This is a genomic window from Delftia sp. GW456-R20, assembly GCF_001622915.1.
Taxonomy (GTDB): Bacteria; Pseudomonadota; Gammaproteobacteria; order Burkholderiales; family Burkholderiaceae_C; genus Comamonas; species Comamonas acidovorans.
The window spans coordinates 3,315,056-3,370,306 of record NZ_LWCN01000004.1 but is presented as its reverse complement, the minus strand read 5'-3'; the positions used below and the strand labels follow the sequence as shown (position 1 = coordinate 3,370,306).

52 protein-coding genes (2 of these 52 only partly in view) are annotated in these 55,251 nt (G+C 69.3%); 24 read left to right on the top strand and 28 right to left on the bottom strand.

Features of this window, described 5'->3' with window-relative positions:
• The 8 genes from A4F85_RS20375 to A4F85_RS30700 form a co-directional block, all read right to left on the bottom strand.
• Window positions 1-265 carry the 5' portion of a DUF3141 domain-containing protein gene (locus tag A4F85_RS20375; protein ID WP_063328044.1) on the bottom strand. 2,171 nt of this gene lie to the left of the window's left edge, so only the first 265 of its 2,436 coding nucleotides appear in the window; the start codon lies at window positions 263-265; its stop codon lies beyond the left edge, outside the window.
• Window positions 266-402: 137 nt separating this feature from the next.
• On the bottom strand, window positions 403-912 hold the full coding sequence (locus A4F85_RS20370; protein WP_034389636.1) for a hypothetical protein: 510 nt from the start codon (window positions 910-912) through the stop codon (window positions 403-405).
• A gap of 53 nt (window positions 913-965) precedes the next feature.
• Window positions 966-2,096 (bottom strand): ABC transporter permease, encoded by a 1,131-nt coding sequence (locus A4F85_RS20365; protein ID WP_012202690.1) that lies wholly within the window; start codon window positions 2,094-2,096, stop codon window positions 966-968.
• A gap of 1 nt (window position 2,097) precedes the next feature.
• The gene (gene rbbA, locus A4F85_RS20360) at window positions 2,098-4,854 is read right to left on the bottom strand and encodes a ribosome-associated ATPase/putative transporter RbbA (protein WP_063327573.1); all 2,757 of its coding nucleotides are present in this window, start codon (window positions 4,852-4,854) and stop codon (window positions 2,098-2,100) included.
• On the bottom strand, window positions 4,851-5,942 hold the full coding sequence (locus tag A4F85_RS20355) for an HlyD family secretion protein (protein WP_012202692.1): 1,092 nt from the start codon (window positions 5,940-5,942) through the stop codon (window positions 4,851-4,853). The genes rbbA and A4F85_RS20355 overlap by 4 nt, the downstream gene beginning before the upstream one ends.
• Window positions 5,943-5,959: 17 nt before the next feature.
• A complete protein-coding gene (locus tag A4F85_RS20350; protein WP_063327572.1) occupies window positions 5,960-7,435 on the bottom strand; it encodes an efflux transporter outer membrane subunit in 1,476 nt (491 codons plus the stop codon).
• Window positions 7,436-7,468: 33 nt separating this feature from the next.
• A complete protein-coding gene (gene fabI / locus A4F85_RS20345) occupies window positions 7,469-8,236 on the bottom strand; it encodes an enoyl-ACP reductase FabI (RefSeq protein WP_012202694.1) in 768 nt (255 codons plus the stop codon).
• Window positions 8,237-8,251: 15 nt separating this feature from the next.
• A complete protein-coding gene (locus tag A4F85_RS30700; protein ID WP_155294163.1) occupies window positions 8,252-8,416 on the bottom strand; it encodes a hypothetical protein in 165 nt (54 codons plus the stop codon).
• Between the two features lie 381 nt (window positions 8,417-8,797).
• Here A4F85_RS30700 and A4F85_RS20340 point away from each other — a divergent pair, with 381 nt between their 5' ends.
• The 11 genes from A4F85_RS20340 to A4F85_RS20290 all read left to right on the top strand — a co-directional run bounded on the left by A4F85_RS20340 (window position 8,798) and on the right by A4F85_RS20290 (window position 21,311).
• Window positions 8,798-10,294, top strand: coding sequence for a hypothetical protein (locus tag A4F85_RS20340; RefSeq protein WP_063327571.1), 1,497 nt, complete (start codon window positions 8,798-8,800; stop codon window positions 10,292-10,294).
• Window positions 10,295-10,433: 139 nt separating this feature from the next.
• Window positions 10,434-11,546 (top strand): hypothetical protein, encoded by a 1,113-nt coding sequence (locus tag A4F85_RS20335; RefSeq protein ID WP_063327570.1) that lies wholly within the window; start codon window positions 10,434-10,436, stop codon window positions 11,544-11,546.
• Between the two features lie 22 nt (window positions 11,547-11,568).
• Entirely contained in the window at window positions 11,569-12,813 is a 1,245-nt protein-coding gene (locus A4F85_RS20330; RefSeq protein WP_063327569.1) for a toxic anion resistance protein, read from the top strand.
• 2 nt (window positions 12,814-12,815) lie between these two features.
• The gene (locus A4F85_RS20325; RefSeq protein WP_063327568.1) at window positions 12,816-14,426 is read left to right on the top strand and encodes a vWA domain-containing protein; all 1,611 of its coding nucleotides are present in this window, start codon (window positions 12,816-12,818) and stop codon (window positions 14,424-14,426) included.
• A gap of 28 nt (window positions 14,427-14,454) precedes the next feature.
• The gene (locus A4F85_RS20320; protein ID WP_013804673.1) at window positions 14,455-15,078 is read left to right on the top strand and encodes a hypothetical protein; all 624 of its coding nucleotides are present in this window, start codon (window positions 14,455-14,457) and stop codon (window positions 15,076-15,078) included.
• A 398-nt stretch (window positions 15,079-15,476) separates the two neighbouring features.
• On the top strand, window positions 15,477-16,064 hold the full coding sequence (locus A4F85_RS20315) for an anthranilate synthase component II (protein ID WP_012202700.1): 588 nt from the start codon (window positions 15,477-15,479) through the stop codon (window positions 16,062-16,064).
• Window positions 16,065-16,093: 29 nt separating this feature from the next.
• Window positions 16,094-17,128, top strand: a complete 1,035-nt coding sequence (gene trpD / locus A4F85_RS20310) for an anthranilate phosphoribosyltransferase (RefSeq protein WP_013804671.1) — start codon at window positions 16,094-16,096, stop codon at window positions 17,126-17,128.
• Between the two features lie 50 nt (window positions 17,129-17,178).
• Window positions 17,179-17,982 (top strand): indole-3-glycerol phosphate synthase TrpC, encoded by an 804-nt coding sequence (trpC, locus tag A4F85_RS20305; RefSeq protein WP_012202702.1) that lies wholly within the window; start codon window positions 17,179-17,181, stop codon window positions 17,980-17,982.
• A 193-nt stretch (window positions 17,983-18,175) separates the two neighbouring features.
• Window positions 18,176-18,910, top strand: coding sequence for a right-handed parallel beta-helix repeat-containing protein (locus A4F85_RS20300; RefSeq protein ID WP_197485502.1), 735 nt, complete (start codon window positions 18,176-18,178; stop codon window positions 18,908-18,910).
• 18 nt (window positions 18,911-18,928) lie between these two features.
• Window positions 18,929-20,422: a fibronectin type III domain-containing protein gene (locus tag A4F85_RS20295; RefSeq protein ID WP_082848240.1), complete on the top strand. Its 1,494-nt coding sequence runs from the start codon at window positions 18,929-18,931 to the stop codon at window positions 20,420-20,422.
• Between the two features lie 157 nt (window positions 20,423-20,579).
• Window positions 20,580-21,311, top strand: coding sequence for a uracil-DNA glycosylase (locus tag A4F85_RS20290; RefSeq protein ID WP_043780562.1), 732 nt, complete (start codon window positions 20,580-20,582; stop codon window positions 21,309-21,311).
• Here A4F85_RS20290 and A4F85_RS20285 read toward each other — a convergent pair.
• Complete coding sequence (locus A4F85_RS20285) at window positions 21,305-23,338, bottom strand: alkyl/aryl-sulfatase (protein ID WP_063327566.1); 2,034 nt, start codon at window positions 23,336-23,338, stop codon at window positions 21,305-21,307. The genes A4F85_RS20290 and A4F85_RS20285 overlap by 7 nt on opposite strands.
• A gap of 87 nt (window positions 23,339-23,425) precedes the next feature.
• On the opposite strand from A4F85_RS20285, the gene A4F85_RS20280 reads away from it, so the two are divergent.
• Window positions 23,426-24,139 (top strand): Crp/Fnr family transcriptional regulator, encoded by a 714-nt coding sequence (locus tag A4F85_RS20280; RefSeq protein ID WP_063327565.1) that lies wholly within the window; start codon window positions 23,426-23,428, stop codon window positions 24,137-24,139.
• Between the two features lie 27 nt (window positions 24,140-24,166).
• Here the strand turns inward: A4F85_RS20280 and A4F85_RS20275 are convergent, their stop codons facing one another.
• The 5 genes from A4F85_RS20275 to A4F85_RS20255 form a co-directional block, all read right to left on the bottom strand.
• A complete protein-coding gene (locus tag A4F85_RS20275) occupies window positions 24,167-24,526 on the bottom strand; it encodes a hypothetical protein (protein ID WP_047219048.1) in 360 nt (119 codons plus the stop codon).
• 95 nt (window positions 24,527-24,621) lie between these two features.
• Window positions 24,622-25,005, bottom strand: coding sequence for a roadblock/LC7 domain-containing protein (locus tag A4F85_RS20270; protein ID WP_063327564.1), 384 nt, complete (start codon window positions 25,003-25,005; stop codon window positions 24,622-24,624).
• Window positions 24,995-25,543, bottom strand: coding sequence for a GTP-binding protein (locus A4F85_RS20265; protein ID WP_063327563.1), 549 nt, complete (start codon window positions 25,541-25,543; stop codon window positions 24,995-24,997). The genes A4F85_RS20270 and A4F85_RS20265 overlap by 11 nt, the downstream gene beginning before the upstream one ends.
• Window positions 25,540-26,208, bottom strand: coding sequence for a hypothetical protein (locus A4F85_RS20260; protein ID WP_034389665.1), 669 nt, complete (start codon window positions 26,206-26,208; stop codon window positions 25,540-25,542). The genes A4F85_RS20265 and A4F85_RS20260 overlap by 4 nt, the downstream gene beginning before the upstream one ends.
• 436 nt (window positions 26,209-26,644) lie before the next feature.
• Window positions 26,645-27,565, bottom strand: coding sequence for a LysR family transcriptional regulator (locus A4F85_RS20255; RefSeq protein WP_034389667.1), 921 nt, complete (start codon window positions 27,563-27,565; stop codon window positions 26,645-26,647).
• Between the two features lie 153 nt (window positions 27,566-27,718).
• Here A4F85_RS20255 and A4F85_RS20250 point away from each other — a divergent pair, with 153 nt between their 5' ends.
• Together A4F85_RS20250 and A4F85_RS20245 are read left to right on the top strand one after the other, a co-directional pair.
• A complete protein-coding gene (locus A4F85_RS20250; protein ID WP_043825478.1) occupies window positions 27,719-28,726 on the top strand; it encodes a Bug family tripartite tricarboxylate transporter substrate binding protein in 1,008 nt (335 codons plus the stop codon).
• A 157-nt stretch (window positions 28,727-28,883) separates the two neighbouring features.
• The gene (locus A4F85_RS20245; RefSeq protein WP_063328043.1) at window positions 28,884-30,485 is read left to right on the top strand and encodes a gamma-glutamyltransferase family protein; all 1,602 of its coding nucleotides are present in this window, start codon (window positions 28,884-28,886) and stop codon (window positions 30,483-30,485) included.
• Window positions 30,486-30,507: 22 nt separating this feature from the next.
• Here A4F85_RS20245 and A4F85_RS20240 read toward each other — a convergent pair whose 3' ends face one another.
• From A4F85_RS20240 to A4F85_RS20215, 6 genes are read right to left on the bottom strand one after another with little or no spacing between them, the layout of a single operon-like run.
• A complete protein-coding gene (locus tag A4F85_RS20240) occupies window positions 30,508-31,149 on the bottom strand; it encodes a nucleoside/nucleotide kinase family protein (RefSeq protein WP_063327562.1) in 642 nt (213 codons plus the stop codon).
• Window positions 31,146-32,015 carry a sugar phosphate isomerase/epimerase family protein gene (locus A4F85_RS20235; RefSeq protein ID WP_061289013.1) on the bottom strand — a complete coding sequence of 290 codons (870 nt, stop codon included), beginning with the start codon at window positions 32,013-32,015 and terminating at the stop codon, window positions 31,146-31,148. Before A4F85_RS20235 ends, A4F85_RS20240 begins: the two co-directional genes overlap by 4 nt.
• Window positions 32,012-33,049, bottom strand: coding sequence for an ABC transporter permease (locus tag A4F85_RS20230; protein ID WP_063327561.1), 1,038 nt, complete (start codon window positions 33,047-33,049; stop codon window positions 32,012-32,014). The genes A4F85_RS20235 and A4F85_RS20230 overlap by 4 nt, the downstream gene beginning before the upstream one ends.
• The gene (locus tag A4F85_RS20225; RefSeq protein WP_063327560.1) at window positions 33,046-34,080 is read right to left on the bottom strand and encodes an ABC transporter permease; all 1,035 of its coding nucleotides are present in this window, start codon (window positions 34,078-34,080) and stop codon (window positions 33,046-33,048) included. Before A4F85_RS20225 ends, A4F85_RS20230 begins: the two co-directional genes overlap by 4 nt.
• Window positions 34,073-35,572, bottom strand: a complete 1,500-nt coding sequence (locus A4F85_RS20220; RefSeq protein ID WP_063327559.1) for a sugar ABC transporter ATP-binding protein — start codon at window positions 35,570-35,572, stop codon at window positions 34,073-34,075. Before A4F85_RS20220 ends, A4F85_RS20225 begins: the two co-directional genes overlap by 8 nt.
• A gap of 13 nt (window positions 35,573-35,585) precedes the next feature.
• Window positions 35,586-36,575, bottom strand: a complete 990-nt coding sequence (locus A4F85_RS20215; RefSeq protein WP_063327558.1) for a substrate-binding domain-containing protein — start codon at window positions 36,573-36,575, stop codon at window positions 35,586-35,588.
• A gap of 177 nt (window positions 36,576-36,752) precedes the next feature.
• On the opposite strand from A4F85_RS20215, the gene A4F85_RS20210 reads away from it, so the two are divergent.
• A complete protein-coding gene (locus tag A4F85_RS20210; RefSeq protein ID WP_231890582.1) occupies window positions 36,753-37,772 on the top strand; it encodes a LacI family DNA-binding transcriptional regulator in 1,020 nt (339 codons plus the stop codon).
• 49 nt (window positions 37,773-37,821) lie between these two features.
• Here A4F85_RS20210 and A4F85_RS20205 read toward each other — a convergent pair whose 3' ends face one another.
• Genes A4F85_RS20205 through A4F85_RS20195 form a run of 3 tightly spaced genes read right to left on the bottom strand, consistent with a single transcriptional unit; the run spans window position 37,822 to window position 40,398 of the window.
• Complete coding sequence (locus tag A4F85_RS20205) at window positions 37,822-38,655, bottom strand: DUF3037 domain-containing protein (RefSeq protein ID WP_063327556.1); 834 nt, start codon at window positions 38,653-38,655, stop codon at window positions 37,822-37,824.
• Window positions 38,652-39,380, bottom strand: coding sequence for a HipA family kinase (locus A4F85_RS20200; protein ID WP_017405896.1), 729 nt, complete (start codon window positions 39,378-39,380; stop codon window positions 38,652-38,654). The genes A4F85_RS20205 and A4F85_RS20200 overlap by 4 nt, the downstream gene beginning before the upstream one ends.
• On the bottom strand, window positions 39,361-40,398 hold the full coding sequence (locus tag A4F85_RS20195) for a LysR family transcriptional regulator (protein ID WP_061289026.1): 1,038 nt from the start codon (window positions 40,396-40,398) through the stop codon (window positions 39,361-39,363). The genes A4F85_RS20200 and A4F85_RS20195 overlap by 20 nt, the downstream gene beginning before the upstream one ends.
• A 111-nt stretch (window positions 40,399-40,509) precedes the next feature.
• Between A4F85_RS20195 and A4F85_RS20190 the strand changes: the two genes are divergently transcribed.
• The 3 genes from A4F85_RS20190 (at window position 40,510) to A4F85_RS20180 (ending at window position 43,435) form a co-directional block, all read left to right on the top strand.
• Entirely contained in the window at window positions 40,510-41,745 is a 1,236-nt protein-coding gene (locus A4F85_RS20190) for an alpha-hydroxy acid oxidase (protein ID WP_017405898.1), read from the top strand.
• Window positions 41,746-41,796: 51 nt separating this feature from the next.
• Window positions 41,797-42,783 carry a tripartite tricarboxylate transporter substrate binding protein BugE gene (locus tag A4F85_RS20185; protein WP_063327555.1) on the top strand — a complete coding sequence of 329 codons (987 nt, stop codon included), beginning with the start codon at window positions 41,797-41,799 and terminating at the stop codon, window positions 42,781-42,783.
• A gap of 148 nt (window positions 42,784-42,931) precedes the next feature.
• Complete coding sequence (locus tag A4F85_RS20180) at window positions 42,932-43,435, top strand: carboxymuconolactone decarboxylase family protein (protein WP_012202723.1); 504 nt, start codon at window positions 42,932-42,934, stop codon at window positions 43,433-43,435.
• A gap of 15 nt (window positions 43,436-43,450) precedes the next feature.
• Here the strand turns inward: A4F85_RS20180 and A4F85_RS20175 are convergent, their stop codons facing one another.
• From A4F85_RS20175 to A4F85_RS20155, 5 genes are all read right to left on the bottom strand, one after another.
• Complete coding sequence (locus A4F85_RS20175) at window positions 43,451-44,431, bottom strand: Bug family tripartite tricarboxylate transporter substrate binding protein (protein ID WP_174549397.1); 981 nt, start codon at window positions 44,429-44,431, stop codon at window positions 43,451-43,453.
• 42 nt (window positions 44,432-44,473) lie between these two features.
• Window positions 44,474-45,679: a tricarballylate utilization 4Fe-4S protein TcuB gene (gene tcuB, locus A4F85_RS20170; protein WP_063327554.1), complete on the bottom strand. Its 1,206-nt coding sequence runs from the start codon at window positions 45,677-45,679 to the stop codon at window positions 44,474-44,476.
• 156 nt (window positions 45,680-45,835) lie between these two features.
• The gene (gene tcuA, locus A4F85_RS20165) at window positions 45,836-47,251 is read right to left on the bottom strand and encodes an FAD-dependent tricarballylate dehydrogenase TcuA (RefSeq protein WP_063327553.1); all 1,416 of its coding nucleotides are present in this window, start codon (window positions 47,249-47,251) and stop codon (window positions 45,836-45,838) included.
• An 87-nt stretch (window positions 47,252-47,338) separates the two neighbouring features.
• Window positions 47,339-48,301 carry a LysR substrate-binding domain-containing protein gene (locus tag A4F85_RS20160; protein ID WP_012202727.1) on the bottom strand — a complete coding sequence of 321 codons (963 nt, stop codon included), beginning with the start codon at window positions 48,299-48,301 and terminating at the stop codon, window positions 47,339-47,341.
• 74 nt (window positions 48,302-48,375) lie between these two features.
• Window positions 48,376-49,182 carry an IclR family transcriptional regulator gene (locus A4F85_RS20155; protein ID WP_013804645.1) on the bottom strand — a complete coding sequence of 269 codons (807 nt, stop codon included), beginning with the start codon at window positions 49,180-49,182 and terminating at the stop codon, window positions 48,376-48,378.
• Window positions 49,183-49,345: 163 nt separating this feature from the next.
• Here A4F85_RS20155 and A4F85_RS20150 point away from each other — a divergent pair, with 163 nt between their 5' ends.
• The 6 genes in view from A4F85_RS20150 to A4F85_RS20125 are tightly spaced (at most 56 nt apart) and all read left to right on the top strand, a layout consistent with a single transcriptional unit that may run on beyond the window.
• Entirely contained in the window at window positions 49,346-50,383 is a 1,038-nt protein-coding gene (locus A4F85_RS20150; RefSeq protein ID WP_063327552.1) for a tripartite tricarboxylate transporter substrate binding protein, read from the top strand.
• 56 nt (window positions 50,384-50,439) lie between these two features.
• A complete protein-coding gene (locus A4F85_RS20145; RefSeq protein WP_063327551.1) occupies window positions 50,440-51,939 on the top strand; it encodes a class I adenylate-forming enzyme family protein in 1,500 nt (499 codons plus the stop codon).
• 31 nt (window positions 51,940-51,970) lie between these two features.
• Window positions 51,971-52,756, top strand: a complete 786-nt coding sequence (locus tag A4F85_RS20140) for a citryl-CoA lyase (protein ID WP_063328042.1) — start codon at window positions 51,971-51,973, stop codon at window positions 52,754-52,756.
• A 48-nt stretch (window positions 52,757-52,804) separates the two neighbouring features.
• Window positions 52,805-53,971 (top strand): CaiB/BaiF CoA transferase family protein, encoded by a 1,167-nt coding sequence (locus A4F85_RS20135; protein ID WP_175403287.1) that lies wholly within the window; start codon window positions 52,805-52,807, stop codon window positions 53,969-53,971.
• A gap of 36 nt (window positions 53,972-54,007) precedes the next feature.
• Window positions 54,008-55,030 carry a Bug family tripartite tricarboxylate transporter substrate binding protein gene (locus tag A4F85_RS20130; protein WP_063327549.1) on the top strand — a complete coding sequence of 341 codons (1,023 nt, stop codon included), beginning with the start codon at window positions 54,008-54,010 and terminating at the stop codon, window positions 55,028-55,030.
• An 11-nt stretch (window positions 55,031-55,041) separates the two neighbouring features.
• Window positions 55,042-55,251, top strand: partial view of an enoyl-CoA hydratase gene (locus A4F85_RS20125; RefSeq protein ID WP_047219068.1) — the start only. 573 nt of this gene lie beyond the right edge of the window; 210 of the gene's 783 nt are visible here — the first part of the coding sequence; its start codon is at window positions 55,042-55,044; its stop codon lies beyond the right edge, outside the window.

The following is a 55,251-nucleotide window of genomic DNA, read 5'->3' as shown; positions in this document are numbered from 1 at the left end:
CGATGCGGGCCAGGCCGTAGTTGACGGGGCGCGGCAGGTCCAGGCCCGACATCACGATCTCGGCCCGGAAGCTCAGCACATTGGGCACTTCCTCGGCCAGATGCTCGCGGTACTGGTTGCCACGCTGGCGCCGGATGTCGGCATACAGCAGCGAGCGCTGCCAGGCATCGGTGGCGTATTGCGCGGCTGCCTGCGACAGCTTCATCGGATCGCCCCACATCCCTCCCACGTCCACGGTGCCGTGGCTCTGCAGGTTCTCGTTCATCTGGCCCACTCCTTTACCGGCATGTCATGCCCTGCTCTTAGATTGCGTGTGATTGCTTGTGGCTGGGTGCGGATGGCCGCCCCGCGCCCATGCGGCCCCGAACCTGCGGGACCGCGTGGCGGCTTCCTTGGGGGCCGTCAGCCCTGGGCTGTGGTGTCGCGGGCCGTTTCGGCGGCGGCTGCCGCAATGGGCTGCTGCGCCGCATGGGCGGGCTGGGCCACGGACTGCACGGCCGAGGTCCAGCGGGCGAGCAGGTCGCTCCACGGCACGGCGGTGTCGGCTGCGCCCTGGGTGCTGTTGCCCAGCGTGGCTGCCACCTGTTGCTGCCAGTCGTGCACGGCCTGCTGCACGCCCTGGGCCAGGGTCATCTGGCTGGCCATGGCGGTCTGGGCCAGGGCCTGGGCATGGCCCATGCGCAGGTGGGCGTGGCGCCAGAAGGCCTGGGCGGGCAGGGTGGCCAGCTCCTGCCAGCTGCTGGTCTGCTGCACGCCCTCGATCTCGCTGCCGGTCTCGGCGATGCGCTCGGGGCCGTTGCGCGCGGCATGCTCCAGCCACTGTTGGCCGCTTTCCTGCAGCAGCCGGCTCAGGTGCAGTTGCAGTTCAAGCTGTGCCTTGAGCAGATGGAGGGGAATGGTCTGTGCGCTCATATGAAACTCCTTGCTGGTTGAGATGGAAAGATGCCTTGGCGGCGGGAACGAAATCAGGCCATCTGGCTGATGGTCTTGCGAAAACGGGTGAGCGTGAGGGCGAACAGCACGGAGCCGATCGCGGCCAGCGCGAGGAAGGGCTTCCAGACCACGTCCAGCCCCGCTCCGCGGTAGAGGATGGCCTGCGACAGCTCGACAAAGTGGGTGGTCGGCGCGGCCAGCATGATGTTCTGCACCAGCTCGGGCATGCTTTCGCGCGGCGTCATGGCGCCCGACAGCAGCTGCAGCGGCAGCAGCACGAGCACCAGCAGCATGCCGAACTGTGGCATGTTGCGCGCCAGCGTGGCAAGGAAGATCCCCAGCGACGTTGTGGCGAACAGGCACAGCGCGGCCCCCGCCAGGAACAGCGGCAGCGAGCCTTCGATGGGAACGCCCAGGGCGCCGCGCACCACGAGGTTGAGCGAGGCAAAGGCGGTGACCAGCACGACCAGTCCCATGGACCATATCTTGGCCAGCATGATCTCGGTCGGTGTCACCGGCATGACCAGCAGGTGCTCCACCGTGCCGTGCTCGCGCTCGCGGATCAGGGCCGCGCCCGTGAGGATGATGGACAGCATGGTCACGTTGTTGATGATCTGCATCAGCCCGCCGAACCAGACCTTGTCCAGCGCGGGATTGAAGCGCGCGCGCACCACCAGGTCCACGGGCAGGGCGGTGGCGCCCCGAAAGCGCCGCACGAACTCGCTGACCTCGGCCGTGACGATCTGCTGCACATAGCTGTTGCCCGTGAAGGCCTGGCTCATGCGCGTGGCATCCACGTTCAGCTGCAGCTCGGGGGCGCGGCCCGCCAGCACGTCGCGCTGGAAGTTGGGCGGGATGTTGAGCACGAAGGTGTAGGTGCCCGAGTCCATGCCCGGGTCCATCTGCGTGCGATCGATCATGGCCGGCGGCGCGAACTGCGGCGGATAGAAGGCGCCCGCGATGCGCTGCGACAGCGGCGAGCCGTCCTCGTCCACGATGGCGATGGGCGCGTTGTGCAGGCTCTCGGGCATGGCCGTGGCCGCCGTGTAGATGGAGACCGTGAACACATAGGCGATGAGCACCAGCAGCACGGGGTCGCGCCACAGGCTCCACAGCTCCTTGACGCCCAGCCGGTAGATGTTGGAGAAAAGGCGGGTGCGCATGTCAGCTCTCCTGCTTTCTGGTCAGTGCAATGGCCAGGCCCAGGATCACCGGCACGGACAGCAGCAGCGGCCCGAACGAGCCGGCCAGTTCCCGAAATCCCAGCGCCTTGCTGAACACGCCGCGGCTGATGGCGATCATGTGGCTGGCCGGATAGACCTCGCCGATGATGCGGCCCGCCCCCTCCAGCGAGGACACGGGATCGACCAGGCCCGCGAACTGCGTGGTGGGGATCAGCGTGCCGATCAGCACCAGGAACATCGAGGCGATCTGGCTGCGCGTCAGCGTGGAGGCCAGCAGGCCGAAGCCCGTGGAGGCGCCGCTGAAGATCAGCGCCGCCAGGGCCAGCGTGGCAAAGCTGCCCGTCACGGGAACGCCGAACAGGGTGACGGCCATCAGGCACATCAGCAGGAAGTTCAGCATGGCCAGCACCACATAGGGCAGTTGCTTGCCCAGCAGGAATTCGGTGCGCGTGACCGGCGTGACGTAGAGGTTGGTGATGGAGCCGCTTTCCTTCTCGCGCACCACGGCCAGCGCCGTCAGCATGGCCGGCAAAAGCAGCAGCAGCAGGGGCATGACGGCCGGCACCATGGCCGGCAGGCTGCGCACGTCGGGGTTGTAGCGAAAGCGCGTCTGGATGTCGATAAGGCCGGCTGGCGTCACACCCAGGCGCTCGCGTGCCTGCTCGGTCAGCCAGTGCTGGTGGATGCCCTGCAGGTAGCCGCGCACGGTCTCGGCGCGCGTGGGCATGGCGCCGTCGAACCAGGCGCCCACCTGCACGGAGCCGCCGCGCAGCACATCGCGCGCAAAGCCCGGGGGAATCTCGATGGCCAGGGTCAGCTCGCCGCTGCGCATGCGGCGGTCCAGTGCGTCGTAGTCGGTCAGCGGCGGCTGCTCGATGAAGTAGCGCGAGCCCGACAGGCTCATCGCATAGCTGCGGCTGATGGTGGTCTGGTCGCGGTCCAGCACGGCAAAGCGCAGGTCCTCCACGTCCAGGCTGATGCCGTAGCCCATCACGAACATCAGGATCAGCGAGCCCACCAGGGCCAGCGTGGCGCGCACCGGGTCGCGCTGCAGCTCCAGCGCTTCGCGCCAGACATAGCTGAGCATGCGCTGGGCGCTGAAATGGCGGCGGCGCGCGGTGTGCGTTTCCACGGCAGCGGGGGCGGCAGGCGCGGCCTGCTGTTCCTCGGCCGGGGCCTCGCCGCCACCGGCCTCGACCAGGTAGCCGATGAAGGCTTCCTCCAGCGTGGCCGCGCCGCGCTTGGCTACCAGGCGCGCGGGCGTGTCGCTGTCCAGCACCTTGCCCGCATGCATCATGGACATGCGGTCGCAGCGCTCGGCCTCGTTCATGAAGTGGGTGGAGATGAAGATGGTCACGCGGTCGCGCCGCGACAGCTCCACCAGCAGGCGCCAGAAGCCGTCGCGCGCCACGGGGTCCACGCCCGAGGTGGGCTCGTCCAGGATGAGCAGCTCGGGCTTGTGCACCATGGCCACGGCCAGCGACAGGCGCTGGCGCATGCCCAGCGGCAGGGCGGCCGGCAGGCTGTGCTGTGCGGCTTGCAGGTCGAAGCGCTGCAGCATCTCGGCCACGCGCGCGGGAATGTCCGCCTCGGGCACGCCGAACAGGCGCGCATGCAGCACCAGGTTCTGGTGCACGGTCAGCTCGCCGTACAGCGAGAACGCCTGGGTCATGTAGCCCACGCGGCGGCGCGTGTCGATGTCGCGCGGGTCCACGGGCTGGCCGAACAGCCAGGCCTGGCCCTCGCTGGCCGGCAGCAGGCCGGTCAGCATCTTCATGGTGGTGCTCTTGCCGCAGCCGTTGGAGCCCAGGAAGCCGAAGATCTCGCCACGGCGGATGCGGAAGGACACATGGTCCACGGCGACGAAGTCGCCAAAGCGCATGGTCAGGTCCCTGGCCTCGATGGCGATGTCGTCCTCGCCGCCCTCGGGCAGGGGCGCAATGGTGACGGGCGCATGGCCGCGCTTTTTCTCTTCGGGCAGCAGGGCGATGAAGGCCTCTTCCAGCGAGCGGCTGTCCGTGCGCTGCAGCAGCTCGGCCGGCGTGCCCGTGGCCAGCACGCGGCCCTCGTCCATGGCCACCAGCCAGTCGAAGCGCTGGGCCTCGTCCATGTAGGCCGTGGCCACCAGCACGCTCATGCCGGGGCGCTGGCGGCGGATGCGCGCGATCAGGTCCCAGAACTGGGCGCGCGCCAGCGGGTCCACGCCCGTGGTGGGCTCGTCCAGGATCAGCAGGTCGGGGTCGTGGATCAGCGCGCAGCACAGGCCCAGCTTCTGCTTCATGCCGCCCGACAGCTTGCCGGCCGGGCGCTCCAGGAATTTGCGCAGGCCCGTGGCCTGGGTGAGGTCGTCGATGCGACGGCGCCGCTCGGCCGCGTCATGGCCGAACAGGCGCGCGAAGAACTGCAGGTTCTCCTCCACCGACAGCGTGGGATAGAGGTTGCGCCCCAGGCCCTGCGGCATGTAGGCCACGCGCGGGCAGACGGCCTCGCGGTGCCGGCGCTGGGCCATGTCGCCGCCCAGCACCTCGACACTGCCTTCCTGGATCTTGCGCGCCCCGGAGATCAGCGCCATGAGGCTGGACTTGCCCACGCCGTCCGGCCCGATCAGGCCGACCATGCGGCCTTCGGGAATGTCCAGGTCGATGCCCGCCAGCGCCTCGACCTGGCCATAGCGCTGGTGCACGCCCTTCAGGCGCACGACCCAGCCGCTGGCATGGGGCGTCGTGCTCTCGCTCATTGCGCGGGCTGGGCTGGCAGCTTGATGGCCAGGTTGGCGGGCCACTCATGGCTGGCATCGGTGCGCAGCCAGGCCATGCCGGGCACGCCGGTCTTGACCTGTTCCAGATGGCGGCGCAGCAGCTCCGGCGGGATCTGGGCGCGCACGCGGAACATCAGCTTCTGGCGCTCGCTGGCGGTCTCCACGGTCTTGGGCGTGAACTGGGCCTGGCTGGCGACGAAGGAGACGCGGGCCGGGATCACGTACTCGGGCGCGGCGTCCAGCACCAGGCGCACCTCGCTGCCCAGGGCAATGCGGCCGGCGGCGGTCTCGGGCACGAAGAAGGTCATGTAGACATCGGACAGGTCCAGCAGGTTGAGCACGCGCCCGCCTGCGCCCAGCACTTCGCCGGGCTGGGCCACGCGCAGCTGCACGCGGCCGTCGCGCGGGGCCTTGAGCACGCCGTCGTCGATGTCGGCCTGCACGCGCGCCACCGTGGCCGTGGCGGCCTGCACCTGGGAGCGCACGCCCACCACCTGGGCCTCGGCCGCCTTCACGGCGGCCTGGGCAGCGGCGGCCTGGGCACGCGTGGCGGCCAGCGCCGCCTCGCTGCCGCGCACACGGGCGCGGTCGTCATCGAGCTCCTGCACCGAGGAGGCACCCTCGCGCGCCAGCGTTTCCGAGCGCTTGAAGCGGCGCTGCGCGGCGTCCACCTCGGTCTCGCGCTGCACGATCAGGGCCTGGGCGGCGGCCAGGTCGCTGCGGCGCAGTGTGACCTGGGCCTCGGCCGCGGCCACGCTGTGCTCGGCCTGCTGGCGCATGGCGTCGGCTTCCTGGCGCTGGGCGCGCAGGGTGTCGATCTGCATGCGCGCCACGGGCTGGCCGGCCTGCACGAAGTCGCCCTCGCGCACCAGGATTTCCTCCACGCGGCCGGGCAGCTTGGTGGAGATGTCGATCTCGGTGGCCTCGACACGGCCGTTGCTGCCGACGAAGCCCTCGCCCGGGCCCTTGGGCGTGAAGGTCTTCCAGGCCCACCAGGCCACGAGGGCCAGGACCGCCACGGCGGCGATCGGCACGATCTTGTTCTTCAGAGAGGTGTTCTTGTCCATGGGCGGGTCCGGAGGCTTCAGGAGTTCGGGGGATCGGCAGGCGTGGCCGGCAGGGTGGCGGGCAGCGCGGCAGGTTCGGCCCCGCTGCCGCCGCCCAGGGCGGCATACAGGCCCACCTGGCTGGACAGCAGGGCGCGCCGCGCCTGCACCAGTTGCTGGCGTGCGGCCAGCAGGTCGCGCTGGGCGTCCAGCACCTCCAGGTAGGCGGCCGAGCCGTTGTCGTAGCGCAGCTGCGCCAGCCGCGCGCGCTCGGCCTGGGCCTGCACGGCGGTGCGCTGCACGGTGATCTGCTCGGACAGCCAGCGGCGCGCGGCCAGGCCATCGGCCACCTCGCGGAAGGCGGTCTGGATGGCTTTCTCGTACTGGGCCACGGCCATGTCGCTGCGGATCTCGCCCAGCTCCAGGTTGGCGCGGCGCCGGCCGCCGTCGAAGATGGGCAGGGACAGCGTGGGCACGAAGGCCCAGGCGCGGCTGCCGCCGTCGAACAGGCCGTCGAGTTCGGCGCTGGCCGTGCCCCAGCGGGCGGTGAGCGCAATGCGCGGGAAGAAGGCGGCGCGCGCCGCGCCGATCTGTGCCCGGGCCGCGCGCAGCTGGTGCTCGGCCGCGGCAATGTCGGGCCGCGCCGTGAGCAGTTCCGAGGGCAGGCCCGGCCGCAGCTCGGCCAGCACCAGGGCGTCGTCAAAGGGTGCGGCGGCGGGCAGCGGGCCCGGGTGGGCGCCGACCAGCTGCGCCAGTGCATGCAGCTGTTGCGCGCGTGCCAGCTCCAGCTGGGCCAGCAGGGCCTGCGCCTGGGTCAGCAGGGTCTGGACCTGGGCCAGCTGCAGGCGCGAGCTGGCGCCCACGGCCTCGCGGCGCGTGAAGATGCGAAAGGATTCCTGGCGCGTGGCCAGCGTCTCGCGCGCAATGGCCACGCGCTCGTCCAGCTCGCGCAGGCCCAGGTAGCCGTCAGCCACCTGGGCGATCAGCGCGGTCTGCACGGCGTGGCGGCCCGCATCGCTGGCCAGCCAGGTCTGCAGGGCCGCGTCCTTGAGGCTGCGCACGCGGCCCCACAGGTCCAGCTCCCAGCTGCTGAAGCCGACCTCGGCGCGGTACTCGCCGCTGACCACGGAGCGGCCCGAGAGGTTGAGGTCGCCAGGCACGCGAGCCCGTGCGGCCTGGCCGCCCACGCCAATGGCCGGGAACAGCTCGGAGCGCTGGATCTGGAAGGCCGCGCGCGCCTCTTCGGCGCGCAGCGCGGCCACGCGCAGGTCACGGTTGTGCTCCAGCGCGGTGGCGATGAGCTGGCGCAGCACGGGGTCGGTGAAGTAGTCGCGCCAGGGCAGGCCGGCGGCGGCGACACCCTGGGCGCCCGCCTGCAGATGGGTAGGCCAGGCCTCGGGCGTGGGCAGGGGCGGCGGCTCGTGCGGCGGCGCCAGGGAGGCACATCCCGCCAGGGCGGCGGCCAGTGCGGCTGCCAGCGCGGCGGCGGCGGTTCGGGGGAATGGGAGGGTCATCTGCAGTGCTGCGGGGCGCCGGTGCGGCAGCCGCTAGTTGAGGATGTGGTGGCCGCCATCGACATACAGCGTGCAGCCCGTGATGGCGCGCGCCCCGTCCGAGGCCAGGAAGGCGCACAGCGGCCCCACGTCGTCGGGCCGCAGCTCGCCGGCAATGGGCGAGCGGCGCACGCTGTCGGCCACGAGTTCATCGAACGCGGCAATGCCCGAGGCCGCGCGCGTGGCGATGGGCCCGGGCGAGACGGCATTGACGCGGATGCGCGAGGGGCCGAGCTCGGCCGCCAGGTAGCGCGTGGTGGACTCCAGCGCGGCCTTGACCGGGCCCATGATTCCGTAGTGCGGCATGACCTCGCTGGCGCCCAGGTAGCTCAGCGTCATGAGGCTGCCGCCGCTGGCGGCCATCAGCGGCTCGGCCAGGTGCGCCATGCGGATGAACGAGTGGCAGGAGATGTCCATGGCCAGCGCAAAGCCCTCGCGGGAGCTGTCCACCACGCGGCCCTGCAGGTCCTTGCGCGGGGCGTAGGCCACGGCGTGCAGCACGAAGTCCAGCCGGCCCCAGCGCACGGCGGCGGCATCGAACAGTGCGCGCATCTGCTCGTCGTCGCCCACGTCCAGCGGCATGCGCAGCTCGGCACCGATCTCGTCGAGCAGGGGCTCCACATGCACACGGGCCTTGTCGTTCTGCCAGGTCGCGCCGATCTCGGCGCCCGCCGCATGCATGGCCCGGGCACAGGCCCAGGCAATGCTGTCGCGGTTGGCGATACCGACGATCAGGCCTTTTTTGCCAGCCAATAGCGTCATCTCGAATGCTCCAGATCAGAAGGTCTGCCGGGAAACAGGCCGCCTCGGGGCGGCTTCGTCAGGAATCACGGGGCATGGCGCGGCATTGCCGACATATGCGCCACGGCGAATGTTTGTATTTCCTGTGACTACGAAGCTTTTGATAGCTTGTTTTGATGCATGCAAATCAAAGGTTTGCATGCCAATATCGTCTCCTGGTCTTTTTCATTCTATCTATGTTGCACTGCAGCGACCGATTTTGGCGATGCCGTTTCGTTATATCGATGCAGTTCACTCCATAGGCTTGACTCAGGTCAAAGAGGGCGGCGTCACTGAGAGGATGCCGCTTGCCGCCAGTCGCTGCGTCCAGTAGGGCAATGGCATCTTTTTGCGCCAACAGCCGAAAATTTCCTGTATTGGCCGGATTTCAATGAATACAAGGTTTTCACACCATATTGGTGCACGGGGGGTAAAGAAAATCGGAAATCTGCCGATGCTCCATGAACAGAGAAAATCCCCTGCCTGCAAAGGCCTGGGCCGCCACATTCAGTCAGGACAAGACCGAAGGAAGACGATCAATCCATGACCAGCATTTCATCCACCGGCGCCAGCTTTGCCGCCAGCGCAGCGGGCATGCGGCCCACGGTGTCCGTGAGGTCGTCAGCGACCACGGCAGCTGCTGCACCCGCCGACCCGGGCACGCAGGTCACGCTGGGCCAGTCCGCAGGGTCCAGCGTCATCTATGCCAAGCCGCAGCCCGTGGAACTGGGCCAGTTCAGGCTGACCCGGGCCTGGGCCTCGCAAGACAGGGACGACATCAGCACCCTGATGGCGCGCAACCTGGGCCTGGGCCCGTCGGCCAGCCTGGCCGACCGCTGGCGCGGCCTGGGCGGCGCCCTGCTGTCGCGTTTTGCGGCCACGCCGTCGGACTACCAACAGACGGTTGCGGAGTACCAGGCGCCCACGGCGGCCGACTCCGTCGCAGGCAGCGCGGATGCGCAGGCCCTGGACAAGTCCGCACTGAGCGATGTGTCCGTGGGCGCTGCCACCGTGAGCCTGAAGATCCGCACGCAATCGGGCCAGACCGTGGAGCTGCGGATTGCCACGAACGACGGCAGCGAAGCGGGCAGCAGCAGCGGGCTGCGGGTCGAGGTCAAGAGTTCCGCCACCTTGAGCCAGGCCGAGAGCGCGGCCATTGCCCAGCTGGCCGACGGGCTGGACGAGGCACTGGAAGGCCTGGGAAAGCCGGGCAAGCCCCAGCTGGAACTGGGCAAGCTGATGGACTTCGACCGCAGCGTGCTGTCCGGCCTGGACCTGGACATCAAGAACCCCAAGCCTTCGCAGCCCCTGTCCTCGTTCAGCCTGCATGTGGGCGCCGATGGCCGATCGGTGGCGATGAAGGGCGCGGCGGGCGAGCTGGCCGTCAACCTGGAGTCCGATGCCCCCGTGGGCGCCAGCGCTTCGCAGCGCCAGGCCGCGCTGGACCAGCATCTGAAGCGCTTTGATGCCGCCGCGCAGCGTGGCCGTGCGGATGCGGCGCTGGTGGACATGTTCAAGAGTGCCTTCAGTCAGCTGCACAACGCGCAGGCGCCGGCCGCGCCGGGCGCCATCGTCGCGCTCTCCGGGCTGGAGCGTTCCGTGCAGTCCCTGCAAAGCGGCCTGGCCGATTTCCAGGCCAGCTTCAGCGGTGACTTCGAGAACACCAATGAATTCGGCGCCGTGACCGAAATCGGCCGCGCCGAGTACCAGGTGGGCCAGAAGACCACCCGGCAGTCCCGCGGCAGGGAGGGCGAGTCGATCGCCCAGGTGGTGACCGAGTCCCTGAACGCCGAATCCAAAAAGGCGCGCAACCGCAGCATGCTGGATTTGCAGTCGGGCAACTATGACCTGACCAAGGTGCAGGACAGCCGCACCATCACCACGCTGATCGAGACAGCCGGCAAGCAGGTCACCGGCGCGCTGCGCAAGACGCAAGAGCGCCAGATGCAGACGTGGGACCAGCTGGTGGAGCACCGCACCCAGCAGCACCGCGAAACGCCCGGTGGGCGCAGCTTCACTGAGCAACTCGCGCTGAGGTAGTCGCGGCGCGGGCCGGGCCGCGTGTCGTCGTTGTGTCACAAAACTTCCGTATAAGAAGTTTTTTTGAACAAGACATGACAACGGCCCGCGCGTTCATGACCGAATTTCATCTTGCCGTCATCCAGGGCGGAGCCTCTCAATGAACGCGCGCCGTGCTTTGGCGGCGGGGCTGGCGGCGCTGCTGCTGGCGGCCGTGGGCGGCGGCATCTGGTACTCGCGCACGGCCCTGGTGCAGGACCGCCAGGCGCAGCTGACGCAGCAGCAGTCCGTGACGGCACGCGGCCTGATCGGCTCCGAGAAGGAAGCCTTCTTCCAGGACGAGCGCGTGCGCGACGTGCTGGCGCGCCACGGCGTGACGGTGACGGTGCAAAAGGCCGGCTCGCGCAGCATTGCCAACAGCTACGACCCCAAGCAGTACGACTTCGGCTTTCCCTCGGGGGCGCCGGCTGCGGCCCAGCTCAAGGCGGCGGCCAGGGCCGGCACGGTCTACACGCCGTTCTACACGCCCATCGTGTTCGCCAGCTGGCGGCCCATTGCCGAGATCCTGATCGCCAACGGCGTTGCGCAAAAGCAGGGCGACTTCTTTTACGTGACCGATCTTCCCGCCCTGCTGGCCATGGCCGGCAAGGGCACGCGCTGGCGTGACCTGAAGGCCTCCGGCGCCTTTGCCACCGGCAAGGCCGTGCTGCCCGCCAGCACCGATGTGCGCAGCTCCAACAGCGCCGCCATGTACCTGGCGCTGGCCAGCTATGTGCTCAACAGCCAGCAGGTGGTGCAAAGCCCCGCCGACCTGGAGCGCGTGATGCCCCAGGTGGCGCCGCTGTTTTTGCGCCAGGGCTTCCAGGAAAGCTCGTCGGCCGGGCCCTTCGAGGACTACCTGGCCCTGGGCATGGGCAAGGCGCCGCTGCTGGTGGCCTATGAATCGCAGCTGGTGGAGTTCCTGCTGCGCCACCCGCAGCGCAGAAGCGGCGAGATGGTGATGCTCTACCCGCAGCCCACGCTGTATTCCAAGCATGTGCTCGTGCCCTACACGCCTGCGGGCGATCGCGTGGGCCAGCTGCTCGAATCCGATCCGCAACTGCGCGCATTGGCGCAGGAATACGGCTTTCGCACCGGCGGCGACACGCACGGGCCCGAGCGCTGGGCCGGGCAGGGCGTGCAGGCGCCCGCGCAGCTGGTGGATGTGATCGAACCGCCCAGCCAGGAATGGCTGGAGCGAATGATCGTGGACATGGAGCAGCGCTTCAAATGACCGAACGTTCCAGGAGCAACCGATGAGCAACACCCCCCAGACCACCGCTGCCAGCGCCGCCGTGGCCGTGCCTGCACAGGAGCAGGATTTCGTGCTGGAGCCGCCAGCGCCCGCCCTGCCGGTGCCCATCGAGTCGGCCAGCGGCAAGGTCCGCCTCAAGGCCGAGGAAGTGCAGCAGCTGGACGCGCAGGTGGCGCAGTTCATCGACGACATCACCGCCAACGACAGCCAGTCGCCCGCCTTCAAGGGCGCGGTCGAGCGCATCCACGGCATGGGCAACAAGGAGGTGCAGGCCGCTGCCGCCGTCTCCAACCGCATGCTGGAGCGCCCCGTCAAGACGCTGAACAACGGCTTGTTCGACCAGGGCAGCCAGATCGGCCAGGGCCTGATCGACCTGCGTCGCCAGGTGGAGGCGCTGGACCCCTCGCGCCAGGACGACCTGTTCAAGCCGCGCAAGCTGCTGGGCCTGATCCCCATGGGCAACAGGCTGGTGGACTACTTCGACAAGTTCCAGTCCAGCCAGAGCCACCTGAACGCCATCATCGACAGCCTCAAGCGCGGCAAGGACGAGCTGCTGCGCGACAACGCCGCCATCGAGCAGGAAAAGGCCAACCTGTGGGGACTGATGGAGCGGCTGGAGAAATACATCCACATCGGCAAGAAGCTGGACGCGGCGCTGGAGGCCAAGGCGGCGCAGCTGGACGCCAGCGACCCGGAAAAGGCGCGCGTGGTGCGCGAGGACATGCTGTTCTACGCACGCCAGAAAGTCACCGACCTGCTCACCCAGATGGCGGTGAACGTGCAGGGCTACCTGGCGCTGGACCTGGTGCGCAAGAACAACCTCGAACTGGCCAAGGGCGTGGACCGCGCGACCACCACCACGGTCTCTGCCCTGCGCACGGCCGTCATCGTGGCGCAGGCGCTGGCCAACCAGAAGCTGGTGCTGGACCAGATCACGGCGCTGAACACCACCACGGGCAACCTGATCGCCGGCACCAGCGAGCTGCTGCGCGAGCAAAGCGGGAAGATCCACGAGCAGGCGGCCGGCAGCACCATCGACATCGCCAGGCTGCAGCAGGCCTTCGGCAACATCTACCAGACCATGGACGCCATGGCCGACTTCAAGGTCAAGGCCCTGGCCTCCATGCAGACCACCGTGGACACGCTGTCGCAGGAGGTGGACAAGTCCCGCGCCTATCTGGAAAAGAGCCGCCGCGAGGACGTGCGCGAGGCGCTGCAGGCGCCCGCCGGCGAGGTGGTGCTGTGAGCATGTTCCGGCGCCTGGCGGCCTGGTGGCTGCTGGGCCTTGCGCTGGCCCTGGCCGGCTGCGGCAAGTCGCCCGAAACCGCGCCGCAGGCCGCCGCCAAGTCCGATCCGTCCGCCGCTCCCCAGGGTGCATTCACCGTGCTGGCCGGCTCCGAGCTCAAGGACGTGGCGCCCGCGCTGGAGCAGGCCGCCACGGCGGCGGGCGTGCCGCTCAAGCTCAGCTATGCGGGCACGCTGGAGATGGTCGAGCGCATCAATGCGGGCGAGCAGTACGACGCCATCCTGCCGCCCAATGGCGCCTATCCCGCGCTGGCGCTGGCGAACAAGCCGCTGGCGCGCGAAAAGCTTTTCTACTCGCGCGTGGCCCTGGGCGTGAAGGCCCCCGTGCTGCAAAAGCTGGGCTGGGACAAGGCACCGCCCACCTGGGCCGACATCGCACGCGCTGCCGCCCAGGGCCGGTTGCGCTACGGCATGACCAATCCGGCCAGCTCCAACACCGGCATGAGCGCACTGTTCGCCGTGGCCTCGGCCGTGGCCGGCAAGACCGAGGACCTGGACGCCAGGGAGGTCAATGCCAAGGTGCTCAAGGACTTTCTGTCGGGCCAGAAGCTCACGGCAGGCAGCTCCGGCTGGCTGGCCGAGGCCTTCGAGCGCGAGCCCGGCGCCGTCGATGCGCTGGTCAACTACGAGGCCGTGATCCTGCGCCTGAACGAGAAGCTGCCCGCCGCCGACCGGCTCACCCTGGTCTACCCGCGCGACGGCGTGATCTCGGCCGACTATCCGCTGATGCTGCTCAACGCGGCACGGCGCGCCGACTATGACCGGCTGGTCGCCCAGTTCAAGGCCCCCGCCTTCCAGGGCCCGCCGCTGCGCCAGGCCCAGCTGCGCCCCGCCAGCCCCGAGGCACAGGCCAGCCCGGCGCTGCCCACGGCGCCCGTGGTGGAGTTGAGCTTTCCGAACCGGCTGGAGGTGATCGATGCCGTGCTCTCGGCCTACCAGAGCGATCTGCGCCGCCCGGCCACCAGCATCTTCGTGCTGGACGTGAGCGGCTCCATGAAGGGTGCACGGCTGGCGCAGATGAAGGAGGCGCTCAAGCTGCTGTCCGGCGCCGAGGCCTCGGCCGCCAGCCAGCGCTATGCCGCCTTCCAGGCGCGCGAGCGCGTGCTGCTGATTCCGTTCTCGGGCCTGGTCGGCCAGCCCGCGCGCGTGCAGTTCGCGGCGGGCGACCTGCAGGCCGCAAGCGCCCAGGTGCTGGCCTATGCCGACAGCCTGGTGGCCGACGGCGGCACGGCCATCTACGACGCGCTCACGCTGGCCCAGCAGCAGGCACGCCAGGAACTGCGGGCCGATCCCGAGCGCTTCGTCAGCATCGTGCTGCTGACCGATGGCGCCAACACGGCAGGCCGCGACTGGGCCGCATTCGAGCGCGAGCAGCGCATGGCGCGCGACGGCGGCGCGCCGCTGGTGCGCGTCTTTCCCATCATCTTTGGCGAGGCGCAGTCCGGCGAAATGCAGGCCCTGGCCGCGCTGACGGGCGGGCGCGCCTTCGATGCGCGCAACACCGGCAAGAGCGGACTGCCGCTGGTGTTCAAGGAAATCCGGGGCTACCAGTGACAGCGCCGCCAGCGATCGGACCCGCCTGATGCGCCGCCTGCAGCTTTTCTTCTACGGCAACGGCAACCTCGCCGGCCTGGCGCTGGCCCTGCTGGGGCCGGTGCTGCTGTTTGCCGGCGTGATCGGCGGCGGCTGGGGCTGGATCACGCTGGGACTGTACGTCGCGGGCCTGCTGCTGGGCTGGGCTCTGCAGCCCGCGGGCGCCAGCTTCGAGCGGGCGCTGCAGCAGCACTGGAGCGCCGAGGACATCCGCGAACGCATCGACGAGCTGGTGCAAAAGGCCCGCCCGATGCTCACGCCCGAGATGCAAAAGCACCTGGACAGCGTGCGCGGCTCGGTGCACGAGGTGCTGCCCTCGCTGGCCGAGGCCGGCCCGGTCTTCAACGACGGCCTGTTCACCGTGCGCGAGACGGTGCTGCAGTACCTGCCCGCCACGCTGTCGCACTATGCGGCGCTGCCGCCGCTGTTCCGTGTCACCCAGCCCGTGCAGGACGGCAAGACGGCCAGGCAACTGCTGACCGAGCAGCTGGCGCTGCTGGCCGGGCAGATGCAGCAGGTGGTGGCCCATGTGGCGGCCAGCGATGCGCAGGCGCTGTTGGCCAACGGGCGCTTTTTGAAGCAGAAGTTCGACCAGCCGGATTTCCTGAAGTGAGGCGCCCGCAGGGTCGTCCCGCCACGCTGCGCGGACCCTGTGTTAGCATGCTCCGCCATGCAGCCTGCTGCATTCCCGTCTTCCAGACACCTGAACTCTCGATCCAAGACAGCCATGAACGGTACGCCCGTTTCGATCATCGTTGCACAGTGGTGGCGCTTCCAATAAGGAAGCGGCACGTCGTTGCGGTTGCGTACCGCGCCTTGCCGCCGTGACGGCAGCAAGGCTCACCCAGCAGATGGCTCCCCGGCACGGCGGCTCCCAGAACCCAGGAGATTGCCCAGATGCCCTCAGATTCCCCCTTCCAGACCCAGGCAGCATTGCGCGCATTCCCGCGCCAGCCTTCGCTGCGGCATGCCCGCGCCACCCGTTTTTCCCTTTGAGACCCAGGAGCCGGTATGACCAGACTGCTGATGATCGACAACTACGACAGCTTCACCTACAACATCGTCCAGTACTTCGGCGAGCTGGGTGCCGATGTCACCGTGGTGCGCAATGACGAGGCCACGCTGGACGAGGTGATCGCCCTGGTCGAGCGCGAGAAGATCGACCGCCTGGTGATCTCGCCCGGCCCCTGCTCGCCGGCCGAGGCGGGCATCTCCGTGGCGGCCATCCAGCACTTTGCAGGCCGCCTGCCCATCCTGGGCGTGTGCCTGGGCCACCAGAGCATTGGCGCGGCCTTCGGCGGCGACATCGTGCGCGCGGGCCAGCAGATGCATGGCAAGACCAGCGTCATCACCACCGACCGCAAGGGCGTGTTCGCCGACCTGCCCGAGCAGTTCACGGTCAACCGCTACCACTCGCTGGCCATTGCGCGCTCCAGCCTGCCCGAATGCCTGGAGATCACGGCCACCAGCGAGGACGGCGAGATCCAGGGCGTGCGCCACACCAGCCTGGCCATCGAGGGCGTGCAATTCCACCCCGAGAGCATCCTCACCGAGCATGGCCACGCCATGCTCAAGAATTTCCTGGAACAGAAGGCCTGAGCAGGCCGGCACCCAACCGAGACACCGCAATGACCCAGATCACCCCCCAGGAAGCGCTGCAGCGCACCATCGAGCACCGCGAAATCTTCCACGACGAGATGCTGCACCTGATGCGCCTGATCATGCGCGGCGAGCTGTCGCCCGTGATGACGGCCGCCATCGTCACCGGCCTGCGCGTGAAGAAGGAGACCATCGGCGAGATCACGGCCGCGGCCGAGGTCATGCGCGAGTTCTCCAACAAGGTCCATGTGGAGGACAAGCGCCACCTGGTGGACATCGTGGGCACGGGCGGCGACGGCGCCAACACCTTCAACATCTCCACCTGCTCCATCTTCGTGATCGCGGCGGCGGGCGGCAAGGTCAGCAAGCACGGCGGGCGCAGCGTCAGCAGCAAGAGCGGCAGCGCCGACGCCATGGAGGCGCTGGGCGTCAACATCCAGCTCAGCCCCGAGCAGATCGCGCGCAGCATCGCCGACGTGGGCATCGGCTTCATGTTCGCGCCCAACCACCACCCGGCCATGAAGAACGTGGCGCCCGTGCGCAAGGAGCTGGGCGTGCGCACCATCTTCAACATCCTGGGCCCGCTGACCAATCCGGCCAGCGCGCCCAACATCCTCATGGGCGTGTTCCACGAGGACCTGGTCGGCATCCAGGTGCGCGCGCTGCAGCGCCTGGGCGCCGAGCACGCCATCGTGGTCTATGGCCGCGACGGCCTGGACGAGATCAGCCTGGGCGCGGGCACCCTGGTGGGCGAGCTCAAGGACGGCGTGGTGCGCGAGTACGAGATCCATCCCGAGGACTTCGGCCTGCGCATGGTGGGCACGCGCGCCTTCAAGGTGGACAATCCCGAGGAATCCAAGGCCATGCTGCTGGGCGTGCTCCATGGCGAAAAGAGTGCCGCGCGCGACATCGTCTGCCTGAACGCGGGTGCCGCCCTGTATGCGGCCAACGTGGCCTCCAGCATCGAGGACGGCATGGCCCGCGCCCAGGCGGCGCTGGACAGCGGCGCGGCCCTGGCCAAGCTCAACGAACTCGTGGCCTACACGGCCCGGCTGACGGCCTGAGCCGCGCAGCCCCCATCGACCACCGAATACAAGAAACCAAGGAAAGCAACGTGTCCGACATCCTCAAGCAAATCTGCGACGTGAAAGTGCAGGAAGTGGCCGCCGCCCAGAAGCGCATGCCCTTCGCGGACATGCGCCGCGACGCCGAAAGCCGCGTGCTCACGCGCGACTTCGTGGGCGCGCTGCGTGCCAAGATCGCCGCCGGCCAGGCCGGCGTGATCGCCGAGATCAAGAAGGCCAGCCCCAGCAAGGGCGTGATCCGCGAGGACTTCATCCCCGCCGACATCGCGCAAAGCTATGCCGATGGCGACGGCAAGGGCGTCAGCGCCGCCTGCCTCTCGGTGCTGACCGACAAGCAGTTCTTCCAGGGCAGCGTGGACTATCTCAAGCAGGCGCGCGCCAGCTGCCACCTGCCCGTGCTGCGCAAGGACTTCATGGTCGATCCCTACCAGATCTACGAATCGCGGGCCATGGGCGCCGACTGCGTGCTGCTGATCGCCGCCTGCCTGGACGACGCGCAGATGGCCGAGATGGAACAGATCGCCCACAGCCTGGACATGGCCGTGCTGGTCGAGGTCCACGACGGCGCCGAGCTGGACCGCGCCCTGCGGCTCAAGACGCCGCTGGTGGGCATCAACAATCGCAACCTGCGCAGCTTCGAGGTCAGCATCCAGACCACGCTGGACCTGCAAAAGAACGTGCCCGCCGACCGCCTGCTGGTCACCGAGTCGGGCATCGGCAGCCGCGAGGACGTCAAGGCCATGCGCGATGCCGGTATCCACAGCTTCCTGGTGGGCGAGGCCTTCATGCGCGCCAAGGAGCCGGGAGAGGCGCTGGCCAAGCTGTTTGCCTGAAGCCAAGACCGGATCGGTCCCTCGGTGGTGCGCCACCGAAGCAGCCCGCCGCAGCCATGCGTGCGGGCTTTTTTTGTGCAAATAGTGTTTCTAAAAGTTTTTCGTTTGCATGATAATTATTGACAATGCGCATGAAATGCCGATCCGGCAACATGGCCGCAGCCCATCGCCTACGGAGACTCCGATGTCGTTCATGCCCCGTGCCCCTTTCCTGTCCAGCCGCGGCTGGGCTGCCCTCATCGTTTGCGCATCGGCCACGCTGGCATCGTCCGGCGCCTGGGCACAGGCCACGCGCACCTGGGTCTCGGGCGTGGGCGATGACGTCAACCCCTGCAGCCGCACGGCTCCCTGCAAGACGTTTGCGGGGGCCATCGCCAGGACGGCCGCCAACGGCGAGATCAACGTGCTGGATCCTGCGGGCGTCGGTGGAGTCACCATCACCAAGTCCATGCAGGTGGACGGCACAGGCGTGCTTGCCGGCGTGCTGGTCTCCGGTAGCGCGGGCATCACCATCAACGCGGGTGTTTCTGACACCGTGGTGCTGCGGGATCTGGACATCGTCGGCAACGGCACAGGAACGTTCGGCGTCAGAATCTTCCAGGCAGGCAAAGTGGTGCTGGACAACGTCAGGATTCAGGGCTTCACGCAGGCGGCGGTCAAGGTCGAGACGAGCGCTACTTCTGTGTCTGTTCTGGTGCAACGCTCGCAATTGCTGGGCAATGCAGTGCCAGCACAGGGCGAGCCGGAACGCGCCGCCATCAGTGTCCAGAGCACGACCGCCCAGGTCTACCTGTCCAACACCACGGTGTTCGGCAATGACAAGGCGTTCAACGCTGTGGCTGGCGGGAAGATCACCTCGTTCAACAACAACCGGGTCATGGGCAACACCCAGGACAGCGCGCCCACCGACACCGTCTACGAACGCTGATCGGCGCAAGGCAGCATCATGCACAGCGTAAAAGGCGTTGCCCGCAAGTCCTGTCTGGGGCTTGCGGTGTTTGCGGCCCTGGGCCCGGCGCAGGCCGCCGAACTGCTGGCCAACGGCAGTTTCGAGCAGAACTCCGGTCCGGGTTCCCTGGTTTTCACGGGCTGGCAATCCGTGTCCCAGGCCGGCTCCAAGGGCGGCTTCGCCGCCCAGCAAGGCACCAAAGGCGCCATCACGCCCGTGGCCGTGCCTGCACCTCCCGACGGGGCGTTTGCCCTCATGAGCGACCAGCCCGGCCCCGGCAGCCATGTGCTCTACCAGGACGTCGCCATTCCGGCGGGCAGCCCGGCCACGCTGAGCGCCCGCGTCCATGTCCAGAATGCGGCCAAGGTCGCTGCGGCGCCGGCCACGCTTGACTACACGGTGGCTGCGCCCAACCAGCAGGTGCGCATCGACGTCATGAACCCTGCCGCCGCGCCCGACAGCCTGGGCGCCGGTGTGCTGGCCAATGTCTTCCAGTGGCCGCCGGCCACGGCGCCCGGTCCTTCGGCCAGCGGCAGCGGCTACCAGTCACTGCAGTTCGACCTGTCGGCCTACGCGGGCCAGACCGTGCGCCTGCGCATTGCCGAGGTGGACAACCGGCAAAGCCTGTTCTTCGGCGTGGATGCGATGAGCGTCTGGTCCGGCAGCGTTCCGGGCGCACTTCAGCCACCTGCCGATACGGGCTTTTTCGCGCAGGGCACGGCCGTGCAGCTGACCTTCGATCCGGTGGCCTCCATCCCCGGCCAGACGGTCACGGGCTATGTGGCGCAATGTGTCCCGCAAGGCGGCGGCGCGGTGCTGACGGGCACGTCCAGCACCCCGACGGTGGCGGTCAACGGCCTGACACCCGGCGTGGCCTACAACTGCAGCGTGGCGGCACAGTCCAGCAGCGGTGCGGGGCCCGCCTCGCAGCCCCTGACGGTCAACGCCCCTGTCGCTGGCGCCACCACCATCTCGACCCTGCAAGGCGGCAGCGCGACGCTGACCGTCAGCAATCCGGCCAGCGGCTGCAGCCTGCAATCGGCATCGCTGGTGCGTGCGCAAAGCCTGCCCACGGCGCCGCCCCAGGGTGCAGCGGCCTATCCGCTGGGTGTGCTGGACCTGCGCTCGTCGGGCTGCAACTCAGGCGCGACGCTGAAGCTCAGCGTCACCATGCCGCAGGCCCTGCCTTCGGGGGCCCAGTACTGGAAGTACGGTCCCACGGCGGCCAACCCGGCACCGCACTGGTATGCCTTCAACGACGGCTTCAAGGTGATCTCGGCCAATACCTACACCCTGGAAGTCCAGGACGGCGGCCTGGGCGACGATGACCTGCAGGCCAATGGCGTGGTGGTCGATCCGGGCGGTCTGATGGTGATGGCCGCGACCTCTGCTGCAGCCATTCCCGTGTGGAACCTCGCGGGTCTGGCGGGCACATCGGCCTCGGTGCTGCTGGCCATGGCGGCAATGCGCCGGCGCCGCCGGACGCGCTGATGCGCTGACGTGCATGTCGCACACGCCGGGCGGCTGTGCGACTGCGGGTATCCTCAGGACATCAATGCACCGGCCGCGCGCCGGTGAATTCCCGTTTCTTTCGTACCTTCGAGGAACCACCATCGCGCGCCATGCGTGCGCTGGTGCCCCATCCGCCATGGCCCTTCAAGACGACGCAATCGCCCCGGCGCAAGCCGACCAACTCCAATCCGCCGATCCCGCCGACTGGCCCGTTGCGCCCGACTGGCAGCCCCTGGTCGAGGACTTCTTCGCGGGTGCCACGGGCCAGCAGCTGCTGACCTTTCTGCACCAGCGCCTGGAAGCCGGTGCGGTGATCTTTCCACCCCAGCCGCTGCGCGCGCTGGAGCTGACCCCGCCCGAGGAAGTGCGCGTGGTCATCCTGGGGCAGGACCCCTACCACGGCCGGGGGCAGGCCGAAGGCCTGTCGTTCTCGGTGGCGCCGGGCGTGCGCATGCCGCCCTCGCTGCAGAACATCTTCAAGGAGATGCAGCGTGACCTGGGCGTGCCCTTCCCGCCGTTTCCCAACCCGGGCGGCAGCCTGGTCAAGTGGGCCAGGAACGGCGTGCTGCTGCTCAACACCTGTCTCACGGTGGAGGAAGGCCAGGCGGCCAGCCACTCGGGCAAGGGCTGGGAGCTGCTGACCGATGCGGTGATCCGGCACATCGCCCAGGGCGCGCGCCCCGTGGTCTTCATGCTCTGGGGCAGCCATGCGCAGTCCAAGCGCGCCTTCATTCCGGCCGACCGGGGCCATCTGGTGCTGACCAGCAACCATCCCTCGCCGCTGTCGGCGCTGCGCCCGCCCGTGCCCTTCATCGGCAACGGGCACTTCGGCAAGGCGCGCGACTTCCGCGCCCAGCACGGTTACTGAGCAACTCGTTCGGGGCGTGGCTCCACGATGGGGAACACGCTGTCGAAGCGGTCCAGCATGGACATGAGCGCCGCTACCTTGGAGGCGTCGCCCTCGATGCGCAGCTGGCCGCTTTTGATGGCCTCGGCCATCGTGGTCTCCTGGCCTGCAATGGCGTCCAGCGTGGCGCGCGTCAGGCGCAGGCTGGCATGGGCGGCGGGCGCAAGGCCCGGGCTCTGGGTGAGGGCGCTGTTCTCCAGGTTCAGGCTGCGCTGCTCGCCGGTGTCGGTGAAGGTCCAGTTGAGCACGATGCGCTGGCCTGCGGCCTTGCCCGCGTCCAGCCGCACGCCCAGGTAGTCGAAGAACATCTCCAGCGGCAGGCTGCGCACCAGGTCGCGCGCGGTGCTGCCGGGCCTGGGCAGCTGGGGCACGCCCTGGCGCAGTTCCGCCGCGCCCTGCAGGAAGGCGTTGCGGGCCGTGGCCGATTCCATCTGGTAGCCCAGCTGTTCATAGGCATTGGCCGCCAGCCGGCGCGCGGCCTGGTTGGCCGGGTCGGCAAAGACCAGCTGCGAGGCGATCTGCGCCACCCAGCGGTATTCGCCGCGCTCGTAGTCGGCCTGCGCACGGCGCAGCACGGCGTCGGCGCCCCCCATGTATTCCACGGTCTTGCGTGCGGCGGGCACAGGCGGCAGCGCCTCCAGCTGGGCCGGGTTGCCTTCGTAGTAGCCCAGGTAGTGCTGGTAGATGGCGCGGATGTTGTGGCGCAGGTGGCCGTAGAAGGCATGCGTTGCGCCGTCGCGGGCCAGGGATTCGGGCATCTTCAGCCTCTCGGCGATCTCCGAGCCCACGTAGCCGTGGTTCATGAGGCGCACGGTCTGGTCGTGCAGGTATTTGTAGGTGTCGCGCTGGCCGGCCAGCAGGTGCTGCAGCCGGGGCTGGCCCCAGACCGGCCAGTGGTGCTGGGCAATCATGATCTCGGCCTTGCCGCCATAGGCGTGCAGGGCGTCGTTCAGGTGGCGCGACCAGCCCAGCGCATCGCGCACCTGGGCGCCGCGCAGCGGCAGCAGGTTGTGCTGGGTGTGCACGGCGATCTCGGCCATGTTCAGCACCTTGAACTGGGGGTAGTACATGATCATCTCGGCCGGCGCCTCGGCCCCGGGCGTGAGCGCGAACTCGATGTCCACGCCGTCGATGCGCAGGGTCTCGCGCGGCTTGTCGATCACGCGCGTGGGCGCGATCAGCCCCATGGTGCCGGGCGCACCCGCCTTGCCCAGCCCTGCGTCCACCTGTCCCCTGGCATCGCGCGGCAGCAGCATGCCGAACTGGTAGAGCGCGCGCCGGCCCATGGCGTGGCCGGCGATCACGTTCTCGCCCACGGCCTCGGCCATGAAGCCCGCCGGGGCGATGACCTGCACGCGGCCCGCATCCACCTCTTCCTGGCGCACCACGCCGCGCACGCCGCCGAAATGGTCCACATGGCTGTGCGAGTAGACGACGGCCACCACGGGCTTGCGCGGGCGGTGCTGGAAGTACAGGTCCATCGCGGCCTGGGCGGTCTCGGTGTACATCAGCGGATCGACCACGATCAGGCCGGTCTCGCCCTCGATGATGCTCATGTTCGACAGGTCCAGGCCGCGCACCTGGTAGAGCCTGTCGGTCACCTGGAACAGGCCGCTGACGCGGTTGCGCTGGGCCTGGCGCCACAGCGCGGGGTGCACGGTGTCGGGCGCCTGGTCCTGCTCCAGGAAGGCATAGGACTGCATGCTCCAGATGGGACGGCCCTGGGCATTGCGCACGACCAGGGTGTCGGCCGGTGCGATCAGGCCGCGCCGGGCGTCCTCCATGGCCTGCGCATCGTCCAGCGGCTGCTGCGCCAAGGCCGCCTGCTGGGCCGCGCGCGTGGCGGCGCTGGCCGGCTGGGGCCTGGCCATGTCGGAGACGGGCAGGCTGCCGTGGGCGCAGGCGCTCAGCAAAGCGGCTGTGGCCAGGCTGGCCAGCAGGCGGGAAGGGCGCGCCAGCGCGCGGGGCAGGGGGTGTGAGGCTTGCATGGAAAGGTCTCCTGGCATGTTCGATGTCAGCGGCGAAAATACGCAGGCCCGCCGGCTGTGTCTGTCAGCCACCCGACATCCCTTTCCATGCAAGCTTCCCTCGCCTCTTCCTACCTGCCCACGCTGCGCGCCGGTCGCTGGTTCAGCGCACTGGCGCCGCAGTTTGCCGATTTGCTGCTGGCGCTGGCGCAGCCGCGCAGCCTGGAGACGGGCGAGGCCCTGTTCCTGCGCGGCGATGCGCTCGAGGGCGGGCTGTTCGCCGTGGTCCGGGGCAGCATCGGTTTCTCCGGGGTGGGTGGCCAGAGCGAGCATGCGCGCGAGGCCCTGCTCACGCGCATGGGACCGGCCACCTGGTTTGGCGAGATCGCGCTGTTCGACGGTTCGCCGCGCACCCACGATGCCCACGCCATGGAGCCCAGCGTGGTGCTGCAGGTGCCGCGCCAGCCGCTGCTGGACTGGCTTCTGCAGCACCCCGCGCACTGGCATGACCTGGGCGTGCTGATGTCGGGGCGCATGCGCGCGGCCTTTGCGGCGCTGGAGGATCTGGCCCTCCTGCCCGCGCCCCAGCGCCTGGCGCGCCGCCTGGTGGCCATGGCGCGTGGCTACGGCGAGCGGCTGGACGATGTGCCGGCCCGGCCGCGCCTGGATATCACGCAGGAGCAGCTGGCGCGCATGCTGTCGATCTCGCGCCAGACCACCAACGTGCTGCTGCAGGGCCTGCAGGCGCGCGGCCTCATCCGGGTGCAGCGCGGCGAGATCGAGATCCTGCAGTGGCAGGCGCTGTGCGCCGAGCGGTTCTGAGCGGCGCAGCCAGTCAAGGGCGGTTGTTCAGACCACCAGCGCATTCTCCACGTCCTGCACCTTGCGGCGCGCCAGCGCGAGATTGGCCTTGGTCTTGTCGAGCACCAGGTACAGGAACAGGCCCTCGTGGTGGGTGGAGGGGCGCAGGATGTGGTACTGCTTGCTCAGCGTGATGAGGATGTCCTCGATGGTGTCTTCCAGGCCCAGCGAGCGCATGGTTTTGAGTTTGGCGCGCACCAGTTCGGTGTTGCCGGCGGCAGCCAGCTCCAGGTCCACGCCCGATCCGTCCTGCCCCAGGATCATGCCGCTGTTGTAGTCCACCAGTGCAGCGCACATGGCGCCGTCGCAGCGCATCAGTTCATCCATGGTTTGCTTGATATTGGCCATTGTTTTCCTAACTCCCTTGTGTTGCGAAAATGTTCTGCACCTTCGCGGTGCCTTCTTGCCGGATGCATATGAGCAGCCCTTGCCTGCCTTTGCCATCACGCTTGTTCCAGCGTCCGCACGGCCTCGCGCGAGACATAGAGAACCTGGCCCAGAATGGCCTCGCGCGAGGCCACCACGCTGATGACCAGCGTCAGGCCCGGGCGCTGTGCCTGCAGCATGACGATGAAGCCCTCGGCCGCCTCGACCACCACGTTGGCGCAATGCCCGAGCTGGTTCTCCTCGCCGGCGATCATGCCCAGCGCCGCCATCGAGCTGGCCATGGCCGACAGCCGCGCCGTGCTGCCCTGGCCTTGCGCACGGGCGGCCACCTCGAAGCCGTCCTCGGTGCTGACCACGCAGCCACGCACGCCGTGCAACCTGCTCATCAGCGACTGCACCGCCGCCTGGGCTGCAGCCTTCAAGGCAGCGTCATTCTTCATGGGACTTCTCCTGGGCAAGGGCTTCAATCTGCAGCAGCAACAGCTCGATCAGGGCCACCACCTGCCGGGGGTTGCGCACATCGGCCGGCACCACGGGGCACAGCAGGCCGCGCGATTGCAGGTGCACGGCAAAGCTGTCCAGATCAGGCGCTGTGTACTCCTGCATGCGGCATACCGCCACCACGCATGCCGTGCTGCGCAAGACATCGGACAGGCCCTGGACATAGATATCCAGGTCGGCCAGCGGATCGGAGCGGCTGTTGTCGATCAGCAAGATCACGCCCAGCGCGCCGCGCGAGAGGATGCGCCACATGAAGTCAAAGCGCTCCTGCCCGGGCGTGCCGTAGAGGTACAGCTTCTCGCCGTTGTCCAGGGTCAGCTCGCCATAGTCCATGCCGGCCGTCGTCAGCGCCTTGTCCAGGGTGTCATCGGTGTTGCGCACGTCGGTGCTCACGGGGGCGATCTCGCTGACGCAGCGGATGGCCGTGGTCTTGCCTGCGCCTGGAGGGCCGGAAATCAGGATCTTGAGTTCGCTCATGGGCGCGCTCCTGCAAACCGGGCCAGGCGAAGGCGTATGCGTTCGAGCACGCCCCTGTCCGGCGCAGGGTTGCCGGGGGGCGGTGCGGCGGGCGGGCGGGCCGAGGCCCAGCGCAGCAGGCCGGCGGCGTCCAGCTCGTTCAGAAAACCGGCACAGATCTCGGGCGGCAGGCCCGAGCGCTGGCACAGGGTCTGCATCGTCGTGGGCTGGCCTGTCAGCAAGGTGGCCAGGCGGATATGGTGGGATCTCGTCAGCAGTTGCGGCGACGGCCAGCGCCGCAGCTGCAGAAGCATCAGCTGATGCTGCGTGTGCAGGCCGCTGGCGTGTGCCTTGGCGCTGGCCGGTTTGCCGTGCACCGACAGGATGCGTGCGCCCATGGTGTTGAGGCATTCCTCCAGCGCATCGGCGCGCAGGGGCATGCTCAGATGGCCGCCCGCAGGAAAGGCCCCCTTGGGCTGCCCGCCCACGCGCAGCGTCAACGCGGGCGGGGCGGCAGGCGCTTCGGCCAGTTCGCCATGCGCCACCGTCATGTCCGCCTGGGATTCGCGCCACGTCCAGCGGTGCCGTGTGCGGTGATTCACCATCAGCACATAGGAGCGGAACAGCTTGGCGTCGCGGTCCGACAGGCCATGCAGCATGAAGGTCAGTTCGGTTCGCTCATCCATGCTGTGCCTCCCGCTGCAATTGCCGCTTGCGCCCTCCGGTCTGGTTCGTGTACATGCCTTGCCTCTTGTTTGCAGGTCCGGCGATGGCCGGGTTGTCCGTGTATTCATTCAGGAGCGGGAGTCAAGGGGTTCCGCAAAGGAAGCCCGGCGACAGAGGTGCGAATGATAGGAACGGCGCCGGCGGCTGGCTGTCCGGTCGCGCAGGAGAATCCGAATCGGCTGAGTCAGAATCAGAGTAGTCCTATCCGATTCATGCCCGATCCGCTCCCGTCTTCGGTGGACCGATCAGGGCGATGGATGAATCACGGGTCTGCAGGGCAGTAAAAACCGGAGCTTTCCGAGTTTTGCCCCTCCGCCCATGTTCGGACTGTGGTCTCTTTTCTGGCCGGCCCTGTTTCCGTGGTGTCTGGCGGGCGCTGCCCGCGATGCCCTCCGGTTACCAGGGACCGGGCAACCGCAGCTGCAGCATTTCCAGGAAGGACTGCGCCGCATGCGGCAGCGTGCGGCCGGCCAGGGTCTGCACCTCGATGTCGCGCAGGTCCATGCCCCGGTCGCTGAGCGCCACGGCCACCAGTGCGCCTGTGGCCACCATGTGGCGCGCGGCGATCTCGCTGGCCACGGCCACGGCGGCGCCCTGGGCTGCAAAGTTCAGCAGGGTCTTGCCGTGGTTGCTCTCCATCACGGGCATCAGCATCAGGCCCTGGCGGCTGCAGGCCGCGTCCAGCAACTGGCGCACGGCAGTATCGGCCGGTGTGAGTGCCAGGGGGTGGCGTACCAATTGGGCCAGCGACAGGCGGCGGGCCTGGGCCAGCGCATGGCCGGGGGCGACCAGGGCCACCAGCGGCGCGGCCACGCGGCAGGCCACGGCAATGCCTTTTTCAGGCGCGCGGCTGAAGCACAGGCCGATGTCGGCCGTGCCGCTGCGCACAGCCTCTGGCACGGCAGGCGTGGGCAGCACCATCACCTCGAAGACGATGCCGGCATGCGCGCGCTGGAAGGCTGCGCACAGGCGCGGCAGGAACTCGTTGGCAAAGGCGTCGGAGCTTGCGATGCGCACGCGGCCGCTGCGCAGCCCCTGCAGGGCCTCGATCTCGCCCAGCGCACGCTCGGCATCCAGGCCGGCGCGGCGCACATGGTCAGCCAGGATCTCTCCGGCCGCATTGAGCACCATGCCGCGCGGGTGGCGTTCGAACAGCGGCGTGCCCAGCAGCCCCTCCAGCGCCGCGATCTGGCGGCTGATGGCCGAGGCCGCCACATGCAGCCGCGCCGAGGCCTCGGTCAGCGATCCGCATTGCGCCACTTCGTGGAAGTAGCGCAGCGCGGTGTCCTGCAAAAGAAGGTGGCGGGCGTCGGGCATGTCGCCCCGATTGTCATCAATTTGCCGCAGAGGCAACGCAGGTTTGCAAATTTGCTGATGGCGGCAAAGGGGCGAGGGTTCTACGATGGCCTGTTGCGGCGTTGCTGGGGAGCAGCGGCTGCAGCCGTCCAACCCCTGTCCAGGAGTGTGCCCATGAAGGCATTGCCCAGCGTTTTACTTCCACGCCGCGCCATCGTGGCTGCAGCCTGTGCCCTGGCTGGCGCCATCGCCCTGCCCGCCGTGGCACAGGGCCAGGCGTCCTGGCCCTCGCACCCGGTGCGCCTGGTCGTGCCCTTTCCGGCCAGCGGCGCCACCGACCTCGTGGCGCGCGTGGTGGCGCAGCGCATGTCCCAGGACCTGGGCCAGCAGCTGGTCATCGACAACCGCCCCGGCGCGGGCGGCACCATCGGCACGGGCGAGGCCGCCAAGGCCTCGCCGGACGGCTACACGCTGCTGTTCACCACCAGCAGCACGCATGCCATCTCGCCGCACCTGATGACCCGTCTGGCCTACAAGGCCGACAAGGATTTCACGCCCATTGCCGAGATCGGCGGCGCGGCCAGCATCCTGCTGGTCACGCCCTCGCTGCCCGTGCGCAACGTGCAGGAGCTGATCGCCTATGCCAAGGCCCATCCGGGCGCCCTCAACTACGCCAGCAGCGGCAACGGCACCATCGTCCACCTGAACGCGGCGGCCTTCGCGGCGCGCGCGGGCCTGCAGCTGACCCATGTGCCCTACAAGGGCACGGCCCAGTCCATCACCGACCTGGCCGCTGGCCAGGTGCACCTGCTGTTCGACTCCATTCCCACCGGCATGCCCCATGTGGCCAGTGGTCGCCTGCGCGCACTGGCCGTGACCGGCGACAAGCGCAGCGCGCTGGCGCCCGACCTGCCCACGGTGGCCGAGTCCGGCCTGCCTGGCTATTCTTCGGTCACCTGGTTCGGCGTCTATGGTCCGGCCGGCATGAAGCCCGAGCTGGTGGCGCGGATCAATCAGGCCTTCAACAAGGCCATCCAGAATCCCGAGGTGGTGGCCAGCCTGGCCAAGCAGGGCGTGGAGGCCGCATCGCCCCGCACGCCCGCGCAGTTCGCTGCCATGGTGCAGGCCGACAGCGCGCGCTGGGCGCAGGTCATCAAAGACAACAAAATCACATTGGATTGAGTGAAGCACCCCCTGAGCGGCTTTGCCGCTTCCCCCTCTCCTGCGGGAGGGGGACGACGCCCTTGCTGCGGGGCGGCCCTTGCTTGGCGTCCCTGAGCTGGGCCGTGCCTGCGGTTCCTCAAGCTATCGGTGGCGCGTTGGCGCTATGGAAATTGATATGACAAGCACTGTTACGGACTGGACACTTCCCTACGCCTCGCACCGCTCTTCGGTGCTGGGCCGCAACATGGTCTCCACCTCGCAGCCGCTGGCCGCGCAGGCCGGCCTGTCCATGCTGCTGGCCGGCGGCAATGCCGTGGATGCGGCCATTGCCACGGCCATGGCGCTGACCGTGGTCGAGCCCACGGGCTGCGGCCTGGGCAGCGATGCCTTCTGCATCCTGTGGGATGGCAAGGAGCTGCACGGCCTCAATGCCTCGGGCCGCTCGCCCGAAGCCTGGACGCCCGAGTACTTCGCCGCGCTGGGCGGCATCCCCGAGAAGGGCTGGAACGCCGTCACCGTGCCCGGTGCCGTCTCGGCCTGGGTGGAGCTGTCGCGCCGCTTCGGCAAGCTGCCGTTCGAGCAACTGGCCCAGCCCGCCATCCGCTATGCGCGCGACGGCTTTGCGGTCTCGCCCACCATCGCCACGCTGTGGGCGCTGGGCGGAGCCAAGCTCGGCGACCAGCCCGGTTTTGCCGAATGCTTCCTGCCCGATGGCAAGGCCCCCAAGGCGGGCGAGGTCTTCCGCAGCGAAGCCCATGCGCGCACGCTGGAGGAGATCGCCGCCACCAAGGGCGAATCCTTCTACCGTGGCGCACTGGCGCGCTCGATGGCCGAGCACGCCAAGGCCTGCGGCGGCGCCATGACCGAGGCCGACCTGGCCGCCCACCAGGCCGACTGGGTCGGCACGGTGTCGCAGACCTTTGGCGACTCGGTGATCCACGAGATCCCGCCCAACGGCCAGGGCATTGCCGCGCTGATGGCGCTGGGCATGCTGGACGCACTGGGCGTGGGCGCCGAGCCGCTGGACGGCGTGGAGTCCGTGCACCTGCAGGTCGAGGCCATGAAGCTGGCCCTGGCCGACCTGCACGAATACAACGCCGACGGCGACCACATGCGCGTCGAATCCGCCCATCTGCTGGACGCCGGCTACCTGCGCGAACGCGCGGCGCTCATTGACCGCGAGCGCGCCAGCGCGCCCACCTACGGCGCCCCTCGCCCAGGCGGCACCGTCTACCTGGCGGCGGCCGATGCCAGCGGCATGATGGTCTCGTTCATCCAGTCCAACTACATGGGCTTCGGCTCGGGCGTGGTCGTGCCGGGCACCGGCATCAGCCTGCAAAACCGCGGCCACGGCTTCACCACGCAAGCCGGCCATGCCAACGAGGTCGCGCCGCGCAAGCGCCCCTCGCACACCATCATCCCGGCCTTTGCGATGAACGCCGACGGCACGCCCCAGATGGCCTTCGGCGTCATGGGCGGCCCTATGCAGAGCCAGGGCCACCTGCAGATGGCCCTGCGTGTGCTGCGCTACGGCCAGAACCCCCAGGCCGCCGCCGACGCACCGCGCTGGCGCGTGACGGGCGGCAAGGGCGTGGCCGTGGAGCCCGCCTTCGATGCCGAGGTCGTCGCCGCCCTGCGCGCACGCGGCCACGAAGTCACGATCGAGGAAGGCCATGGCGTCTTCGCCTTCGGCGGCGCGCAACTGGTTCTGCGCGACGGCGACCACTACATCGGCGGATCGGACCCGCGCAAGGACGGGGGCGTGGTGGCGTTCTGAGCGGGGGCTGTGTCCGGCAGCCTCACCCCCAGCGCAACACCCAATCCGCCCGCCCCCGCGTTGCCGCAATGCGGCGCGCATTGGGCTCGTCCACCTGCGCCACCCAGTCGCGTGCGGCCTGGGGGCTGCGGCCGTGGAGTTCGTGGCGGCGGGTCAGGCGTTCGATGCGAAGGCGGTCGTCCATGTCCACGTACCAGACCTCGTCCAGCAGCGCGCGCACGGCATGCCAGTGTGTGCCTGGCGCATCCTGTTCCTCCATCAGCAGGTAGTTGCCTTCGGTGATGACCAGGGGCACGCCGGGCGCGATGGCGATGGCGCCTGCAATGGGCTCCTCGATGGCGCGCCGGAATTCGGGGGCGTAGACCGTTTCACCGGCCACGGGCGTGTGCAGGCGGCGCAGCAGGGCCACGTAGCCGGCTGAGTCGAAGGTGTCTGGCGCGCCCTTGCGCTGCGCGCGGCCCAGGCGCTCCAGCGCGGACTGCGCCAGGTGGAAGCCGTCCATCGGCACGGCCGCCGCCAGCGGACCCAGCGCCTGCAGCAGGGCGGCGCAGGCCGTGCTCTTGCCTGCGCCGGGCGGGCCAGCCAGGCCCAGCAGGCGGCGGGGGCCGGAGCGTGCCAGCGCAAACGCACGCGCCAGGGCCTCGGGCGGCAGGATGGCCGTCATGCGCGTGCCTGCTGCGCGCTGGCCAGCCCGTCTGCCATGAAGCCGCGTGCGTGCAGGGCCAGGTCCATGCCGTCTTCCCACATGGGGCGCCAGATGGCCAGCGCGTTCGACAGCTGCTCGTTGACGATGGCGGACGAGAAACTCTCGAAGGTGACGGTGCCCTGGTAGCCGATCTGCGCGAGCGCACCGAAGAACTGCGCGAAGTCGATGTGGCCCGCGCCCAGGTAGCCACGGTGGTTCTCGCCGATGTGCACATAGCCCAGCCGCTGTCCGCAGGCCAGCACGGGCGCGGCAAGGTCGGCTTCCTCGATGTTCATGTGGTAGGTGTCCAGGTGCACGCAGACATGGGGCTGGCCGACTTCGTCGATGAACTCCAGCGCTTGCGTGGCCGTGTTCAGCAGATTGCTTTCGTAGCGGTTGACCACCTCCAGGCCCAGCGTGACGCCGCGCTCGCCCGCGAAGTCGGCAATGCGCCGCACGGCCTCGATCGCGTTGCGCCGGCCCCGTGGCGTGCAGGGGTGGCCGTATTTCGCCATGGCGCCGTAGAGGATGCCGCCAAAGTAGCGCCCGCCCAGGCGCGCCGTGATGTCCACGCCCTCTTGCAGCAGCGCCAGGCCGCGCGCGACCACGGCGGGGTCTTCGCTGGAGACATCGGCCTCGAAGGTCAGGCCCCGCGAGCAGCCCACGCCCAGGCCATGCTCCTGCAGCAGATCTCGCGTGAGCGCCAGGTCCATGAGCCGGGGGCCGTGCAGGGACAGCTCGACCAGGTCGTAGCCGGCCTGGCGCGTCTGCTCGATCACATGGCGGGTGGAGGCCGGCGACAGGTCGCCGGCCCAGACAAGGGCGTGGATGCCGAGGGGGTTCATAGGGGCTCCGGGTGGACTCTGCGAGAGCGTGAAGGGGAGGGTTCGGCGGGTGCCCGGGCACGGCCCCGCCAGCGCGCGAGCAGGTGGCGCGCCGCCACGGCGGCGATCATGGTGGCGCCCCACAGGGCCTGCGTGAGCTGGGCATTGGCGCCCAGCAGGTTCACTCCGCTGGACAGCACCTGCAGGATGAGCAGTGCGATGAACAGCCCCGACACCCGGCCGAAGCCGCCCATGGGATCGGTGCCGCCCAGGATGGCCGCAAGCACCGTGACCAGCAGGTAGGACTGGGCGTAGCCCGCACTGGCCGAGTTGAAGCGCGCCATCATCAGCACGGCCGCGATCCAGCACAGCAGCGTGGACAGGGTGTAGACGCCGATCAGCACGCGGCGCGTATCGATGCCCGCATGGCGCGTGGCCTCGGCATTGGAGCCGACCATGCGGATGGCCAGCCCGTGGCGTGTGCTGCCCAGGTACAGGCCCACCAGCATGCACACGGCCGCGAAGATCCAGAACGGCAGCGGCAGGCCCAGCCACTGGGCGGAGCCCAGGGCCTGGAAGGCCTCGGGAAAGCCTGCAATGGGCTTGCCGCGCGTGAGCCAGACGCACAGGCCGTTGATCAGCGACATGGTGCCCAGCGTGACGAGGATGGGATGGGCGTTGACGCGCGCCACCAGCCAGCCGCTGGCCAGCCCCACCAGCAGGCTGGCGAGGGCGCCCACGGTCAGTGCCGCGGCGATGAGCAGGCCCTCATGGCCCGACAGGTCCAGGCCCAGCGCCGACAGTCCTCCCACCAGCACCCAGGCCATGGCCAGGCCCGCCATGTTGGCGCTGGCGACCACGGCCAGGTTGATGCCGCCACTGACCAGCGGCAGCATCTGCGCCAGTGCCAGCAGGCCCAGTTCCGGGATTTGCAACAGCACCGATTGCAGCGTGCCCAGGGTGGCGAAGCTGCCGGGCAGCAGCAGCGTGAACACGGCGCACAGCAGCGCCAGCAGCGCGATCAGGCCCAGCGGCGCGCCAGTGCTGCGGTTCATGGCGCGGCCCCCGCCAAGGGCGCTGCAGGAGTGGCGTCAGCGCTGCGCTGCTGGTTGCGTCGCTGCGTGCGCCGCAGTCCCGTTGCGGCCGCGCAGGCCAGCACCACGGCGCCCAGCAGCACCTGGAAGAAATACGGTGACACGCCCAGCAGGTTCAGCCCGTTGCGCAGCACGGCCAGCAGCAGCACGCCCATCAGCACGCCGCCCACGCTGCCCGTGCCGCCGAACAGGCTGGCGCCGCCCAGCACGGCGGCCGCGAGCACGAACAGCTCCGTGCCGACCAGGGCGTTGGGCACCGACTCGCCCACGCGGTGCGCCTGCACCAGGCCTGCGATGGCCGCCATCATGTCGAGCCAGCCATAGGCCACGCCCTGGATGGTGCCCAGCCCGATGCCCATGCGGTGCGCGGCCTCGGGGTTGCCGCCGAAGGCGTACAGGCGCCGCCCTAGCGCGCTGCGGCCCAGCAGCAGCGCGGTCAGCAGGGCGGCCGCAGCGGCCACGGCGATGGGCAGGGTCAGGCGCACGGGGTCTGCGCTGTCGGTGCCCGCGAAGCGGGCCAGCACCACGGAGTCGCTCCACCACGACGGCAGATCGTAGATGGACCGGCCGCCCGTGCCATGCATCAGCAGCGCGAAGTACAGGTTCAGCGTGGAGATGGTGATGATGATGGAGGTGGCGCGCAGGCGGTGGATGAGCAGGGCGTTGAATGCGCCCAGCGCCAGTCCCGTGGCCAGGCCCAGCGCGATGCTGGCCGCCGGTGCCCAGCCCAGGCGTGTGGCCGCGAGGGCCGCAAGGTACTGCGCCACCGTGGCCGTGGCGGCAAAGGAGATGTCGATGCCGCCCGCGACCAGCACCACCAGCAGGCCCACGGCCATGATGGCGGTGACCGATGCGCCCTCGGCCACGTCCATCCAGTTGCCCAGCGTCCAGAAGCCCGGCGCCAGGGCGCCGAACAGCAGGGCCATGGCGGCAATGGCCAGGCCGAGCCGGGCCACGGGGTGGTGCAGCAGCGCGTATGCGTGTTCAGGCATGGACGGCCTCCTCGATCTGGCTTTCGGAATGCACCCCCGGCACGAACTCGCCGGCCATGCGCCCGCCGCGCATGTGCAGCACGCGGTCGCAGTGGGCATGGACCTCGGCCACCTCGTCCGAGATGACGATCACCGCCATGCCCTGTGCGGCGAGCCCGTGCACGATCTCGAAGATGCCCTGGCGGTTGCCGATGTCCACGCCCACGGTGGGCGAGTCGAGGATCAGCAGGCGTGGCGCGGTCGCCAGCCAGCGGGCCAGCACCACGCGCTGGGCATTGCCGCCCGACAGCTGGTGCACGGGCGCGTCCAGCGCGGGCAGGCGCATGTGCAGGCGGTCGCGCCACTGGGCCGCAGTGGCGGCGCGGCGACTGGCGGGCAGCCAGCCCAGCGGGCCGGACAGGCGCGGCAGCATGGCCAGCACCAGGTTGTCCTGCACGGACTGGCGCAGGTTCAGGCCGATGGACTGGCGGTCCTCGGGCACATAGGCAATGCCCGCCGCCATGGCGTCGCGGTTGCTGCGCAGCACCAACGTGCGGCCGCCCAGGCGGATGCTGCCGCGATCGGGCCTGCGCATGCCGAACAGGCCCAGGGCCAGCTCGGTGCGGCCCGCGCCCAGCAGCCCGGTCAGGCCCAGGATCTCGCCCTCGCGCACGTCGAAGCTCACGTCCTCGTAGTCGCCGTCGCGGCCCAGGTCGCGCACTTCCAGCAGCGCGGGCGCGGCGGACATGTCGCGCGCATGCAGGCGCTCATCCACTTCCTGCCCGGCCATCAGCGCGGCCAGTTGCCGGCCCGACAACTGTTCGGCGGGCCAGGTGCCCAGCTTGCGCCCGTCGCGCAGCACGGTGACGCGGTCGGCGATCTCCATGACCTCATCCAGCTTGTGGCTCACGAAGACGATGGCCATGCCATCGGCCTGGAGCCGGCGCACCACGGCCAGCAGCGCATCGACCTCGGCACGCGTGAGCGAGGCCGTGGGCTCGTCCATGAACAGCAGCCTGGCCCGGGCCGCCATGCCCCGGCAGATGGCCACGAGCTGGCGGCCCGCAATGGGCAGGTCGCCCACCCGCGCATCCAGCGGCAGCGCAATGCCCAGGCGCCGCATCACGGCCTGGGCCGCCTCGCGCAGGCGCCTGCGGTGCACGGGCGCCCACCAGCGGCCCATGGCCTGGTCGAAGGCAATGTTCTCGGCCACGCTCAGGTTGGGAAACAGCGACAGGTCCTGGTAGATCACCTGGATGCCCAGGTACTTGGCCAGCGCCGGGTCCAGCCGCTGCACGGGCTGCCCGCCGATGTCGATGCGCGCACCCGGCTGCGGCGCGTGCACGCCGCTGAGCACCTTGATCGCCGTGCTCTTGCCGCTGCCGTTGCTGCCCATCAGGCAGTGCACCTCGCCGGGCATCACGTCCCAGTCCAGCGCATGCAGCGCCGTGGCGTCGCCAAAGCGCACGGTGACCGCCTGCATGCGGACCAGCGCCGTTGTGGTGGCATCCATGGCAGCGCGCGGCTCACAGGCCCAGGCCGACCAGCCGGTCTATGGTCTGCCGGTTGATCGGCTCCAGCTTCTGGCCCTGGATGTTGCGGCGCTCGCGGTCCACCTGCACCTTGCCCAGGCCCGGTATCTCCATGCCGTCCGTGGGCTCGCGGCCGTCGATCAGCATCTTGCCCACATGCACGATCACCTCGCCGGCCAGCGCGGGGTTCCAGATGAAGCCTTCGCGGATCACGCCGTCGCGCACCAGCTTCGCCCCCTGGCCCGGCGAGAACGAGCCCACCACGGCAATGCGCTCGGCTTTGCGCGCATCGGCCACCGCACGGCCCGCGCCAATGGGGCCCTGGCTGCCGAAGGCCAGAAAGCCCTTGAGGTCGGGGTGGGCGCGCATCAGGTCCTGGGCGCTGCGGTAGGAGTCGTCCAGGCTCTCGGCCACGCCGAAGCGCTCGGACACCAGCTGCATCTTCGGCCACTGCTTTTTCTGGTGGGCGATGGCCGCGTCGGCCCAGGCGTTGTGCAGCGGCACGGTCAGCGAGCCCACGAAGACCACGTACTTGCCCTCGCCACCCATGGCCTTGCCCAGGCTGTCCATGTGGCGCTCGCCAAATCCCGCGACGCTGCTCAGCTCGATGTTCCAGTCGGCGCCCTTCTGGTCGGGCGACTCGTGCGTGAGCACCTTGATGCCCGCGCTGCGCGCACGCCGGAACACGGGCTCCAGCGCCCTGGCGTCGTTGGGCACCACGGCGATGACCTTGCTGCGGCGCGCGATCAGGTCCTCGACCGCGCGCACCTGCTGGGCCGCATCGGCCTCGGTGGGGCCGACCATGCCGCTGGAGATGCCCAGCTCGCGGCCTGCCTTGCGGATGCCGGCCTCCATGGCGTTGAACCACGGAATGCCCCCGACCTTGGCCACCACCGACACATCCTCGGCGCTGGCCGCGCCTGCCAGCACCGCCAGGGTGCAGGCCAGCAGTGCCCTCGAGAACCGGCTGAATCCATGGAACATGGCGCTCCTCCCTCTGTTTTGCACAATCGATTGTGCAAACTATAGACAGATGGACTTCCATTGCCGATGCGGGATTTCCCGGGCCGCTGCTGCGTGCCGGTGCCGGTCCGCCCGAATCGCCGCCGCAGCGGCTACGATGGCCGCCGAGCGCTCCCGTCCCAACCCCTGCAGAGCACCGTGAACCGCCCCCGAACCTCCACCATCTACGACCTGGCCGAACTGGCCGGCACCTCGGCCTCGACGGTCAGCGCCATCCTTAACGGCAGCTGGCAGTCGCGGCGCATCAGCGAGGAGACCGCGCGCCGCGTGCAGCAGCTCGCCCAGGAACACAGCTTTGCCGTGAACCGCCAGGCCAGCGGCCTGCGCCGCCAGCGCTCGGGGCTGATCGGCATGGTGATTCCCACGCACGAGGACCGATTCTTCGGCGCACTGTCCCAGGCCTTCGAGCGCATGGCCCACGCGCGCGGCCTGTGCCCGCTGGTGGTCAGCACGCTGCGCGACGGCGCGCTGGAGGTGGAGACCGTGCGCTCGCTGATCGCCTTTCGCGTGGAGCACCTCATCGTCACGGGCGCCACCCGGCCCGACGCCGTCAGCGCCGAATGCCGCAAGGCCGGCGTGCGCCATGTCAACGTGGATCTTCCCGGGAAAAAGGCGCCCTCCGTCACCAGCGACAACCGCTGGGGTGCGGCCGAACTCACACGCCTGCTGCTGGCGCGCTCCAGGCCCCCGGCAGGTGCGCCGCAGGACGCCGTCTGCTTTCTGGGCGGCGTCCGCAAGGAGTACGCCACCGAGCAGCGCCTGGCCGGCTTTCGCGAAGCCCTGGCGCCCCACACGCCGGTGGCGGACGAGCACATCGTCTGCTGCGGCTACGACCCCGAAGCGGCCCGCCTTGCCATGGCAGCGCTCTACCAGCGCCTGGGCGGCCTGCCGCGCGCCCTGCTGTTCTCATCGGGCATCACGCTGCAGGGCGCCATCCGCTTTCTGCGCGCACTGCCCGATGCGGAACTGGCGCAATGCAGCTTTGGCAGCTATGACTGGGATCCCTATGCCGAATGCCTGCGCTTTCCGGTGCACATGGTGCGCCAGAACGTCGAAGGCCTGATGGCCGAGGCCTTCCGCGCCATCGACGGCGAAGGCCTGCGCGCGGGGCAGGTGGTGCAGGTGCGGCCGCAGTTGGTGGAGTGGGGGGAGGGCTAACCGCTGGACGGCGCTGTGCCCAGTAAACGCGCGGTCCGCAGGGCTGCGCCTAATGCTGCGCGAATTCCTTGATGCTCTGCATGGCGGACTGGCCTTCGCCAGCCACCACGATCACCTTGTGGTGCTCGAGCTCCCGCATGATGTCCTGGCTGACTTCCCTGTGAGCCTGCTTGTCCTGTGGAGGCAGGTTCACGTTGATGAGGATGTCTCCGGGCAATTCACGCTGCCGGATCAGTCGCGCGATCTTGCCGGTCCAGACGTCGCCATGCGCAGCAATGTCGTTGGCATCGCTTTGGCCCAGATGCAGGGCCTTGATGATCTTGCGGGGCTTGTCGCCCACCGTCTGCACGAAGTCGAACCGGGCACTGACGTACTCGTTGCCTATGCGCGCCGGCCTGAACGGCGCATCCAATTCGAGGCCGCCCAGCAAAGCCCTCAGGCGTTCGTTCATCGTGCGTTCCACGTACTCGGGCGTGGCAAAAGCATGGTCGACATAGTGGTCGAACTGCTGCTGCAACTCCCGGGCCGGATCCTGGGTGAGCACCACTCTGGCGGGGCTGAAGCGCACAATGGCTTCACGTGGCTGCTCGAGCGCGGCCATCATCCCCCTCAAAGCATCTGTCTTCGCCTGCGGCGCCAGGCTGTGGGCGAGAGTCTCGAGCCGCGACAACTCTTCCTCCACGGCCTTGACTGCGCTCTTGTAAAAATCCCTGTCAAGCGCATCGAAGAAATCGGTGACGCGCTTGGACTTGCGGCTTTGCAGCAGAAAACCGAAGTACCCGCTTTGCGGGCAGGTCAGCACAATGCCGACGTTGGCGAACTCGCCGGTCTCGGCATACGGGACAAATTGGACTATCGAATAGCGGCAGGTAAGAGGCTTCATGTGAACCTCCAAAAGTCGGGCGATTTGCACTTCGCAAGCGTCGCGGCAATGGCATTGATGTCCACCCTGGCGGGGATGTCGCATTCCGGGTTGTTCCAATGCCATTCCGGTGGAATATTGTCGCAGGCAAAGCGGAAAACGGCATCCATCGCCTCGGAAAGTTGATCCTGTAGCCGGTCGCGCGACACAAGATCTGTCTTCTGCCAGCAGCCTCTGAAAATGTGATTCTCGATAAAGGTTGCGGCGTCCAGATGCGGGTCGAAGGCGAGGTTGTGGTCGATGACCACCAATGCGCTGCGATGCGCATCCCACAGCAGGTTGGAGTTGCCGTCCATGCGGTCCACGTTCTGTACCCACCAGTCGAAGGCGAGGATGTTGGCCTGCAGGTCCTGCGGTACATGCAGGATCTGGGCTTTGTCGAACCAGGTGCATCCGGGATGACGCTGCGAGCCGAACGCTATGCCGCAGCCCAATTCACGCCATGGCCTGGGCGCCTCGTCCAGAAGTTCCTGGCTGACATGCAGCAGCTTGAAGGGCGGCAGCGGCAGGCCCAACTGCACGGCCAGATGCGCACAGATCCACTCGTTGCACAGGCTGGACCGATCCGTCTGCCGTCCTTTGACGTAGTAGGTCTGGCCATCGTCGGCCCGGCACAGAAACGGCTTTTGCGCGCCTTGCTCGGAGCGGCCCTGGATTTCAATGACTTCAGCGATGGCAGGCGGCATCTTCGTCTGTGTCGTACAGGTTACGGGAGGTCTGCTTCCAAGTGCCATCTTGCCCGATTTCGGCTGGATGGCCTTTGCTGCGAGTGTGATGCGGCGAGGCGTGCGGCCCTGCGCCCACCAACCCCGGCATCACCGTGAAATCCACCTGCGCCTGCGCCAGTTGCTGCATGGCCGGGATCAGGGCGCGGGCGTCGCCGCGCCGCCATTGGAAGGCGTAGTGCAGGGGCGCGAGAGCGGCTTTGGGATGGGCGCCCCCGACGGCGCGCAGGCCCAGGGCGGCGATCCAGCCGGTGGGCAGGAAGCCTACGCCCAGGCCGGCGCGCAGCATGCCGGCCACGGCGCCCCAGCTGTTGCACAGGATGCGCTCGCGCACGCTGGCGCCCTGGGCGAGCAGCCAGTCGTCCAGCAGGCGCGTGGTGCCTGCCTGCGGGGGCAGGGTGACCAGTGCATGGCGCTGCAGCAGGGCCGTGGCGCCCAGGCGGCCCGCGCCTGCCAGGCCGGGGGCCACGGCCCAGGCAAAGCGTGCGGCGCCCACGGGGCGGGACAGCAGGCTGCTGCGCGAGGAGCGGCCAGCGATGACGGCAAAGTCCAGCTCGCCGTCGTCCAGGCGCTGCTCCAGCACGCCGCCCACGTCCACATGGGGCTCCAGCACCAGCTGCGGATGGGCCTGGCGCGCGGCGGCCACGAAGGCCGGCAGCCAGGTCAGCGCCGACAGGTCGCCCACGCCGAAGCGGCAATGCCCGGCCAGCGCCTCGCGCGTGTCCAGGGCCTGGCCCAGCGCGGCCATGGCGTTGAGCACCTCCAGCGCGGCGGGCAGCAGGCGCTGGCCGGCGTCGGTAAGCACGGCGCGGTGGCCGCTGCGGTCGAATAGCGGCTGGCCCAGCGCGGATTCCAGTTCCGTGATGCGCTTGGACAGCGAGGACACGGACAGGTGCACGCGCTGCGCTGCCGTGGCGAAGTTGCTGCAGGTGGCGGCCCACCAGAAGGCTTCGAGCTGCTTGACCGAGGGTGTGGACATGGGTTTGTCATTGGCAAAAAGCGAACAAGTGCATTCTAAATAATCCACTTTCATTCAATGGGTCCGCGCCCTACAGTGGCGCCGGTTCCTGAACATTCCGAGGTCCGCACCATGGCCGCCATCGCTTCCTCCTCTGCCTCTGCCTCCACGCCTTCGGCATCCGCCCTGCCGGCGCCGCGCGCTCCGGCCGTGCTGCGCCGCATGCTGTCGCTGCATGATTTCGAGGAGGCCGCGCGCCGCAGGCTGCCCCGGCCCATCTTCGGCTACATCGCCGGGGCGGCAGAGGACAACGCCTCGCTGCGCGACAACCGCGAGGTGTTCGGCGAATGGGGCCTGACCACGCGCGTGCTGGCCGATGTGTCGCAGCGCTCGCAGGCCGTGGAGCTGTTCGGCGAGCGCTATGCCAGCCCTTTCGGCATTGCGCCCATGGGCATCAATGCGCTGTCCACCTACCGGGGCGACCTGGTGCTGGCGCGCGCGGCCCAGCGCGCGGGCATTGTGTCGGTGATGAGCGGCACTTCGCTGATCCCCATGGAGGAGGTGGCGCGCGAGAGCCCGGCCACCTGGTTCCAGGCCTATATCCCCGGTGACCAGGCCCGCATCGACGCGCTGATCGACCGTGTGGAGCGCGCAGGCTTTCGCACCCTTGTGGTGACGGTGGACATACCGATCTCCGCCAACCGCGAGAACAACATCCGCACCGGCTTTTCCACGCCGCTCAAGCCCAGCCTGCGCCTGGCCTGGGACGGCATGGTGCGCCCGGGCTGGGTGGCGGGCACGTTCCTGCGCACGCTGCTGCGCCACGGCATGCCGCATTTCGAGAACTCCTTTGCCACGCGCGGCGCGCCCATCATGTCGTCCAGCGTGATGCGCGACTTTTCGGCACGCGACCACCTGAGCTGGCGCCATATCGAGGCCATCCGCCGCCGCTGGAAGGGGCCGCTGGTCATCAAGGGCGTGCTCAGCGTGGAGGACGCGCTGCAGGCCCGGCGCGTGGGGGCCGACGGCATCGTGCTGTCCAACCATGGCGGGCGGCAGCTTGACGGCGCGGTGTCGGCCATGCGCATTCTTGAGGACGTGGTGGCGGCCCTGGGGCCGGACTATCCCGTGCTGATCGACGGGGGCTTCAGGCGCGGCTCCGATGTGCTCAAGGCCGTGGCGCTGGGCGCGCGCATGGTGCTGGTGGGCCGGCCCTTCAACTATGCCGCCGCCGTGGGCGGCGAGGCCGGCGTGCTGCACGCCATCGGCCTGCTGCGCGACGAGGTGGACCGCAACCTGGCCATGCTGGGCGCCTCCTCCTGCGGCGCGCTGGACCGCTCGCACATCGTGCGCCGCGCATCGGCCTGACAGAAACCTCCACCGTCCGTTCAAAACACAGCCATTCCCAGGATACATCCCATGAACCACTTCACTTCACGCCGCAGCCTGTGCGCCCTGCTGCTGGCCGCAGGCGCCGCACCGGGCGCCATGGCGGCCGATGCCGGCGCCTATCCCACGCGCCCGGTGCGCCTGATCGTGCCGTTTGCGGCCGGCGGCACCACCGACATCGTGGCGCGAGCGATCGCGCCGCGCATGGCCGAGGCCCTGGGCCAGCCGCTGGTGGTGGACAACAAGGGCGGCGGCGGAGGCGCCATCGGCGCGCACGAGGCCGCGCGTGCCCAGCCCGACGGCTACACGCTGGGCGTGGCCACCGTGTCCACCACGGCCACCAATCCGGCCATCAACCCGCGCCTGCCCTACAACCCGCTCACCGATTTCACGCCCATCACCAACATTGCGGCCACGCCCAATGTGCTGGCCGTGCATCCGGGCTTCAAGGCGCAGAGCTTTGCGGCCTTCGTGGAGGAGGTGAAGAAGAACCCCGGCAAGCATGCCTACGGCACGGCGGGCACGGGCTCCATAGGCCACATGCTGATGGAGCTGATGTCCAGCCGCTCGGGGCTGTCGCTCACGCATGTGCCCTACCGGGGTTCGGGCCCTGCGCTCAACGATGCGGTGGCGGGCCAGGTGCCCATCGTCTTCGACAACCTGCCCTCGGCCCTGCCCTTCATCAAGGCGGGCCGGCTCACCGCGCTGGCGGTGGCCGCGCCCGAGCGCCTGGCCCAGCTGCCCCAGGTGCCCACCTTCAAGGAGCTGGGGCTGGAGCCTGTCAACCGCAGCGCCTTCTATGGCATCTACGGCGCCAAGGGGCTGTCGCCCGAGATCGTGGCGCGCCTGCATGCGGCCGCCCAGCGCGCGCTGGCCAGCCCCGAGGTGCGCCGCCAGATCGAGGACACGGGCTCGCGCGTGATCGGCAACCGCCCCGAGGAGTTCGCGCGCGAGATCGCGGCCGAGAACGCCCTGTACCGCAAGATCGCCACGGAGCGGCGCATCGTGGCGGATTGAGCGCCAGCCGGGGCGGGAATGGGGGATGGGGGCCGGGGCTGCGAAAAAAATTTTCGCCAACGCTGTCACAACGCGCACGCTCCGTGCGTCTTGAAGGTATGGGCCAGCCATTCCGGCCGGCTGCTACATCCCTCAAGGAGTGTTTTCCATGACCGCTTCGTCTTCCGCTGCCACCGGCGCCCGTCCTCTTGCCGCCCCCACGCCGCGCCTGAACTTCCAGGCCGTCGCCCCCGAGCTGTACAAGGCCCAGGCCGGCATCAATGCGCTGCTCAACCAGTCCAGTTTGGGCATCCAGCTGCTGGAGCTGGTGTTCCTGCGCGTCTCGCAGATCAACGGCTGCGCCTTCTGCGTGGACATGCACACGCGCGAACTGCTGTCCCGGGGCGAGGACCTGCAGCGAATCAACAGCATCGTCACCTGGCCCGAGGTGGATTTCTACGACGGGCGCGAGCGCGCCGCCCTGAACTGGGCCGAGCGCTGCACGCGCCTGAGCCAGGCCCATCCCGAGCAGCAGGACTTCGAGGCGCTGCGCCCGCATTTCAGCGAGCGCGAGATGGTGGAGCTGACCTATGCCATCGGCAGCATCAATGTCTGGAACCGCCTGTGCGCGGGCTTTGCAGCGCCCGTGGCACGCAAGCCGATCAAGCTCTGAACGGGCGCAAGCCGTTCACTCCGCGGAGAGCTTTCGCTCCTTCACCAGCCGGCCCCACTGCTCGTATTCCTTCTTCATGAAGGCCGCGAACTCGGCGCGCGTGGTGGGCTGGGGGGTGAGGCCGTGCTTGTTCAGCGCCTCCTTGACGCCAGGGTCATTGAGTACCTTGACGATCTCGGTGTTCCAGCGGTCCAGCATCGGCTTGGGCGTCTTGCCCGGTGCCACGAAGGCATACCAGTTCAGTGCCTCGAAGCCGGGATAGCCGGCTTCGGCCACCGTGGGGATGTCGGGCATGTACGCCGGGCGCGTGAGGCCCGTGGTGGCCAGCGGGATCAGCTTGCCGGCCTCGATGTGGGGCAGGGCCGTGGGCGGCGCGGCGAAGTAGCTGGTCACGCGCTCGCCCAGCAGGTCCTGCAGCGCGGGCGCGCCGCCCTTGTAGGGCACGTGCACCATGTCGATGCCCGCGCGCTGGTTGAACAGCTCGCCTGCCAGGTGGGAGGCCGAGCCCGCGCCCGTCGAGGCGTAGTCCACCGTGCCCGGGTTCTTCTTGGCCTTGGCCACGAACTCGGCCAGGGTCTTCACGCCCGCACCCTTGTGCACCACCAGCACGTTGGGAAAGTTCACGCCGCCCGAGATGGGTGCCAGGTCCTTGAAGGGGTCGTAGGGCAGCTTCATCAGGTGCGGCGCAATGGTCAGCGGCCCCACCGAGCCGAACAGCAGCACCGAGCCGTCGGCCGCCGCATTGGCCACCTGCTGGTGGGCGATGTTGCCGCCCGCGCCGCCCTTGTTCTCCACCACCACGCTCTGGCCGATGTTCTCGCCCAGCTTCTTGGCGATCAGGCGCGCGGCCGCATCGGCAGCGCCGCCGGCGGCGAAGCCCACGACCAGGGACACGGGCTTCTTGGGAGGAAAGTCCTGGGCCTGCGCACTGGCGGCCAGTGCGAGCAGGGAGGCGGCCAGGGCGCTGGCGTGCAGGAAGTTGCGCTTGTTCATCATGGGGTTGTCTCCGTCATTGGCTGGGAATCGGGGCGCATGCGGCTAGTCGGCGCCCAGCCCGATGGGGCTGGGCTGGCGCTTTTCGGTGTTGTGGCGCAGCAGGGATGCCGTGCGGAACACGCCGTGCGCGAACTTGCCGTAGGGCAGGGTGGCGAACAGGGCGATCACCGCGCCCAGGTGCAGGCACAGCAGCAGGGCCAGGGCCGGCGTGCCGCGGCCCAGCCACAGCGCCATGCCGCTGGCGGCGACCAGGAACAGCAGGGCGATGAAGCCCAGGTCCATGGGTTTCTGGCGCGCGTCGCCATGCATCGGGTGGCGCCTGCGGTTCAGGCGCCACAAGCCTGCGGTGCCCAGCATGAGGCTGGTGCCGCCCACGGCGCCCAGCAGCTTGGGCAGGCTGGGGAATTCGTAGGGCGCGGCCCAGCCGAACACGTAGTGGTAGACCGTGGCCAGCGCCGTGGCCGCAAAGCACAGCAGGAAGCCGTAGAAGGTCAGGTGGTGAAAGCGCCTGCGGCTCAGGGTGTAGGCATCGTCCTCGTTGTGGCAGCCCTCGCCGTGGCCGCCGTCCAGGTATTTGAGGCGCAGCACGTCGTGCGCGGCCTCGGCCGCCGCCGGCGTGCCCACGTCCACGCCGCCGGTGGCGGGCTTGACGTCCTTCCAGAAGCGGCGCACGCCCATGGCCAGCGCCAGCACCACGAACAGGAACACGGGCGCGAAGATGCCCACCAGCAGGTTGTGCGGGAACAGGTTGTAGAAGTTGGCGCCCAGGTCGGCGCCCCCCAGCCGGCCCAGGCCGCCCTGCAGGGCCACGGCCAGCACCAGGAACAGCGACAGGCCTGCGGCCAGGGCCAGCGACAGCGTGAGCCCGTTCCTCTGGTACAGGCGCCCCAGGGCGGGCGGCCAGGCGTAGTCGGCATAGGTCTGGCCGCGCACCTCGGCCATGGCCTTGGGAATGTTGATGGCGAACTCGTGCGGCGGCGCGTACTGGCAGGCATGCAGGCAGGCGCCGCAGTTGTGGCACAGGTTGGCCAGGTAGTGCACATCGGCCTTGCCGAACTCCAGGCGCCGCGTCATGGCCGGGAAGACCGCGCAAAAGCCTTCGCAGTAGCGGCAGGCGTTGCAGATCTGCAGGGCGCGCGCCACCTCGCCTTCGGCGGCCGTCTCGGTGGAAACCGGCAGGATGGGAATGACCCGGCCGGCGGCCAGGTCCTGGGCTTCTTGGGCCAGGGCGCTAATTGTGTTTTGCATATGTGTCGTCCATGGGGTTGGCTTGCCGCCCGCAGCGCTTGAAGTAGGCCTGCTCCTGACCAGGGACAGCGAGCAAGGGCCTATGCCGGCCGCGCCGCCCCGCAGCGAGGCTGTCGTCCACCTTGGGGGATGGCGCGCAGCGATTCAGGGGGGTCTTCATCTCACTGCGCCGCGCACGGCGGGGTGGCCCGCGGCGGCCAGGGCTGCGTTGCGGCCCGCGATGCGGCCGAAGGCCGTGCCGATGGACATGCCCACGCCGGCCGTATAGCCCTTGCCCAGCACGTTGCCGGCCATCATTTCGCCGGCCACGAACAGGCTGGTGCTGGGCTGGCCGGCAAAGCGCACGGCCGCCGTGTCGTCGGTCTCCAGGCCCAGGTAGGTGAAGGTCACGCCGGGGCGCAGCTGGTAGCCGTAGAAGGGCGCCGTGTCGATGGGGCGGGCCCAGTGGGTCTTGGCGGGCGCCAGGCCCTCGGTATGGCAGTCGTCCAGCGCCGTGTGGTCGAAGTGGCCGACGCGGCAGGCGCCGTTGTAGGCATCCAGGGTCTGCATGAAGCGGTCCTCGTCCAGGCCCAGCTTGCGTGCCAGCTCGGGCAGGGAGTCGGCGCGCACGCCCGGGAAGACCGGCGGCATGAAGCGGCCTATGGCCTTGGCGTCGATGACGGACCAGGCGGTCTGGCCCGGCTGCTGGGCCACCAGGCGGCCCCAGATGGCATAGCGCTTGGGCCAGAAGTCCTCGCCCTCGTCGTAGAAGCGCTCGGCCTCGCGGTTGACCACCACGCCCAGCGAGACGCAGTCGATGCGCGTGCAGATGCCGCCGTCGTACAGCGGCGCGCGCGCATCGATGGCCACCATGTGGGCCTGGGTGGGGTCGCCGATGCGGTCGGCGCCATGGTCTTCGAGCAGGTGGCGCAGCAGCACGCCGCGGTTGAAGGCCGTGCCGCGGATCAGGAAGTTGTCGGACGGCCACTCGCCGCGTGCGTTCTGCCCCCAGGCCTCGCGCAGCCACTCGCGGTTGGACTCGAAGCCACCCGCCGCCAGCACGCAGGTCTTTGCGGTGATGCGCTGCTCGCCCACCCAGGCGGCCTTGAACTCGCCGCCCTCGATCTCCAGCCGGTCCACGGGCGACGCGTAGCGCACCTGCACGCCCAGCCTTTCGGCGCTGCGGTAGTAGGCATTGACCAGGGCCTTGCCCCCGCCCATGAAGAAGGCATTGGTGCGCGCCACGTGCAGGGCGCCCGACAGCGGCGGCTGGAAATGCACGCCGTGGCGGCGCATCCAGTCGCGGCAGGTGGAGGAGGCGCGGATCACCATGCGCGCCAGGTGCTCGTTGGTGATGCCGCCCGTGACCTTGAGCAGGTCCTGCCAGAACTCCTCTTCGGGGTAGGCCTCGACCAGCACGTCCTGGGGCGCGTCGTGCATGCAGCGCAGGTTGCGCGTGTGGCCGGAATTGCCGCCGCGCCAGTCGCGCGGCGCCGCCTCCAGCAGCAGCACGCTGCGGCCTGCCTCGCGCGCCATCAGGGCCGCGCACAGGGCGGCATTGCCGCCGCCTATGACCAGGACATCGGGGTCCATGGAGTTCTCCTTGCATTCGCCATCGTGGGGATTGCGAATGTAGGGAGAACGCCGCGCGGCGGGCAGGGGCCCGCCGGCATGGGGGTATCAGTCTTCGTGATGGATGAGGGCCGTGCCGGCCCAGGCGCCGCCGCGCAGCAGCTGGCGCACGCAGTCGATCAGCACCACGCGCGCGGCCAGGGCGGCGGGCGACAGCTCATCCTCGGACAGGCTGCACAGCAGGTTGGTGCGCAGGGCATCTTTGTCCGTGATACGCGACCACTCGAAGCGCTGCGCGGCATCGGCATAGCGGCCCATGGAGGCCCAGGGCTGCACCGTGCTGCCCAGGCCCGCATCCACGGCCGCCATGACCATGGACAGCGAGTCCACCTCCAGCACCAGATGCGGCGTGAAGCGCGCCTGCGAGAAGGCCGTGTCCAGCGTGCTGCGCAGGCCGTGCAGGCCCGTGGGCAGGATCAGCGATTCGCCGGCCAGGTCGGCCAGCGCCATCTGCGGCGGCAGCGGCTCGGGGTGGTGGCCGCGCGCGCGGATCAGGAACAGCTCCTCCTCGATCAGCGGGTGCACCTGCCAGCGCCGCCCACCTGCGCGGGCCTGACCGCCGTGCAGGCGGGCGTCAAACAGCACGGCCATGTCCAGCGCGCGCGCATTGAGCATGTCGGTCAGGTGGCCGGACATGCCTTCCACCATGTGCAGGCGCACATCGGGGTAGCGCGCGCGCATGGCCTGCATCATGGGCAGGCCCAGCATGGCCGAGGTGGTGGGCGCCAGGCCCACGCTGACCGAGCCCGACAGCCGCGCCTGCTGCGCGCTGCGCACGGCCTGCTCGGCATGGCGCAGCGTGAGCTGGGCCTCGCGGAAGAAGGCCACGCCCGCCTCGGTGGGCACCACGCCGCGCGGCGTGCGCTGCAGCAGCCGGGTGGACAGCTCGCTTTCCAGGCGGCTGACCTGCTGGCTCAGCGCGGACTGGACCATGTCCAGGTCCAGGGCGGCGCGGCTCATGGAGCCCAGTTCGACGATGCGGACGAAGTAGCGGAGTTGTCTCAGTTCCATGGGGGCGGCGCTTGTGGATGGCAGCGGCGATTGTCGGTGCAGACCGGGCGGGCCGCTGCACCGGGGGCTTGGCCTCAGATGCCGCGCGGCAGCAGGGCCGCCAGGGCCTCGCCTATCGAGCGCGCAATCAGCTTCTGGCGCTCGCCGGGCATGCGCTCCAGCGTGGAGGCCACGCTGACGGCGGCCACGGGCTCGCCTTCGGCATTGCGCACCGCCATGCCCACGGCCAGCACGCCGCGCGTGGCGTGGTTGCCGATGACGGACCAGCCGCGCTGGCGCGTGGCCTTCACCAGCAGGGCCATGCGCTCGGGCGTCATGCCGCCGTACTGCTCCAGCACGGGCGCGTTGGCCGCCATCGCGGCCTGCACCTCGGCATCGGGCAGGGCGGCCAGCAGGGCCAGGCCCGCAGCTCCCACGCCCAGCGGCTGGCGCGTACCCACCTGGATCACCAGGATCTGCACCGGATGCGTGCCCACATGGCGGGCGATGCAGTGCGATGCCGCGCCTTCGCGCACGATGGCAAAGGCCGCATCCGCGCAGCCCGCGCTCACGCGCTCCAGCACGGGCTGCAGCCGCACGGCCATGTTGGGCTGGCCTGCGCTGGCGGCCGTGGCCGCCAGCCGGTGGCCGGCCGCATAGCCGAAGCGCCCCCTGTGCGCCACATAGCCGCTGTCCACCAGGGTGGACAGCAGGCGGTACACCGTGGCGCGCTCCAGCCCCGTGGCGCGGCACAGGTCAGCGACGCGCAGGCCTTCGCGGCCAGCGGCCAGCACGGCGTCCAGCACCTGCAGGCCACGGCGCAGCGTGCGGCTGCCGGCATCGTCGGCGGAGACTGGAATGTCCGCTGGACGGACGTTTGGATTGGTGCTGCGCGAAGGCATGGAAAAGAATTTCCCGGTGATTGCAGGCAGGGCAGAAAAGGGCCTGCGTGCAGCGCGCAGTGTGCCGCAGGCCGTCGAAAGCCCACACAGGCAGACATAAGCGGACATAAGCAGACATAAGCAGACATAAGCAGACATCAGAACGATCACCTGGAGACAAGACATGACAATCCCTGCCCGTTTCAATCCGTGGGCGCGCCGGCGCCTGCTGGCCTGTTCCTTCACCTGCGCACTGGCCGGCATGGCCGCCGCGACCGTCGCGACCGTGGCGTTGGCGCCCGCGCCCGTGCTTGCGCAGCCGGCGGCCTGGCCTGCCCGGTCCGTGCGGCTCGTGGTGGGCTATGCGGCCGGTGGCGCCACCGACGTGATCGCACGCCTGGTGGCCGCCAGGATGGGCGAGCAGCTGGGCCAGAGCGTGGTGGTGGACAACCGCACGGGCGCCAACAGCAATGTGGGGGCCGAGGCCGTGGCGCGGGCACCTGCGGACGGCTACACGCTGTATGTCTACACCATTGCCAACACCATCAATGCCTCGCTCTACCCCCGGCTCGGCTATGACCCGGTCAAGGACTTCGAGCCCATCGGCCTGATCGCCAAGATTCCCAACATCCTCGTGGTCAATCCGCGCCTGCCCATACAGAACGTGGCCGACTATGTGCGCTACGCCCGGCAGAGTGCGCAGGGCATCAGCTTCGCCTCGTCGGGCAGCGGCTCGTCGATCCACCTGTCGGGCGAGATGTTCCGGCAGCTGTCGGGCCTGCGCATGCTGCACGTGCCCTACCGCGGCAGCGCACCGGCCATCACCGACCTGCTGGGCGGGCAGGTGGATTCCATGTTCGACAACGCGCCCTCGGCCCTGCCCCATGTGCAGGCCGGCAAGCTGCGCGCGATCGCCATCACCAGCGCCCGGCGCTCGGCGCTGCTGCCCGATGTGCCCACGCTGGCGGAGTCGGGCTATGCGGGCTTCGACGTGCAGTCTTGGTTCGGCCTGGCCGCCCCTGCGGGCACGCCGCCCGCAGTGATCGAGCGCCTGAACCATGCCCTGAACACCGCCCTGGCCGCACCCGAGCTGCGCCAGCGCCTGGGCGAGATGGCTGCCACGCCCGAGCCCGGCACCCCGGCGCAGATGCGCAGCTTTGCGGCGTCGGAGATCAAGCGCTGGCGCGAGGTGGTCAAGGCCTCGGGCGCCACCGCCCAGTAGTTCGGCACACGTTCGGCAAAAGCTCAACACAACCGCCCCACAAGGAGACAACCCCCATGCAACCCATTGATTTTTTCTGGCGCGCGGCCGAGCGCTGGCCGCAGCGCATCGCCATCGACGCGCCGGGCGGCTGCATCCGCTATGACGCGCTGGCCCGCAAGGTGGCCGCGCTGGCGGCCGGCCTGCAGGCGCTGGAGCCCGCCGTGCAAAGCCGCGTGGGCATCTGCGCGGGCAACAGCGCAGACCATATCGCCGCCCTTCTGGCGGTGATGGCCAGCGGCAAGGTCTGGGTGCCGCTCAATCCCAAGAGCACGCAGTTCGAGGTGCGCCGCATCATCGATGCCACCGAGCCTTCCATCGTGCTGTGCGATGCGGGCGGCGCTGCACTGGTGCAAGGGGCGCCGGGCATCCACCTGGTGCTGGGCGAGGGCACGGCGGCCCTGGAGCAGGCGCAGACCGGCGCTTTGCCTGTGACACCCGACCTGCCCGCCGATGCCATCCAGGCCATCAAGTTCACGGGCGGCACCACGGGCCTGCCCAAGGGCGTGATGCAGCCCTGCCGCGCCTGGATGGCCGGCATTGCCAACCAGATCCAGGCCTGGGGGTTCGATGAGCATGACCGCTACGTCATGGCCGCGCCCATCACGCATGGCACGTCCACCTACCTGCTGCCCATCCTGGCGCAGGGCGGCTGCCATGTGCTGCTGGATGGTGCGGGTGCCGAGGCCGTGCGCAGCGCCTTTGCCCTGCGCGGCGGCACCGTGTGCTTCATGCCGCCCACCCTGATCTACATGCTGATGGCGCTGCCGGGCGCCAGCCGTGCGGACTTCCCCGGCCTGCGCCGCCTCATCTACGGCGGCGCCGCCATGCCGCCCGAGAAAATCCGCCAGGTGCGCGCCTTCTTCGGCCCCGTGCTGGCCACCACCTATGGCCAGACCGAGGCGCCGCAGATCCTCACGGCCATGCGGCCCGAGGACTTCGAGGACGAAGGCCTGTGGACCTCCGTGGGCCGGGCCACCTGGTTCAGCGACCTGGCCATCATGGCGCCCGACGGCCGCCTGCTGCCCCGGGGCGAGGTGGGCGAGGTCGTGGCGCGCGGCGATCTGCTGATGAGCGGCTACTGGCGCCTGCCAAGCAAGACGGCCGAGACCCTGGTGAACGGCTGGCTGCACACGGGGGACCGGGGCCTGATCGATGCGCAGGGCTACCTGCACCTCAAGGACCGCCTGAAGGACCTGGTCATCACGGGCGGCTTCAACGTCTATCCCGTGGATGTGGAAAACGCCCTGGGCCAGCACCCGGCCGTGCATGAGTGCGTGGTCTTCGGCATCCCCGACGACCACTGGGGCGAGGCCGTGCAGGCCGCCGTGCAATTGCGCGCCGAACTGCGCCCCGACCAGCGGCCGGACGAGGCCGAGCTGCTCGCCTTCGTGCGCCAGCGACTGGGCCCCGTGCAGACACCCAAGCGCATCCACTTTCACGCCAGCCTGCCGCGCTCGCCCGTGGGCAAGCTGCTCAAGACGGCCGTGCGCGAGCTTGCGCTGGCACCCCGTTGATCCCGCACACCATCACAAGGAGACCCTGGCCATGGCAACCCCCCAACCCCCCGTCACCCGCCTGTGCACCCACACCCTCACCAGCCTGCATTACCGCGATGCCGACCTGGTCGAGGACCTGATGGGCAAGAAGACCTTCACCGAGGTGATGCTGATGCAGATCCTGGGCCGCACGCCGCGCCCCGTGGACCTGCGCATCGCCGATGTGGTGCTCATCGTGCTCATGGAGCATGGCCTCACGCCCAGCGCCATCGCCACGCGCCTCATCTACATGAGCGCGCCCGAGAACCTGCAGGGCGCCGTCTCGGCCGGCCTGCTGGCCGTGGGCAGCTCCTTCGTGGGCACCATGGAGAACTGCGCCGCGCTGCTCGACCGCATCGCCGCCGCCGCCGACCCCGAGGCCGAGGCCCGCGTCATCGCCCGGCACCACAAGGCGTTGAAAAGCCCCGTGCCCGGCTTTGGCCACCACCTGCACAAGCCCGTGGACCCGCGCGCCTACAAGCTGCTGGACATGGGCCGCGCCGAACCCGAACTGGCGGGCAGCAGAATCCGCGCGCTCGAAATCCTCTCTGCCGCCGTGGACGCCGCAGCGGGCCGGCCCATCACCATCAATGCCACGGGGGCCGTGGCCGCCCTGCTGGGCGAGATCGGCGTGCCCACGGCCGTGATGCGCGGCTTTGCCGTCATCTCGCGGGCGGCGGGGCTGGTGGCGCATGTGGTGGAGGAGCAGCAAAGCCCGTCGGGCCGGTTCATCTGGGAAACGGTGGAGGAAGCCATCCCCTACGCGGGGCATGCAGTTTCCGCGAACGCTGCGTGAAGCAATGACCGATGGACCACCGCGCGCCATGCCGCGAGCATGGAGTCCATGCAACAAACCCATGGACTGTCCAGCGCCCTCGACGGCCTGCGCGTGGTGGACCTGTCCCGCATCCTGGCGGGACCCTGGTGCACCCAGAACCTTGCCGACCTGGGCGCATCGGTACTCAAGATCGAGCGTCCCGGCACGGGCGACGACACGCGCGCCTGGGGCCCGCCCTTCGTGCAGGCCCCCGGTGGCGAGGCCGTGTCGGCCTATTTCCTGTCCTGCAACCGCGGCAAGCAGTCGGTGGCGCTGGACTTCACCGAGCCGGCCTCTCATGCCTGGCTGCTGCGCCAGATCCGCGATGCCGACGTGCTGGTGGAAAACTACAAGGCCGGCGCGCTGGCACGCCACGGGCTGGACTACGCGGCGCTGGCTGCCATCAACCCCGGGCTGATCTACCTGTCGATCACGGGCTTCGGCCAGAGCGGCCCGTTTGCGCACAAGCCCGGCTACGACTATGTGTTCCAGGGGCTGGGCGGCCTCATGGGCTACACGGGCGTGGCCGATGGCGAGGAGGGCGCGGGCCCGCTGCGCACGGGCGTGGCCGTGGTGGACCTGATGACGGGCATGTATGCCACCAGCGCCGTGCTGGCGGCCGTGGTGCAGCGCCAGCGCACGGGGCGTGGCCAGCACATCGACCTGGCCCTGCTGGACGTGGCCGTGGCCATGAATGCCAACCAGGCGGCCAACTACCTGGTCAGCGGCGAGAACCCGCGCCGCACGGGCAACGCCCATCCCAATTGCGCGCCCTACGAGGTGTTTGCCTGCGAAGACGGGCATTTCATCCTAGCCATCGGCAATGACGGGCAGTTCGCCGCCCTGTGCTCCGTGCTGGGCACGGACTGGCACCTGGACGCGCGCTTTGCCACCAATGCCGCGCGCCTGACCGGCATGGCGCAGCTGCGCCCGCTGCTGCGCGCGGCGCTGGGCCGCTGGCCGCTGCAGGCCCTGACCGATGCGCTGGACACCGCCCAGGTGCCCTGGGGCTGCATCAACACCATGGAGCAGGTCTTCGCCCATCCGCAGGTCCGGCACCGCCAGATGCTGCAGACGGTGGAGCACCCGCAGCTGGGCACGCTGAAGCTGGTGCGCAACCCCATGGTGCCGGCCGGCAGCGGCGCCCAGGTGCCGCCGCCGCCGGTGCTCGGTACGGCGCCGCAGGACCTCTGAATCCCTAGACATCGACAAGCCAAGAAGGAGACAAGGATGACGAAACGCATGAAAGCACTGAAGGCCGCCGTGGCAGCCGCCGCGCTGGCGGGGATGCCGCTGGCGTATGCAGCGGGGGCGGCAGGGGCGGCCGGGGCGGCGGGGGCGGCGGGGGCAGGAAGCTATCCCGAGCGGCCCGTACGCCTGGTCGTGCCCTATGCGGTGGGCGGCGCCACCGATGTGATCGCGCGCGTGGCGGCCCGCTACCTGGGCGAGACGCTGGGCCAGCCCGTGGTGGTGGAAAACCGCCCCGGCGCGGGCGGCAGCACGGGCTCGGCCTATGCGGCCAAGCAGCCGGCCGATGGCTACACCCTGGTGATGATGGTGGAGAGCTCGCATGCCGTGAATCCCAACGTCTACGCCAAGCCCGCGTATGACCCGGTGAAGGACTTCACCCCCATCACCAACATCGCCAACGTACCGGGCGTGATGGTGGTCAGCGCAGGCTCGGCCTACAAGAGCGCCAGGGATGTGAGCGACGCGGCGCGCGCCGCGCCGGGCAAGCTCAACTACGGCTCCTCGGGCAATGGCGGGCTCAGCCACCTGAGCGGTGCGCTGTTCGGCAGCACCACGGGCACCACCCTCACCCATGTGCCCTACAAGGGCCTGGGGCCGGCGCTCAACGACCTGATGGCGGGGCAGCTCGATGTGGTGTTCGACAACATGCCGTCTTCCGCTGCGCTGATCGCGGGCGGCCAGCTGCGTGCGCTGGCCGTGTCCAGCCCCGTGCGCCTGCCGGCCCTGCCGGGCGTGCCCACCTATGCCGAGGCCGGTCTCAAGCCCATGAACGACATGTCCTGGTATGGCCTGGGCGCGCCTGCCAGGCTCGATCCCGCCATTCTTGCCAGGCTCAGCGAAGCCATGCGCAAGACCTTGCAAAAGCCCGAGCTGATCAAGACCATAGAGCAGCAGGGCGCCGTCGTGGACTTCCAGGAGCCTGCGCAATTCAGGCAGACGGTGGAGCGCTCCAACCGCGCCTGGTCCCAGCTGATCCGCGACATCGGATTCGAGAAACTTTGAGGAGATCTGCCGTGCATGCACAAGTGACCTTTCCCACCCCGCAGACCGCCGTGCTCACCATCACCGGCGGCGGGCCGCTGAACATTCTGGGCACGCCCGTGATCCGCGCGCTGACCGCGCAATTGGCCGAGCTGGCCGAGCGCCCCGATCTGCACTGCCTGGTGCTGCGCGGATCGGGCACGCGCGCCTTCGTGGCAGGGGCCGATATCCGCGAGATGGCG

What these genes read in the sequence shown, in the direction of transcription:
- A4F85_RS20370 (WP_034389636.1), bottom strand. Translation starts at nt 912, where the DNA reads ATGAGCGCACAGACCATTCCCCTCCATCTGCTCAAGGCACAGCTTGAA.
- A4F85_RS20365 (WP_012202690.1), bottom strand. Translation starts at nt 2,096, where the DNA reads ATGCGCACCCGCCTTTTCTCCAACATCTACCGGCTGGGCGTCAAGGAG.
- rbbA (WP_063327573.1), bottom strand. Translation starts at nt 4,854, where the DNA reads ATGAGCGAGAGCACGACGCCCCATGCCAGCGGCTGGGTCGTGCGCCTG.
- A4F85_RS20355 (WP_012202692.1), bottom strand. Translation starts at nt 5,942, where the DNA reads ATGGACAAGAACACCTCTCTGAAGAACAAGATCGTGCCGATCGCCGCC.
- A4F85_RS20350 (WP_063327572.1), bottom strand. Translation starts at nt 7,435, where the DNA reads ATGACCCTCCCATTCCCCCGAACCGCCGCCGCCGCGCTGGCAGCCGCA.
- fabI (WP_012202694.1), bottom strand. Translation starts at nt 8,236, where the DNA reads ATGACGCTATTGGCTGGCAAAAAAGGCCTGATCGTCGGTATCGCCAAC.
- A4F85_RS30700 (WP_155294163.1), bottom strand. Translation starts at nt 8,416, where the DNA reads ATGCAAACCTTTGATTTGCATGCATCAAAACAAGCTATCAAAAGCTTC.
- A4F85_RS20340 (WP_063327571.1), top strand. Translation starts at nt 8,798, where the DNA reads ATGACCAGCATTTCATCCACCGGCGCCAGCTTTGCCGCCAGCGCAGCG.
- A4F85_RS20335 (WP_063327570.1), top strand. Translation starts at nt 10,434, where the DNA reads ATGAACGCGCGCCGTGCTTTGGCGGCGGGGCTGGCGGCGCTGCTGCTG.
- A4F85_RS20330 (WP_063327569.1), top strand. Translation starts at nt 11,569, where the DNA reads ATGAGCAACACCCCCCAGACCACCGCTGCCAGCGCCGCCGTGGCCGTG.
- A4F85_RS20325 (WP_063327568.1), top strand. Translation starts at nt 12,816, where the DNA reads ATGTTCCGGCGCCTGGCGGCCTGGTGGCTGCTGGGCCTTGCGCTGGCC.
- A4F85_RS20320 (WP_013804673.1), top strand. Translation starts at nt 14,455, where the DNA reads ATGCGCCGCCTGCAGCTTTTCTTCTACGGCAACGGCAACCTCGCCGGC.
- A4F85_RS20315 (WP_012202700.1), top strand. Translation starts at nt 15,477, where the DNA reads ATGACCAGACTGCTGATGATCGACAACTACGACAGCTTCACCTACAAC.
- trpD (WP_013804671.1), top strand. Translation starts at nt 16,094, where the DNA reads ATGACCCAGATCACCCCCCAGGAAGCGCTGCAGCGCACCATCGAGCAC.
- A4F85_RS20300 (WP_197485502.1), top strand. Translation starts at nt 18,176, where the DNA reads ATGCCCCGTGCCCCTTTCCTGTCCAGCCGCGGCTGGGCTGCCCTCATC.
- A4F85_RS20295 (WP_082848240.1), top strand. Translation starts at nt 18,929, where the DNA reads ATGCACAGCGTAAAAGGCGTTGCCCGCAAGTCCTGTCTGGGGCTTGCG.
- A4F85_RS20290 (WP_043780562.1), top strand. Translation starts at nt 20,580, where the DNA reads ATGGCCCTTCAAGACGACGCAATCGCCCCGGCGCAAGCCGACCAACTC.
- A4F85_RS20285 (WP_063327566.1), bottom strand. Translation starts at nt 23,338, where the DNA reads ATGCAAGCCTCACACCCCCTGCCCCGCGCGCTGGCGCGCCCTTCCCGC.
- A4F85_RS20280 (WP_063327565.1), top strand. Translation starts at nt 23,426, where the DNA reads ATGCAAGCTTCCCTCGCCTCTTCCTACCTGCCCACGCTGCGCGCCGGT.
- A4F85_RS20275 (WP_047219048.1), bottom strand. Translation starts at nt 24,526, where the DNA reads ATGGCCAATATCAAGCAAACCATGGATGAACTGATGCGCTGCGACGGC.
- A4F85_RS20270 (WP_063327564.1), bottom strand. Translation starts at nt 25,005, where the DNA reads ATGAAGAATGACGCTGCCTTGAAGGCTGCAGCCCAGGCGGCGGTGCAG.
- A4F85_RS20265 (WP_063327563.1), bottom strand. Translation starts at nt 25,543, where the DNA reads ATGAGCGAACTCAAGATCCTGATTTCCGGCCCTCCAGGCGCAGGCAAG.
- A4F85_RS20260 (WP_034389665.1), bottom strand. Translation starts at nt 26,208, where the DNA reads ATGGATGAGCGAACCGAACTGACCTTCATGCTGCATGGCCTGTCGGAC.
- A4F85_RS20255 (WP_034389667.1), bottom strand. Translation starts at nt 27,565, where the DNA reads ATGCCCGACGCCCGCCACCTTCTTTTGCAGGACACCGCGCTGCGCTAC.
- A4F85_RS20250 (WP_043825478.1), top strand. Translation starts at nt 27,719, where the DNA reads ATGAAGGCATTGCCCAGCGTTTTACTTCCACGCCGCGCCATCGTGGCT.
- A4F85_RS20245 (WP_063328043.1), top strand. Translation starts at nt 28,884, where the DNA reads ATGACAAGCACTGTTACGGACTGGACACTTCCCTACGCCTCGCACCGC.
- A4F85_RS20240 (WP_063327562.1), bottom strand. Translation starts at nt 31,149, where the DNA reads ATGACGGCCATCCTGCCGCCCGAGGCCCTGGCGCGTGCGTTTGCGCTG.
- A4F85_RS20235 (WP_061289013.1), bottom strand. Translation starts at nt 32,015, where the DNA reads ATGAACCCCCTCGGCATCCACGCCCTTGTCTGGGCCGGCGACCTGTCG.
- A4F85_RS20230 (WP_063327561.1), bottom strand. Translation starts at nt 33,049, where the DNA reads ATGAACCGCAGCACTGGCGCGCCGCTGGGCCTGATCGCGCTGCTGGCG.
- A4F85_RS20225 (WP_063327560.1), bottom strand. Translation starts at nt 34,080, where the DNA reads ATGCCTGAACACGCATACGCGCTGCTGCACCACCCCGTGGCCCGGCTC.
- A4F85_RS20220 (WP_063327559.1), bottom strand. Translation starts at nt 35,572, where the DNA reads ATGGATGCCACCACAACGGCGCTGGTCCGCATGCAGGCGGTCACCGTG.
- A4F85_RS20215 (WP_063327558.1), bottom strand. Translation starts at nt 36,575, where the DNA reads ATGTTCCATGGATTCAGCCGGTTCTCGAGGGCACTGCTGGCCTGCACC.
- A4F85_RS20205 (WP_063327556.1), bottom strand. Translation starts at nt 38,655, where the DNA reads ATGAAGCCTCTTACCTGCCGCTATTCGATAGTCCAATTTGTCCCGTAT.
- A4F85_RS20200 (WP_017405896.1), bottom strand. Translation starts at nt 39,380, where the DNA reads ATGCCGCCTGCCATCGCTGAAGTCATTGAAATCCAGGGCCGCTCCGAG.
- A4F85_RS20195 (WP_061289026.1), bottom strand. Translation starts at nt 40,398, where the DNA reads ATGTCCACACCCTCGGTCAAGCAGCTCGAAGCCTTCTGGTGGGCCGCC.
- A4F85_RS20190 (WP_017405898.1), top strand. Translation starts at nt 40,510, where the DNA reads ATGGCCGCCATCGCTTCCTCCTCTGCCTCTGCCTCCACGCCTTCGGCA.
- A4F85_RS20185 (WP_063327555.1), top strand. Translation starts at nt 41,797, where the DNA reads ATGAACCACTTCACTTCACGCCGCAGCCTGTGCGCCCTGCTGCTGGCC.
- A4F85_RS20180 (WP_012202723.1), top strand. Translation starts at nt 42,932, where the DNA reads ATGACCGCTTCGTCTTCCGCTGCCACCGGCGCCCGTCCTCTTGCCGCC.
- A4F85_RS20175 (WP_174549397.1), bottom strand. Translation starts at nt 44,431, where the DNA reads ATGATGAACAAGCGCAACTTCCTGCACGCCAGCGCCCTGGCCGCCTCC.
- tcuB (WP_063327554.1), bottom strand. Translation starts at nt 45,679, where the DNA reads ATGCAAAACACAATTAGCGCCCTGGCCCAAGAAGCCCAGGACCTGGCC.
- tcuA (WP_063327553.1), bottom strand. Translation starts at nt 47,251, where the DNA reads ATGGACCCCGATGTCCTGGTCATAGGCGGCGGCAATGCCGCCCTGTGC.
- A4F85_RS20160 (WP_012202727.1), bottom strand. Translation starts at nt 48,301, where the DNA reads ATGGAACTGAGACAACTCCGCTACTTCGTCCGCATCGTCGAACTGGGC.
- A4F85_RS20155 (WP_013804645.1), bottom strand. Translation starts at nt 49,182, where the DNA reads ATGCCTTCGCGCAGCACCAATCCAAACGTCCGTCCAGCGGACATTCCA.
- A4F85_RS20150 (WP_063327552.1), top strand. Translation starts at nt 49,346, where the DNA reads ATGACAATCCCTGCCCGTTTCAATCCGTGGGCGCGCCGGCGCCTGCTG.
- A4F85_RS20145 (WP_063327551.1), top strand. Translation starts at nt 50,440, where the DNA reads ATGCAACCCATTGATTTTTTCTGGCGCGCGGCCGAGCGCTGGCCGCAG.
- A4F85_RS20140 (WP_063328042.1), top strand. Translation starts at nt 51,971, where the DNA reads ATGGCAACCCCCCAACCCCCCGTCACCCGCCTGTGCACCCACACCCTC.
- A4F85_RS20135 (WP_175403287.1), top strand. Translation starts at nt 52,805, where the DNA reads ATGCAACAAACCCATGGACTGTCCAGCGCCCTCGACGGCCTGCGCGTG.
- A4F85_RS20130 (WP_063327549.1), top strand. Translation starts at nt 54,008, where the DNA reads ATGACGAAACGCATGAAAGCACTGAAGGCCGCCGTGGCAGCCGCCGCG.